Annotated in this window: 53 protein-coding genes and 1 pseudogene (1 of these 54 only partly in view); 43 read left to right on the top strand and 11 right to left on the bottom strand. The window is 69.3% G+C overall.

Features of this window, described 5'->3' with window-relative positions:
- The 4 genes from ACGFIF_RS39705 to ACGFIF_RS39690 form a co-directional block, all read left to right on the top strand.
- On the top strand, positions 1–784 hold the final stretch of the coding sequence (locus tag ACGFIF_RS39705; RefSeq protein ID WP_393162182.1) for a RelA/SpoT family protein. 1,589 nt of this gene lie to the left of the window's left edge; 784 of the gene's 2,373 nt are visible here — the last part of the coding sequence; its start codon lies off the left edge, out of view; the stop codon is at positions 782–784.
- 5 nt (positions 785–789) lie between these two features.
- Positions 790–1,263, top strand: a complete 474-nt coding sequence (locus ACGFIF_RS39700) for a hypothetical protein (RefSeq protein WP_393162180.1) — start codon at positions 790–792, stop codon at positions 1,261–1,263.
- Positions 1,264–1,282: 19 nt separating this feature from the next.
- On the top strand, positions 1,283–1,837 hold the full coding sequence (locus ACGFIF_RS39695) for a hypothetical protein (RefSeq protein WP_393162178.1): 555 nt from the start codon (positions 1,283–1,285) through the stop codon (positions 1,835–1,837).
- Positions 1,838–2,067: 230 nt separating this feature from the next.
- The gene (locus ACGFIF_RS39690; protein ID WP_393162176.1) at positions 2,068–2,370 is read left to right on the top strand and encodes a hypothetical protein; all 303 of its coding nucleotides are present in this window, start codon (positions 2,068–2,070) and stop codon (positions 2,368–2,370) included.
- 1 nt (position 2,371) lies between these two features.
- On the opposite strand, the gene ACGFIF_RS39685 is transcribed toward ACGFIF_RS39690, so the two are convergent.
- Together ACGFIF_RS39685 and ACGFIF_RS39680 are read right to left on the bottom strand one after the other, a co-directional pair.
- Positions 2,372–3,235, bottom strand: coding sequence for a hypothetical protein (locus ACGFIF_RS39685; protein WP_393162174.1), 864 nt, complete (start codon positions 3,233–3,235; stop codon positions 2,372–2,374).
- A 57-nt stretch (positions 3,236–3,292) separates the two neighbouring features.
- A complete protein-coding gene (locus ACGFIF_RS39680; protein WP_393162172.1) occupies positions 3,293–4,561 on the bottom strand; it encodes a DUF349 domain-containing protein in 1,269 nt (422 codons plus the stop codon).
- A 194-nt stretch (positions 4,562–4,755) separates the two neighbouring features.
- On the opposite strand from ACGFIF_RS39680, the gene ACGFIF_RS39675 reads away from it, so the two are divergent.
- The 11 genes from ACGFIF_RS39675 to ACGFIF_RS39625 all read left to right on the top strand — a co-directional run bounded on the left by ACGFIF_RS39675 (position 4,756) and on the right by ACGFIF_RS39625 (position 18,120).
- Positions 4,756–5,445 (top strand): MBL fold metallo-hydrolase, encoded by a 690-nt coding sequence (locus ACGFIF_RS39675; protein ID WP_393162170.1) that lies wholly within the window; start codon positions 4,756–4,758, stop codon positions 5,443–5,445.
- Complete coding sequence (gene hisS / locus ACGFIF_RS39670; protein ID WP_393162168.1) at positions 5,442–6,773, top strand: histidine--tRNA ligase; 1,332 nt, start codon at positions 5,442–5,444, stop codon at positions 6,771–6,773. The genes ACGFIF_RS39675 and hisS overlap by 4 nt, the downstream gene beginning before the upstream one ends.
- Positions 6,770–8,572, top strand: a complete 1,803-nt coding sequence (aspS, locus tag ACGFIF_RS39665; protein WP_393162166.1) for an aspartate--tRNA ligase — start codon at positions 6,770–6,772, stop codon at positions 8,570–8,572. Before hisS ends, aspS begins: the two co-directional genes overlap by 4 nt.
- A 32-nt stretch (positions 8,573–8,604) precedes the next feature.
- Complete coding sequence (locus ACGFIF_RS39660) at positions 8,605–9,276, top strand: GntR family transcriptional regulator (protein ID WP_393162164.1); 672 nt, start codon at positions 8,605–8,607, stop codon at positions 9,274–9,276.
- Between the two features lie 279 nt (positions 9,277–9,555).
- On the top strand, positions 9,556–11,289 hold the full coding sequence (locus ACGFIF_RS39655; RefSeq protein ID WP_393162162.1) for an ABC transporter substrate-binding protein: 1,734 nt from the start codon (positions 9,556–9,558) through the stop codon (positions 11,287–11,289).
- On the top strand, positions 11,289–12,221 hold the full coding sequence (locus ACGFIF_RS39650; RefSeq protein ID WP_393162160.1) for an ABC transporter permease: 933 nt from the start codon (positions 11,289–11,291) through the stop codon (positions 12,219–12,221). The genes ACGFIF_RS39655 and ACGFIF_RS39650 overlap by 1 nt, the downstream gene beginning before the upstream one ends.
- Positions 12,218–13,174: an ABC transporter permease gene (locus tag ACGFIF_RS39645; RefSeq protein WP_393162158.1), complete on the top strand. Its 957-nt coding sequence runs from the start codon at positions 12,218–12,220 to the stop codon at positions 13,172–13,174. Before ACGFIF_RS39650 ends, ACGFIF_RS39645 begins: the two co-directional genes overlap by 4 nt.
- The gene (locus ACGFIF_RS39640; RefSeq protein WP_393162156.1) at positions 13,171–15,231 is read left to right on the top strand and encodes a dipeptide ABC transporter ATP-binding protein; all 2,061 of its coding nucleotides are present in this window, start codon (positions 13,171–13,173) and stop codon (positions 15,229–15,231) included. The genes ACGFIF_RS39645 and ACGFIF_RS39640 overlap by 4 nt, the downstream gene beginning before the upstream one ends.
- A 3-nt stretch (positions 15,232–15,234) precedes the next feature.
- A complete protein-coding gene (locus ACGFIF_RS39635) occupies positions 15,235–16,173 on the top strand; it encodes an acetamidase/formamidase family protein (protein ID WP_393162154.1) in 939 nt (312 codons plus the stop codon).
- Positions 16,170–17,177 carry an alpha/beta fold hydrolase gene (locus ACGFIF_RS39630; RefSeq protein WP_393162151.1) on the top strand — a complete coding sequence of 336 codons (1,008 nt, stop codon included), beginning with the start codon at positions 16,170–16,172 and terminating at the stop codon, positions 17,175–17,177. The genes ACGFIF_RS39635 and ACGFIF_RS39630 overlap by 4 nt, the downstream gene beginning before the upstream one ends.
- Before the next feature lie 10 nt (positions 17,178–17,187).
- On the top strand, positions 17,188–18,120 hold the full coding sequence (locus ACGFIF_RS39625; protein ID WP_393162149.1) for a proline iminopeptidase-family hydrolase: 933 nt from the start codon (positions 17,188–17,190) through the stop codon (positions 18,118–18,120).
- 278 nt (positions 18,121–18,398) lie between these two features.
- Here the strand turns inward: ACGFIF_RS39625 and ACGFIF_RS39620 are convergent.
- Positions 18,399–18,839 (bottom strand): annotated as a pseudogene (locus ACGFIF_RS39620) (class I SAM-dependent methyltransferase); the annotation flags it as partial.
- Between the two features lie 45 nt (positions 18,840–18,884).
- Positions 18,885–20,198: a DUF2254 domain-containing protein gene (locus ACGFIF_RS39615; protein ID WP_393162147.1), complete on the bottom strand. Its 1,314-nt coding sequence runs from the start codon at positions 20,196–20,198 to the stop codon at positions 18,885–18,887.
- A 69-nt stretch (positions 20,199–20,267) separates the two neighbouring features.
- On the opposite strand from ACGFIF_RS39615, the gene ACGFIF_RS39610 reads away from it, so the two are divergent.
- The 4 genes from ACGFIF_RS39610 to ACGFIF_RS39595 all read left to right on the top strand — a co-directional run bounded on the left by ACGFIF_RS39610 (position 20,268) and on the right by ACGFIF_RS39595 (position 24,162).
- Entirely contained in the window at positions 20,268–20,735 is a 468-nt protein-coding gene (locus tag ACGFIF_RS39610) for a helix-turn-helix transcriptional regulator (protein ID WP_393162145.1), read from the top strand.
- Entirely contained in the window at positions 20,732–21,157 is a 426-nt protein-coding gene (locus ACGFIF_RS39605; protein WP_393162143.1) for a VOC family protein, read from the top strand. Before ACGFIF_RS39610 ends, ACGFIF_RS39605 begins: the two co-directional genes overlap by 4 nt.
- Positions 21,158–21,178: 21 nt before the next feature.
- Positions 21,179–21,532 (top strand): GntR family transcriptional regulator, encoded by a 354-nt coding sequence (locus tag ACGFIF_RS39600; RefSeq protein ID WP_393162140.1) that lies wholly within the window; start codon positions 21,179–21,181, stop codon positions 21,530–21,532.
- A 605-nt stretch (positions 21,533–22,137) separates the two neighbouring features.
- Positions 22,138–24,162, top strand: a complete 2,025-nt coding sequence (locus ACGFIF_RS39595) for a GxGYxYP domain-containing protein (protein WP_393162138.1) — start codon at positions 22,138–22,140, stop codon at positions 24,160–24,162.
- 57 nt (positions 24,163–24,219) lie between these two features.
- Here the strand turns inward: ACGFIF_RS39595 and ACGFIF_RS39590 are convergent, their stop codons facing one another.
- Positions 24,220–24,822 carry a hypothetical protein gene (locus ACGFIF_RS39590; protein WP_393162136.1) on the bottom strand — a complete coding sequence of 201 codons (603 nt, stop codon included), beginning with the start codon at positions 24,820–24,822 and terminating at the stop codon, positions 24,220–24,222.
- A gap of 103 nt (positions 24,823–24,925) precedes the next feature.
- Here ACGFIF_RS39590 and ACGFIF_RS39585 point away from each other — a divergent pair, with 103 nt between their 5' ends.
- From ACGFIF_RS39585 to ACGFIF_RS39570, 4 genes are all read left to right on the top strand, one after another.
- A complete protein-coding gene (locus tag ACGFIF_RS39585) occupies positions 24,926–25,723 on the top strand; it encodes a GNAT family N-acetyltransferase (RefSeq protein WP_393162134.1) in 798 nt (265 codons plus the stop codon).
- Positions 25,724–25,796: 73 nt separating this feature from the next.
- Entirely contained in the window at positions 25,797–28,301 is a 2,505-nt protein-coding gene (secA2, locus tag ACGFIF_RS39580; RefSeq protein ID WP_393162132.1) for an accessory Sec system translocase SecA2, read from the top strand.
- Positions 28,302–28,360: 59 nt separating this feature from the next.
- A complete protein-coding gene (locus ACGFIF_RS39575) occupies positions 28,361–29,743 on the top strand; it encodes a replication-associated recombination protein A (protein ID WP_393162130.1) in 1,383 nt (460 codons plus the stop codon).
- On the top strand, positions 29,740–30,048 hold the full coding sequence (locus ACGFIF_RS39570; protein ID WP_393162128.1) for a nuclear transport factor 2 family protein: 309 nt from the start codon (positions 29,740–29,742) through the stop codon (positions 30,046–30,048). Before ACGFIF_RS39575 ends, ACGFIF_RS39570 begins: the two co-directional genes overlap by 4 nt.
- A gap of 238 nt (positions 30,049–30,286) precedes the next feature.
- On the opposite strand, the gene ACGFIF_RS39565 is transcribed toward ACGFIF_RS39570, so the two are convergent.
- The gene (locus ACGFIF_RS39565) at positions 30,287–30,925 is read right to left on the bottom strand and encodes a hypothetical protein (RefSeq protein ID WP_393162126.1); all 639 of its coding nucleotides are present in this window, start codon (positions 30,923–30,925) and stop codon (positions 30,287–30,289) included.
- Between the two features lie 168 nt (positions 30,926–31,093).
- On the opposite strand from ACGFIF_RS39565, the gene ACGFIF_RS39560 reads away from it, so the two are divergent.
- The 9 genes from ACGFIF_RS39560 to ACGFIF_RS39520 are packed head-to-tail and all read left to right on the top strand — an operon-like array spanning position 31,094 to position 40,182.
- Positions 31,094–31,516: a DUF948 domain-containing protein gene (locus ACGFIF_RS39560; RefSeq protein WP_393162124.1), complete on the top strand. Its 423-nt coding sequence runs from the start codon at positions 31,094–31,096 to the stop codon at positions 31,514–31,516.
- Positions 31,513–31,785, top strand: a complete 273-nt coding sequence (locus tag ACGFIF_RS39555) for a DUF6167 family protein (RefSeq protein WP_393162122.1) — start codon at positions 31,513–31,515, stop codon at positions 31,783–31,785. Before ACGFIF_RS39560 ends, ACGFIF_RS39555 begins: the two co-directional genes overlap by 4 nt.
- 5 nt (positions 31,786–31,790) lie before the next feature.
- A complete protein-coding gene (gene alaS / locus ACGFIF_RS39550) occupies positions 31,791–34,460 on the top strand; it encodes an alanine--tRNA ligase (RefSeq protein ID WP_393162120.1) in 2,670 nt (889 codons plus the stop codon).
- A gap of 21 nt (positions 34,461–34,481) precedes the next feature.
- Positions 34,482–34,940 (top strand): Holliday junction resolvase RuvX, encoded by a 459-nt coding sequence (ruvX, locus tag ACGFIF_RS39545; protein WP_393162118.1) that lies wholly within the window; start codon positions 34,482–34,484, stop codon positions 34,938–34,940.
- Positions 34,937–36,130, top strand: coding sequence for an endolytic transglycosylase MltG (gene mltG, locus ACGFIF_RS39540; RefSeq protein ID WP_393162115.1), 1,194 nt, complete (start codon positions 34,937–34,939; stop codon positions 36,128–36,130). The genes ruvX and mltG overlap by 4 nt, the downstream gene beginning before the upstream one ends.
- A 2-nt stretch (positions 36,131–36,132) precedes the next feature.
- The gene (locus ACGFIF_RS39535) at positions 36,133–36,954 is read left to right on the top strand and encodes a shikimate dehydrogenase (RefSeq protein WP_393162113.1); all 822 of its coding nucleotides are present in this window, start codon (positions 36,133–36,135) and stop codon (positions 36,952–36,954) included.
- Complete coding sequence (locus ACGFIF_RS39530) at positions 36,941–38,386, top strand: FAD-binding oxidoreductase (RefSeq protein ID WP_393162111.1); 1,446 nt, start codon at positions 36,941–36,943, stop codon at positions 38,384–38,386. The genes ACGFIF_RS39535 and ACGFIF_RS39530 overlap by 14 nt, the downstream gene beginning before the upstream one ends.
- Before the next feature lie 13 nt (positions 38,387–38,399).
- Positions 38,400–39,443: a DUF2330 domain-containing protein gene (locus tag ACGFIF_RS39525; protein WP_393162109.1), complete on the top strand. Its 1,044-nt coding sequence runs from the start codon at positions 38,400–38,402 to the stop codon at positions 39,441–39,443.
- Positions 39,444–39,474: 31 nt separating this feature from the next.
- A complete protein-coding gene (locus ACGFIF_RS39520) occupies positions 39,475–40,182 on the top strand; it encodes a prepilin peptidase (RefSeq protein WP_393162107.1) in 708 nt (235 codons plus the stop codon).
- A gap of 97 nt (positions 40,183–40,279) precedes the next feature.
- On the opposite strand, the gene ACGFIF_RS39515 is transcribed toward ACGFIF_RS39520, so the two are convergent.
- Positions 40,280–41,401, bottom strand: a complete 1,122-nt coding sequence (locus tag ACGFIF_RS39515) for an ADP-ribosylglycohydrolase family protein (protein ID WP_393162105.1) — start codon at positions 41,399–41,401, stop codon at positions 40,280–40,282.
- Positions 41,402–41,512: 111 nt separating this feature from the next.
- Between ACGFIF_RS39515 and ACGFIF_RS39510 the strand changes: the two genes are divergently transcribed.
- The 6 genes from ACGFIF_RS39510 (at position 41,513) to ACGFIF_RS39485 (ending at position 48,789) form a co-directional block, all read left to right on the top strand.
- Entirely contained in the window at positions 41,513–41,725 is a 213-nt protein-coding gene (locus tag ACGFIF_RS39510; protein WP_393162103.1) for a hypothetical protein, read from the top strand.
- Positions 41,726–41,900: 175 nt separating this feature from the next.
- The gene (aroC, locus tag ACGFIF_RS39505; protein WP_393162101.1) at positions 41,901–43,106 is read left to right on the top strand and encodes a chorismate synthase; all 1,206 of its coding nucleotides are present in this window, start codon (positions 41,901–41,903) and stop codon (positions 43,104–43,106) included.
- On the top strand, positions 43,103–43,600 hold the full coding sequence (locus ACGFIF_RS39500; RefSeq protein ID WP_393162099.1) for a shikimate kinase: 498 nt from the start codon (positions 43,103–43,105) through the stop codon (positions 43,598–43,600). The genes aroC and ACGFIF_RS39500 overlap by 4 nt, the downstream gene beginning before the upstream one ends.
- A complete protein-coding gene (aroB, locus tag ACGFIF_RS39495) occupies positions 43,597–44,697 on the top strand; it encodes a 3-dehydroquinate synthase (protein ID WP_393162097.1) in 1,101 nt (366 codons plus the stop codon). The genes ACGFIF_RS39500 and aroB overlap by 4 nt, the downstream gene beginning before the upstream one ends.
- A 163-nt stretch (positions 44,698–44,860) precedes the next feature.
- Positions 44,861–47,671, top strand: coding sequence for a carboxypeptidase regulatory-like domain-containing protein (locus ACGFIF_RS39490; protein WP_393162095.1), 2,811 nt, complete (start codon positions 44,861–44,863; stop codon positions 47,669–47,671).
- A 32-nt stretch (positions 47,672–47,703) separates the two neighbouring features.
- Positions 47,704–48,789 (top strand): Gfo/Idh/MocA family protein, encoded by a 1,086-nt coding sequence (locus ACGFIF_RS39485; RefSeq protein ID WP_393162093.1) that lies wholly within the window; start codon positions 47,704–47,706, stop codon positions 48,787–48,789.
- Here the strand turns inward: ACGFIF_RS39485 and ACGFIF_RS39480 are convergent.
- A complete protein-coding gene (locus tag ACGFIF_RS39480; RefSeq protein ID WP_393162091.1) occupies positions 48,747–50,846 on the bottom strand; it encodes a HelD family protein in 2,100 nt (699 codons plus the stop codon). The genes ACGFIF_RS39485 and ACGFIF_RS39480 overlap by 43 nt on opposite strands.
- A gap of 68 nt (positions 50,847–50,914) precedes the next feature.
- On the opposite strand from ACGFIF_RS39480, the gene ACGFIF_RS39475 reads away from it, so the two are divergent.
- The 3 genes from ACGFIF_RS39475 (at position 50,915) to ACGFIF_RS39465 (ending at position 52,990) form a co-directional block, all read left to right on the top strand.
- Positions 50,915–51,508: a TetR/AcrR family transcriptional regulator gene (locus ACGFIF_RS39475; RefSeq protein WP_393162089.1), complete on the top strand. Its 594-nt coding sequence runs from the start codon at positions 50,915–50,917 to the stop codon at positions 51,506–51,508.
- Positions 51,509–51,531: 23 nt separating this feature from the next.
- On the top strand, positions 51,532–51,972 hold the full coding sequence (gene aroQ / locus ACGFIF_RS39470; protein ID WP_393162087.1) for a type II 3-dehydroquinate dehydratase: 441 nt from the start codon (positions 51,532–51,534) through the stop codon (positions 51,970–51,972).
- A 274-nt stretch (positions 51,973–52,246) separates the two neighbouring features.
- Complete coding sequence (locus tag ACGFIF_RS39465) at positions 52,247–52,990, top strand: LuxR C-terminal-related transcriptional regulator (protein WP_393162085.1); 744 nt, start codon at positions 52,247–52,249, stop codon at positions 52,988–52,990.
- A 36-nt stretch (positions 52,991–53,026) separates the two neighbouring features.
- Here the strand turns inward: ACGFIF_RS39465 and ACGFIF_RS39460 are convergent, their stop codons facing one another.
- Both ACGFIF_RS39460 and ACGFIF_RS39455 read right to left on the bottom strand, forming a co-directional pair.
- Positions 53,027–53,638, bottom strand: coding sequence for an NAD(P)-dependent oxidoreductase (locus tag ACGFIF_RS39460; protein ID WP_393162083.1), 612 nt, complete (start codon positions 53,636–53,638; stop codon positions 53,027–53,029).
- Between the two features lie 2 nt (positions 53,639–53,640).
- Positions 53,641–54,537, bottom strand: coding sequence for an EamA family transporter (locus ACGFIF_RS39455; RefSeq protein ID WP_393162081.1), 897 nt, complete (start codon positions 54,535–54,537; stop codon positions 53,641–53,643).
- 72 nt (positions 54,538–54,609) lie between these two features.
- On the opposite strand from ACGFIF_RS39455, the gene ACGFIF_RS39450 reads away from it, so the two are divergent.
- Together ACGFIF_RS39450 and fxlM are read left to right on the top strand one after the other, a co-directional pair.
- Positions 54,610–55,107, top strand: a complete 498-nt coding sequence (locus ACGFIF_RS39450) for a MarR family winged helix-turn-helix transcriptional regulator (protein ID WP_393162079.1) — start codon at positions 54,610–54,612, stop codon at positions 55,105–55,107.
- 4 nt (positions 55,108–55,111) lie between these two features.
- Positions 55,112–56,311 carry a methyltransferase, FxLD system gene (gene fxlM / locus ACGFIF_RS39445; RefSeq protein ID WP_393162077.1) on the top strand — a complete coding sequence of 400 codons (1,200 nt, stop codon included), beginning with the start codon at positions 55,112–55,114 and terminating at the stop codon, positions 56,309–56,311.
- Here fxlM and ACGFIF_RS39440 read toward each other — a convergent pair.
- Positions 56,295–57,035, bottom strand: coding sequence for a hypothetical protein (locus ACGFIF_RS39440; RefSeq protein ID WP_393162074.1), 741 nt, complete (start codon positions 57,033–57,035; stop codon positions 56,295–56,297). The genes fxlM and ACGFIF_RS39440 overlap by 17 nt on opposite strands.
- Positions 57,036–57,125 lie beyond the last annotated feature (90 nt).

Here is a 57,125-nt window from a genome sequence, read left to right as displayed (position 1 = left end):
CCGAGCGCGGAACAAGATCAAGCACTGGTTCTCCAAGGAGCGCCGCGACGAGGCGATCGAGCACGGCAAGGACGCGATCGCCAAGCAGCTCCGCAAGGAGGGTCTGCCGCTGCAGCGCCTGCTGTCGCACGAGACCCTGACCGCAGTCGCGAACTCACTGCGCTACCCGGACGTCACCGGTCTGTACGCCGCGGTCGGCGAGAGCCACGTGAGCGCGCAGGCCGTCGTGCGGCGCCTGATCGAGACGTACGGCGGTGAGGAGGGCGCGGCCGAGGACCTGGCCGAGGGCCTGCGGCTGCCGGCCTCGAAGGAGCGGCGCAAGCGGGCGGCTCGCGGCGACGCCGGTGTCATCGTCAAGGGTGCGACGGACGTGCTGTCGAAGCTGGCCCGGTGCTGTACGCCGGTCCCGGGCGACGAGATCATCGGCTGGATCACCCGCGGTGCCGGTGTGTCCGTGCACCGCGCGGACTGTGCGAACGTCGAGAACCTGCAGACCCAGCCGGAGCGGATCGTCGAGGTCGAGTGGGCCCCGACCGCGCAGTCCGTCTTCCTGGTTGCTATCCAGGTCGAGGCGTTGGATCGGGCGCGGCTGCTGTCGGATATCACCCGGGTGCTCTCCGACTACCACGTGAACATCCTCTCGGCGGCGCTGACCACGACTCGCGACCGGATCGCCAAGTCCCGCTTCACCTTCGAGATGGGTGACCCGACACATCTGGGACATGTGCTCAAGGCCGTGCGTTCGGTCGAGGGCGTGTTCGATGTCTATCGCGTGACCCAGTAGGGGCGATGGGCAACTGGTTCGGCGGCTCGGCCTCCGGGCCGCGGTTGAAGCTGTCCAACGGTGGGTCGGAAGTGTTTCTCGACGTACTCGCGTTGCCTGCATGTGAGCTGGCGGAGACGTCGTTCGAGCGCGGGTTCGCGTTGCTGTTGTGTAACTCGCGAATCGGGTTGGGCAACGAGGGCTTCGATCTGGACGAGTTGCCGTGGTCGGCCGATTGGGAGGGTGAGCGTGCGTTCCTGCTGCGGGTGATCGAGTCGGCGCAGGCGCATTTCCACTGGGAGTTGCTCAGCTACGAACCGCCGTACGCGGATCGGTATCTGGCGGAGTACGCCGAGGTGGTTCGTTCGTATCGGCCGCCTGCGGAGGCGGTGGGGTTGCCGCGGATGTGGGATCCGGATCCGGTCGACGCGGCGTTCAGTCGTTGCCCTAAGCACGGGTTGTTCCTTGGCGACTACACGGACTGCCGGCTGTGTTTTTGAGCCGGGGGAGACTACGAACATGGTCAGCCTTGGTCGTCGCGGTCTCCTGGTGCTCGGCGCGGGTCTGCTGACCGGCTGCAGCGATTCCTCGGCGCAGAACGCGGGTGGTAGTCCGTTCACGCCAAGCCCACCCACCTCCAGCGCCGCGTCCACGCCGACCCCGACCCTGAGTCCGACTCCGGTCCCGACCTCGCCGAGCCCGCCCTCGCCGAGCCCGCCCTTGCCGAGCACTTCGCCTTCGGGCACGCCTGTCGTCGCCCTCCCGGCCGTCCGCTCCTGGACGCCCGGGGCGGGGGAGATCCACCCCGAGGTGAAGCGCCTTGCCGTGGCGGCAACTGTCGACCTGCTCCGCCGGCCCGGGACCCGGTCCGTGGTCGAGGTGATCGACGCCCAGTACGGCGGCCTCCTGACGAACTCGGCCAGCGTCCTGGTGCCCTGCCGCGTCTACACCCTCTCCGCCGGCCGCGTCGTGAGTGGCGGCACGACGGTCGACGTACGCCTGACCAAGTCCCGCGGAAGCTGGCGCGTGACGGCGACGCATCCAGCACAACCCGGCGCAGCAACCTCACGCTGAAGCGTCCTGCAGGCGCGACTCGACACTGTCCACGGCGCCGATCGACAGCAGCGCGCCGGCGAAGTCGACGCTGAGCCTCGGCCGACCACGAACCAGCTCGTCGGGCAGCCGCTCGAGCCAGCCTCTCGACCGCAGCCCGCCGGGTCCTGGCCAACGACAACATCGCCCTACCGCCAGCATCCGCAGCCGACATCCGCTCCGGCCAGGTCCACGACACTGTCCTCACCGCAATGCTCGAACTGGCCAAGACCTACCGCATCGGCATCAGCGTCATCCGCTCCGGCCACCCCCTGAACGTCTTCGGCACCAACCGCCCAAGCGACCACCCCAGAGGCCGAGCCTTCGACACCTGGCAAATCAACGTCCGCGCGGTCGTCGCCCCATCCACCCCACAAACCCTCATCACCGCCTACATGCGAGCCAGCGCCTCCGTAGGCTCCTACAACGTAGGCGGCCCCTACCAACTCTCCGGCTCGACATACTTCTCCGACCAAACCCACCATCACCACATCCACGCCGGCTTCCGCACCTGACCTACCACCTGCGAGGCAGCCGCGGATGCTGACAGAGGAACGCGCCCACGGCGAGCTCCAGAGCGGGGTAGGACCCCCAGAGGTCTGTGCGACGAACCGGGATGATGTGCCACCCGAGGGATTCGAGCTCGGTACGGCGGTTTTCGTCGCGGGACTCGGCTCTGGAGCCTGAGTGCCATTGGTCGCTGTCGTATTCGAGCCCGAGGCGGCGGCCGTCGACGGGACGCGTCGGGTAGCCCAGGTCCAGGCGGTAAGAGTTCCTCGGACCGTTGACGCGGATCTGAAGGTCGGGGGCACCGAAACCGGCGTCGATCAACCGCAGCCGTAACCAGGACTCACCAGGGGAGGCGGCCCGACGGTCGGCGTAGCCGAGGATCTGGGCTGCCTGGGTGTTGCCGGAAGGGTCGAAGTACGCCGCTGAGGCCTCGTGAAGCTGTTCGAGCGTCACTGTGCGGGCGTGCAGGAGCGCGTCCACCGCAGCCAGGGCGAACGGGCGCTCGAGGCGCATGGCGAGCTCGACGGCGGTGGCGGCTGGGGTGGTGACCTTGAGGCCGCGTACGTCAACTGTCGGCCGTGGCTGGAACGTCCATTGGGGACGGATGGTCGGTTCAGGGCTCAACGCCGTCGTGTCGATGCCGTGGAGCCAGGCGGCAGCTTGACCGCAGACGACAGCATCCGGGGGCATGACCAGCTGCAGGGCGTCAGCTCGCAGCTCGGGCGAGTCGGGCACGCGGACGTCGACGTACACGCCCTTCAGGACTTGGCGGATCTCACCGCGCGCGAGCAACCATGCGAGCTTGCGTGGCACCTGCCGGCTCGTGAACGGCAGGCCGGCGAAGTAATACGGCAGGTCGTACTGGAACATCCCAGCAGGATCGCCGAATCCCACGATCCGTGCCGGGAGTTGTCCACAGGCTCGCGGTTAGCTGAAGTCGGAGAGGGCGTTTTGGGCTTGGGTTAGCCATTCTCGGCGGGCGGCGATGGCTTCTCGGGCCTCGTTGGCTTTGCGGGTGTTGCCTTGGGACTCGTGTTTGGCGGCTTGTTTCTCGAGGTCGGCGATCAGGGACTGGAGTTGTTTGACCGTGGCCTCGGCGCGGGCGCGGGCCTCGGGGTTGCTGCGGTTCCAGACCTCGTCCTCGGCGGCCTTGACGGCCTGCTCGACGGCGCGCAGGCGGGAGTCGATGGCGCGCATCGAGTCGCGCGGGACCTTGCCGATCTGGTCCCAGCGGTCGAGCAGTTCGCGGAGTTGCTCGCGGGCCGCCTTGGCGTCCTCGACCGGCAGGATCGCCTCGATCTCGACCAGCAGCTCCTCCTTGGCCTGGAGGTTCTGCACCTGCTCGGCGTTCTCCTCGGCCTGGATCGCGTCGCGGGCGCCGAAGAAGGTGTCCTGGGCGGCGCGGAAGCGGGCCCAGAGCTTGTCGTCGACCTCGCGTGGCGCCGGGCCGGCGGCCTTCCACTGCCGCATCAGGTCGCGGAAGCGCCCGGACGTCGGACCCCAGTCGGTGGACGACGCGAGCGTCTCCGCCTCGGCGGCCAGCCGTTCCTTCACCACCGCGGCTTCCTCGCGCTTCGAGGACAGCTCGGCGAAGTGCTGCTTGCGGTGCCGGGTGTACGTCGTCCGCGCCGAGGAGAACCGGTGCCACAGTTCGTCGTCGCTGGACTTGTCCAGCCGCGGCAGCGCCTTCCACTCGTCCAGCAGTTCACGCAGCCGGGTGACGCCGTGGCGCCAGTCGGTACCGGCCGCGATCGTCTCGGCCTCGGTGGCGATCTTGGTCTTGGCGGAGCGCGCCTCCTCGACCTTCGCGGCGCGTTCGGCCTTCCGCTTCTCCCGCTGCTGGGCGACCAGCGGTGTGAGGGCCTCCAGCCGGGCCTGCAGGCCGTCGAGGTCGCCGACCGCCTGGGCCTCCTCGATCGTGCTGGTCACCTTCTTCACCGCGGCCCGGGCGTCGTCGGGGGACACGGTGCCCGCCTGGACGCGCTTCTCCAGCAGGTCCACCTCGAACGCCAGCGCGTCGTACCGGCGGGTGTAGAAGGCGAGGGCCTCCTCTGGGTTCGCGTCCGGCCACTGGCCGACCGCCCGTTCACCGTCCTTGGTCCGTACGAAGACCGTTCCGTCCTCGGCTACCCGGCCCCAGCTCTCTCCGGCCACAACTCGCCCCTTCCGGCGGTATGAACTGCGCTCGTTGCCCATTCTGGTCAGTCCCTGGTTCAACCGCGCGAACAGGGCCTGTCCGGGCGCGTCGAGCCGCTGTCTCGACGCTTATCCCTGAACAATCACAAACTCACAGCGCGGACGCAACGGTGTTGCGTCACAATCCGGTTCGAACTCACCGGTCCGGCACCGGTAGCCTTGGGTGGTCCCGAACCGTTCCAGGAAGGTCAGTCGTGCTCATCGCCGGGTTCCCCGCGGGGTCGTGGGGTACGAACTGCTACGTCGTCGCCACCGGCCAGGGCGCGGAATGTCTCGTCATCGACCCCGGTCAGGACGCGACCGCGGGTGTCGAGCAGGTGGTCCGGGAGAACAAGCTGAAGCCGGTCGCGGTGCTGCTCACCCACGGTCACATCGACCACATGTTTTCCGTACTTCCGGTCTGCGGGACGTACGACGCGACGGCCTGGATCCACCCCGACGACCGGTACCTGCTGAGCGACCCGATGGCCGGGATCAGCGCGGAGTCGGCCCGGATGCTGCTCGGCGGCAACCACGAGTTCGCCGAGCCCGACGACGTCGCCGAGCTCAAGGACGGCCTGAGTCTGGAGCTGGCCGGCCTGAACCTCACCGTCGACCACACCCCCGGTCACACCCGGGGTTCGGCCACGTTCACCACGCCGTACGACGGGCCGGAAGACGTGCCCGCGATTCTTTTCTCCGGTGACGTGTTGTTCGCCGGGTCGATCGGCCGGACGGATCTGCCAGGCGGCGACCATCCGGCCATGCTGCATACGTTGGCCACCAAGATCCTGCCGATGCGCGACGAGATCGTCGTCCTGCCGGGTCATGGTGGCCAGACCACGATCGGCCGGGAGAAGGCGACCAACCCCTACTTGCAGGACCTGGAGATACCGAAAACATGAGCAAGGTAACCCCACTCAGCGGGTTCCCCGAATTCCTTCCGCAGGACCGGATCGTCGAGCAGCGGTTCCTCGACGTGATCCGGGAGACGTTCGAGCTGCACGGGTTCGCGTCGATCGAGACACGCGCGGTGGAGCCGGTCGAGCGGCTGTCCAACCAGGGCGAGGACGCCGACAAGGAGATCTACGGCGTCCGGCGGCTGGCCGCGGACAGCGACGAGGACGCGGCGCTCGGTCTGCACTTCGACCTGACCGTGCCGTTCGCCCGCTACGTGCTGGAGCACAGCGGCAAGCTGGTGTTCCCGTTCCGCCGCTACCAGATCCAGAAGGTGTGGCGGGGCGAGCGCCCGCAGGAGGGCCGGTACCGCGAGTTCACCCAGGCGGACATCGACATCGTCGACAGTGGTGAGCTGCCGACGCACTACGAGGTCGAGCTGCCGCTGGTGATCGCGGACGCGCTGCGCAAGCTGCCGGTGCCCGAGTTCGTCATCAAGGTGAACAACCGCAAGATCCCGGAGGGCTTCTACCGGGGCCTCGGGCTGGACGACGTCACCACGGTGCTGCGGATTGTCGACAAGATCGACAAGATCGGCCCGGAGAAGGTGGTCGAGCGGCTGGTCGAGGCGGGCGCCACCGACAAGCAGGCGCGGCTGGCCGTGCAGCTGGCGGACATCTCCAGCACGGACACATCGTTCGTGGAGAAGGTCCGGGCGCTCGGCGTGGAGCACGAGATCCTCGACGAGGGGCTCGAGCAGCTCAGCCAGGTGATGGCCGCGGCCGGTGAGCACGCTCCCGGCCTGTTGATGGCCGATCTGCGGATCGCGCGTGGCCTGGACTACTACACCGGCGCGGTCTACGAGATCTACCTCGTCGGCCAGGAGTCGTTCGGGTCGGTCGGGGGCGGCGGCAGGTACGACTCTCTCGCGTCCGACGGCAAGACGACGTACCCCGGTGTGGGGATCTCCATCGGGGTCTCGCGGCTGGTGCACCGGCTGGTGAGCCAGGGGTTGCTGAAGGGCTCCCGCAGTACGCCGACCGCCGTCGTGATCGCGCTGAACGCCGAAGAGGACCGGGCCGAGGCCATGCGGACGGCGGCTCAGCTGCGCAGCCGGGGGATTCCGGTGGAGGTGGCGCCGGCGGCGGCGAAGTTCGGGAAGCAGATCCGGTTCGCGGACCGGCGCGGTATCCCGTTCGTGTGGTTCAGCACCGACAGCGGTCCCGAGGTGAAGGACATTCGCAGCGGCGAGCAGGTCCCCGCCGATCCCGCCACCTGGACGCCGCCCGCCACAGACCTCCTTCCCCGTATCGACACAACCCAGGAGAACCAGTGATCCGTACCCATTCCGCAGGCTCGTTGCGCGCTGAGCACACCGGGCAGACCGTCACCCTGGCCGGCTGGGTGGCGCGGCGGCGTGATCACGGCGGCGTGGCGTTCATCGACCTGCGCGACTCCAGCGGCACCGTCCAGGTGGTCATCCGGGACGAGGAGGTCGCGCACCCGCTGCGGGCTGAGTTCTGCCTGAAGATCACCGGTGAGGTGAGCGCCCGCCCGGAGGGCAACGCGAACCCGAACCTGCCGACCGGCGAGATCGAGGTGATCGCCTCGGACGTCGAGGTGCTCAACGAGGCCGCGCCGCTGCCGTTCCCGGTCGAGGAGCACCACGCGACCCCGGTGAACGAGGAGGTCCGGCTGAAGTACCGGTACCTCGACCTGCGCCGCCAGGGCCCGGGGATGGCGCTGCGCCTGCGCAGCGAGGTCAACAAGGCGGCCCGGGAGGTGCTCGCCAACCATGACTTCGTCGAGATCGAGACGCCGACGCTGACCAAGTCCACCCCGGAGGGCGCCCGCGACTTCCTGGTGCCGGCCCGCCTGCAGCCGGGCTCGTGGTACGCGCTGCCGCAGTCGCCGCAGCTGTTCAAGCAGCTGCTGATGGTGGCCGGGATGGAGCGGTACTACCAGATCGCCCGCTGCTACCGCGACGAGGACTTCCGGGCCGACCGGCAGCCGGAGTTCACCCAGCTCGACGTCGAGATGAGCTTCGTCGACCAGGACGACGTGATCGCGCTGTCCGAGGAGATCCTGACCGCGCTCTGGAAGCTCGTCGGGTACGACATCCAGACGCCGATCCAGCGGATGACGTACGCCGAGGCGATGGCGCGGTTCGGTAGCGACAAGCCGGATCTGCGGATGGGCCTGGAGCTGGTCGAGTGCACCGAGTACTTCAAGGACACGCCGTTCCGGGTGTTCCAGGCGCCGTACGTCGGTGCGGTCGTGATGCCCGGTGGTGCGGACCAGCCGCGTAAGCAGCTGGACGCGTGGCAGGACTGGGCCAAGCAGCGGGGTGCGCGCGGTCTGGCGTACGTGCTGGTCGGTCAGGACGGCGAGCTCGGCGGCCCGGTCGCCAAGAACCTGTCCGAGGAGGAGCGCGCGGGGATCGCCGATCACGTCGGCGCGAAGCCGGGTGACTGCATCTTCTTCGCCGCCGGTCCGGTCAAGTCGTCGCGGGCGCTGCTCGGTGCGGCCCGGCTGGAGATCGGCCGTCGTGGCGGTCTGATCGACGAGTCGGCCTGGTCATTCGTGTGGGTCGTCGACGCGCCGCTGTTCGAGCCGGCCGACGAGGCGACCGCCGCGGGTGACGTCGCGGTCGGTTCCGGCGCGTGGACCGCCGTACACCACGCCTTCACGTCGCCGAAGCCGGACTCGCTGGACACGTTCGACACCGACCCGGCGTCAGCGCTGGCGTACGCCTACGACATCGTCTGCAACGGCAACGAGATCGGCGGCGGGTCGATCCGTATCCACCGCGAGGACGTGCAGAAGCGGGTGTTCCAGGTGATGGGGCTGACCGACGAGGAGGCGACCGAGAAGTTCGGCTTCCTGCTCGACGCGTTCAAGTTCGGCGCACCGCCGCACGGCGGGATCGCGTTCGGCTGGGACCGGATCACCGCGCTGCTGGCCGGGACCGAGTCGATCCGCGACGTGATCGCCTTCCCGAAGTCCGGCGGTGGGTTCGACCCGCTGACGGCCGCGCCGGCGCCGATCACGCCGGAGCAGCGCAAGGAGGCCGGCGTCGACGCCAAGCCGGGCAAGTCCGACGCTCCGGGCAGTGTCGGCGGCAATAACGGCTGAACCGGTTTGGCGGTTCGTATACAGTCAACCCGGTGACCTCCAACCCGGTTCTTGTCGGAGACGGCCATCTGCCGCTGCGCGACGTGGTCGCCGCAGAACTGCGCCGGCTGATCCTGGACGGTTCGCTGCAACCGGGCGAACGGCTCGTCGAGGATCGGCTGGCCCAGCAGCTCGGCGTCTCGCGCAACCCGATCCGGGAGGCGATGCGGGTGCTGGAGGCCGAGGGCTTTCTCGACGTGGTCGCCCGGCGCGGGGCGTTCGTGGCGAAGCTGTCGGCCCGCCAGGCCGACGACCTGTTCCATGTCCGGCTCGCGCTGGAGCCGTTGGGAGCCCGCCTGGCCGCCTCGGTCGAGGAGCCCCAAACCGCTTTGTTGCAACGGGCCTGGGAGATCCTGGCCATGGTCCGCGACTCCGGGCCGGACCAGGATCTCGACACCCTGTCGACCGTGCACACCGAGCTGCACTCGCTGGTATTCGAGATGACCCGCAACAGCTACCTGATCGCCATCGCGATCCCGATGGTGAAGCGCGGCCAGTGGCTGCTCCGGCAGAGTGCGCCGCTGCAGAACCCGGCCGCGTGGACCGAGCATTACGGCCTGATCGAAGCCATCGAGGCCGGTGACGCCGACCTCGCCGAGGCGGCCGCCCGCCACCACGTGCTGAGCGTGCGGAGTTCACTGCGGCCCCGGCTCGATCGCGCCTGAGCCCACCTCAGGCGCCGCGAGACCCGCAATCTGTATACGAAACGATCTCGACGGTCTCCACTCGCGACGACCGATTCCTCTGTTGGGCCGGCCCATGGCCGGAAGTTTTGCTGCCCTCCCCGCCATGGATCCCTGTGTTTCAAGGAAACAAGCGCAGGGTGGCCACCGCTCCACAGCGGGAGACGAAACTGTCACGTGGCGGATCGGAAATATGCCCGTAGCACAGACCGTATACAACATACGGAAGAGCTTGGCCTGTCACCTCGAGGAGCACCTCTCATGGACCACCACCCCCATCGCTCCACCATCGCGGCCTCCACCACCGCGGTCTCCACCGCCAGGGCCACCACCACCGCGGCCTTCGGCATCGCCGGCCGCCGTCCGATCTCGCGCCGCCGGCTGCTGGGGCTGGGCGGCGGCCTCGCCGCCGGGGTCGGCTTCGCCCCGGTGCTGTCCGCCTGCAGCGCCGACGACGCCACCACGACCGCCGCGGTCTCGTCCAGTGGCGGGACGCTGACGATGGGCATCAACGCCACACCCGACACGCTCGACCCCGGCGCCACCGGTCTGGCGCTGACCCTGCTGATCTCGTTCGCGCTGTTCGACCCGCTCGTCTATTGGCTGCCTGACGGCAACGGCGGCAGCGCCTTCCACCCGGGCCTGGCCGAGTCCTGGACGATCTCGCCCGACGCCTCGGTCTACACCTTCAAGCTGCGCAAGGGCGTGACGTTCCACGACGGCACCCCGTTCAACGCCGCCGCGGTGAAGGCGACGTACGACCACGTGGTCGACCCGCGGACGAAGTCCAAGAGCGGGCTGGGGGCGCTCGGGCCGTACCGCGAGACGAAGGTGCTCGACGACTACACCGTGCAGATCGTCTTCACCGAGCCGAACGCGTCGTTCCTGCACCAGCAGGCGGCCGGGAACTTCGGTATCTCGTCGCCGGCCGCGCTGACCAAGTACGGACCGACCGGCTTCGGCAACCACCCGGTCGGCACCGGGCCGTTCACGTTCGAGAGCTACCAGACCGGCAGCCAGCTCACGCTGCTGAAGAACCCGAAATACACCTGGGGGCCGAAGGCGCTCGGCGACGGGCCGGCCAAGCTCGACAAGCTGGTCTTCCGGATCGTCACCGACGACAGCGGCCGCTACAACGCGCTGCAGAGCGGTCAGCTGCAGATCGCCATGAACCTGCCGCCGAACAACATCTCCGCCGCCCAGAAGTCCGGCAGGTACCAGCAACTGCTGGTGCCCTCGATCGGCACCCCGCTCGGGATGCCGATCAACGTGGCCAAGGCGCCGACCGACGACCCGCTGGTCCGGCAGGCGATCCTGTCCGCGGTCGACCAGGACGCGATGGTCAAGAGCGTGCTGTACGACGTCTACAAGCCGGCCCACAACGTGCTGACCCCGATCACCCCCGGGTACAGCGAGGCGGCGAGCAAGATCTACTCCTACGACCCGGACAAGGCGGCAGCGCTGCTCGACCGGGCCGGCTGGTCCGTCGGTGACGGTGGTACCCGGACAAAGAACGGCCAGAAGCTCACCCTGGACATCATCTTGTTCAGCGGGGGAGGCCTGGAGCTGCCGACCCAGTTCATCGTCTCGCAGCTGCAGAAGGTCGGCTTCAGCGCGACCACGTCGGTCCAGCCGTTCGCCACCGCGCAGGCCAGCTTCAACTCCGGCGTGCACAACCTCGGGTCGTTCGGCTACTACGGCGCCGACCCGTACCTGCTCAACATCTGGGTCAACTCCAACGCGATCGAGTCGGGCTTCAACTGGTCCCACTACAACAACCCGGCGATCGACACGATGATCGCCAGGGCCAACGCCACCGCGGCCGAGGCCGCCCGAAACAACGTTTACCAGCAGGTCGGCACGAAGCTGATGCAGGACTCGATGTACCTGCCTCTGTGGGATGTCGCGGGTGCGTTCACGCTGTCGCCGAAGGTGAGGAACCTGCACCAGACCCTCAACGGCTACCTGGCGTTCCACAGCGCCACCGTCGGCTGATGACGCTGTTCGTCGTGCGCCGGCTCGGCGCCGCGGTCCCGGTCGTGCTGGGCATCACAGTGATCGCGTTCATCTTGGTGCACGTCGTTCCGGGCGACCCGGCCAAGGTGATCCTGTACGGCGCGAATGCTTCCCCGGAGCAGATCGCCGCGCTGCGCCAGCAACTCGGGCTCGACCTCCCGCTGTGGCGCCAGTACGCCGACTTCGCCGGCCAGTTGCTGCGCGGCGATCTCGGCACGTCGTTCCTGACCCAGAACTCGGTGGTCTTCGAACTGCTCTCCCGGGCTCCGAGCACACTGGTCCTGACGGCGGCGTCGATGCTGGTGGCGGTCGTCATCGGGGTCCCGCTCGGTCTGGTCGCGGGGATGCGGCCCGGCTCGGCGCTGGACACGCTGGCTCGCTGGATCTCGTTCGCCGGGGTGGCGGTGCCGTACTTCTTCCTGGCTCTGCTGCTGGTGCTGGTGTTCAGCGTCAAGCTCCAGTGGTTCTCCGCGATCGACGACGGAACGGCGAAGGCCCTGGTGCTGCCGGCGGTCTCGCTCGGCTGGGGCTACGCCGCAATCCTGACCCGGCTCGTCCGCGGCCGGGTGATCGAGGAGCTGCGCAGCGACTACGTGAAGGCGGCCCGGGCCAGAGGCAGCGGCGACCTGCGGGTGCTGCTGCGGCAGGTGCTGCGCAACTCGTCGGTGCCGGCGGTCACCACCATCGGCCTGCAGTTTGGCAACATCCTGACCGGTGCCGCGATCACCGAGGTGATCTTCGGCCGCGCCGGCCTCGGCAGCTTCCTGGCCACGTCGATCACCAGCAAGAACATCCCGGTCGTGCAGGGCGCGGTCGTGGTCATCGGCGTCTCCTACGTCCTGATCAACCTTGGCGTCGACCTGCTCGTCGGCGCGATCGACCCCCGCACCCGTCAGGAGGCCCGAGGATGACGACCGACCCTCTGAGCCTGAGCCCGGCCGTCGTGCCGGGGCGGACGGCGATGTCCGCCACCGGTTCCATCAAGGGGCTGAAGGCAACCATCGCACGTACCACGCTGCTGCTGGCGGTGCTCCTCGTCGTCATCCCCCTGGCCGTACCCGGCCTGCTGGCGCATGTCAGCCCGGTTGCCACCAGCGACGCGAACCTGCAGGGCCCCAGCGCTAGTCACCTGTTCGGCACCGACCTGCTCGGCCGCGACGTCCTCAGCCGCACCGTGTACGGCGCTCGCCCGGTGCTGCTGGCCAGCCTGCTCGGGGTTCTGCTTGCCACGGCGGCCGGTGTCGCTATCGGGGTTTTGGGCGGAGTCGCTCCGAGGCTGGTCAACGCACTGGTGATGCGGCTGGTCGACGTGTTCCTGGCCCTGCCGGTGCTGCTGATCGCACTGATCCTGATCGCGACCGCTGGATCCGGCGTCCGCAGCATCGTGCTCGCCATCGGCATCGCCTTCACGCCCGGCTTCGCCCGTGTGGTGGAGTCCTCGGTCCGTCGCTTGCGCAAGGCGGAGTACGTCGAGGCGGCGCGTGTCTTCGGGTCGACCACCATCCGCACGTCCTGGCGGCACCTGATCCCCAATCTGCTCACGGAGGTGGTCGTGCTCGGCAGCAGCGCGATCGGCTGGGGCGTGCTGACGGCGACGACGCTGAGCTTCCTCGGCCTCGGCGTCCGGCTGCCGGCACCCGACTGGGGCAGCGACCTGGCCGCCGGTGCGACGAACCTGGCCGACGCCTGGTGGCTGTCGACCTTTCCCGGACTGGCCATCATGGCCACGATCCTGCTGGCCAACTTCGCCGGCGACCACCTGATGCGGGTGCTCGACCCGCGCGAGGGCGTGCGGTTCGGTGGCCTGTTCCGGCTGGTCGCCGCCCGGCGGTCCGCCACCCGTGACGGAGGAGACGACTCATGAGCCTGCTCGAGGTCATCGGCCTGCGGACCGAGATCGACACCCGGCAGGGCCGGATCCGTCCGGTCGACGGGGTGAGCTTTTCCGTCGAGGCGGGCCAGACCCTCGGCCTGGTCGGGGAGTCCGGGTGCGGCAAGACCATGACCGGGCTGTCGATCCTGCGGCTGCTGCCGCCCGGCGGAGCCGTCACCGGCGGCTCCGTCCGCCTTGACGGCGAGGAGCTGACCGGCTTGGACGAGCCCGCGATGCGCCGGTTGCGCGGCAGCCGGATGGCGATGATCTTCCAGGACCCGATGACCTCGCTGAACCCGGTCCGTACGATCGGCAGCCAGTTGCGTGAGGCGTACCGGATCCACGTCGGCGGCAGCCGGGCGGCGGCGACCGCGCGGGCCACCGAGGTGCTCGGACTGGTCGGCATGTCGCGGCCACGGGAACGGCTGAGTGACTACCCGCACCAGCTGTCCGGCGGGATGCGGCAGCGGGTGATGATCGCGCTCGGCCTGATGTGCGAACCGAAGCTGCTGATCGCCGACGAGCCGACCACTGCGCTGGACGTGTCGATCCAGGCCCAGATCCTGACCCTGATCGACGACCTGAAGTCGCAGTTGTCCATGGGAGTGCTGCTGGTCACCCACGACATGGGAGTGATCGCCGAGTACGCCGACCGGGTGGCGGTGATGTACGGCGGCCGGATGGTCGAGCAGGCCGGTGTCCAGGAGTTGTTCGAGGCACCTCGGCATCGCTACACGAAGGCCTTGCTCGCTGCGATGCCGACGCTGGAGCTGGACCGCGGCGCCGAGTTGGCCACCATTCCCGGAGCACCGCCGAAGCTGCTGGACCTCGCGCCGCAGTGCCGCTTCGCGCCGCGCTGCGCGTTCGCGCAGGACGACTGCCGCGGTACCGACCCGGCCCTGGTCGAGGTGACACCGGGCAACGATCACCTGCACGCGTGTTTCCATCCCGCCGCCGAGTCCCCGGCGCGGTCCGAGCCGGAGGTACGGCGGGTGCGGACCGGAGCCGAGCCTCGGACGAGTGAGACCCTGGTCCAGCTCTTCGACGTGCACAAGAGGTTCGGGCTGAAGTCGCAGCGGCCGTTCGGGCCCAGGAGGGCGGTGCACGCTGTGTCCGGGGTGACATTGACCATCGGGGCCGGTGAGACGCTCGGCATCGTGGGGGAGTCGGGCTGCGGCAAGACCACGATCGGCCGGATGCTGGTCGGGCTCGAACGTCCGAGCAGCGGCTCGGTCACCTTCGACGGCCGCGACCTGACCGCCCAGAGCCCGGCCGTACGACGGCGTCGCCGGCGGGACCTGCAGATGATGTTCCAGGACTCCGCGGCCGCCCTGGACCCGCGGATGACGGTCGCCGCGCTGATCGAGGAACCACTGGTTGCCCAGGGGGTCGGCACGCGCCGCGACAGGCGCGACACCGTGCGCGAACTGCTGGACGCGGTGGGCCTACCGCCCGAAGCCGCGCAGCGCTACCCGCACGAGTTCTCCGGTGGGCAGCGGCAGCGGATCGCAATGGCCCGGGCGCTGGCGCTGCGCCCGCGGGTGATCGTGGCCGACGAGCCGGTGTCCGCACTCGACGTCTCGGTCCAGGCGCAGATCCTGAACCTGATGCGCTCGCTGCAGGACCGGTACGGCCAGACGTACGTGGTGATCTCGCACGACCTGTCGCTGCTGAAGTACCTGGCCGACCGGATCGGCGTGATGTACCTCGGCCGGCTGGTCGAGCTGGGGCCGAGCGAGGACGTCTACGGCGCGCCCCGGCACCCGTATACGGCGGGACTGATCAAGGCGATCCCGTTGCCACCAGCTGCCAAGGCCGACCAGCCCGAGTCAGGTCAGGAGCAGTCAGGACCGGTGCGGTCCGTGGGACTCGGCGGCGAGCTGCCGTCCGCGATCGATCCGCCGAGCGGCTGCCACTTCCGGACCCGTTGTCCACTGGCCACCGCGCGCTGCGCCGCGGAAGCACCGGCGCTCACCGCCGGCGGCGGCCTGCACGCGGTGGCCTGCCACCACCCCCTGACCACCGAACTCCTGACACCGGCGAGGTAGCGGATGACCATCCAGGACACCACCCACAGGCTCGACCCCACCCCGCGGACGACTGTCGACGTGTTCACCGCGGACCGTGCACCGGTGCTGACCGTCGACCCGGGCGACACCCTCGTCGTACGGTCGCTGGACGCCTCCGGCTACCTCGAGCCGCAGACTACGCCCGGGGAGAAGCAGCCGACGATGTTCGCCGAGTCGCGCGGGCACTGCCTGACCGGACCGATCGCGGTGCGGGGTGCGCGGCCGGGCGACCTGCTGGCAGTGCGGCTCCTGTCGCTGACCCCGGATCCGTGGGGCTGGACCGTCGCCGGTGCGCTCGAGTCCCCGATCACCGAACGACTCGGGATCACCGGGCAGCCGCCGTCCTGGCTGCTGTGGGATCTGGACGCCGAGGCCGGCACGGGGACCTGCAACGGCGGCTTCAGCCGGCAACTGGCGCCCTTTCTGGGCGTGATCGGCGTCGCTCCGCAGGCCACCGGCGAGCACTCGACCATCCCGCCCCGCACGGTCGGCGGCGGCAACATCGACTGCAAGGAACTCGTCGCCGGGTCGACGCTCTACCTGCCGGTCGCCGTCGCCGAGGCGATGCTCAGCCTCGGCGACGGGCACGCGGCCCAGGGCGACGGCGAGGTCGGCGGGACCGCGATCGAGTGCCCGATGACCACCACCTTGGCGCTGGACCTGGTCCGCGAGGAGCCGCCGTTGCGGTCGATCCACGCGGAAACCCCGGCGGGACGGATCACCTTCGGATTCGACCCCGATCTCGATGTCGCGATGGGCGACGCGCTGGACGCGATGGTGTGCTGGCTGGAGGTGATCCTCGACGTGGACAAGAGCACCGCCCTGGCCCTTGCCAGCACCGCCGTCGATCTCAGGATCACCCAGGTCGCGAACCAGACCTGGGGCGTGCATGCCGTACTGCCGACCGGAGTACTGGTGTGACGGCCTGGCCGGTGAAGACCGGGGTGTTCGCGCTGGGGGACCTGCCGGTGGAACGCGGCGGCGTGATCCGCGACGCCCGGCTGGCCTGGCAGACTCACGGCACGCTGGCGCCGAGCCGGGACAATGTGATCGTCTATCCCTGCAGTTACGGCGCGACGCACGAGACGCAGGACTGGCTGATCGGGCCCGACGGGGTGCTCGACCCGGAGCGCTGGTTCGTGGTGATTCCGGACATGTTCGGCAACGGGTTGTCGTCGAGCCCGTCCACCGACCCGGACTACCCCACGCTGGTGACGATGGCGGACAACGTGCATGCGCAGTACCGGCTGCTCACTGAGGCCTTCGGCATCACCCAGGCGCACGCGGCGTACGGGTTCTCGATGGGCGCCGGCCAGGCCTACCACTGGGCGGCGCTCTACCCGGACGTCGTCCAGCGGGCGATCGTCGTGTGCGGCAGCGCCCGTACGTCGCTGCACAACCGGGTCTTCCTGTCCGGGCTGCTCCGCATCCTGGAGGCGGCGCCGGAACACCTCGGCGACGGGCGGTTCGGCGCGGAGCCGGTCGCGGCGAAGAAGGCCTTCGCGCACGTGTACGCCGGCTGGGGGCTGAGCCAGGAGTTCTATCGCGCCCGGCTGTTCGAGACCCTCGGCTTCGCTGATCTGGACACCTTCCTGCAGGTTGACTGGGTCGACCGGTTCGCGGAGGGACGCGCGGCCGACCAGTACGCCCAGGCCCTGACCTGGCTGGCGGCCGACATCAGCACCCCGTACGACAGTGACCTGGACGCCGCGCTCGCGGCGATCACGGCCCGGGTCCTGCTGGTGCCTTCGGCAACCGATCTCTACTTCCGGACGGCCGACAACGAGCTGGAGTTGGCCGCGTTGCGCAAGGCGGAGCTGGCCGAGATCCCGAGCGTGTGGGGTCACCGGGCCGGATCACCGCGCGACATCCCGGACGACCTCGCCTTCCTCCGCCGGCACGTACGCGGCTGGCTCGCCGACTGAAAGGACAACCATGAGCATCGCCGACTCGTCCTACCGCATTCTGCCGCCCACGCTGGACGGGCGGATCCCGTTCGCCGACGGTGAGACCTGGTTCCGCGTCACCGGTGACCTGTCCAGTGGCGTTACGCCGTTGGTCGTCGCGCACGGCGGTCCCGGCGCCACGCACCAGTATCTGCTGTCACTGACCGCCTTTGCGGATCCAGATGGGCCTGCGCGGCCGGTCGTGCACTACGACCAGTTGGGCTGCGGGAACTCGACGCACTTGCCCGACGCCGACCCGTCGTACTGGACCGTCGAACTGTTTCTGGCCGAGCTGGACAACCTGGTCACGCTGCTCGGGATCGCCGACAACTACCACTTGCTGGGCCAGTCGTGGGGTGGCATGCTCGCCGCGGAACACGCCGTACGGCGTCCTGCCGGGCTGAGACGGCTCGTCATCGCGAACTCGCCGGCGTCGATGCCGTTGTGGCTGGAGGCGGCCGCCTCGTTGCGGGCCGGACTCCCTCCGGTGATCGACCAGACCCTCCGGTCGCACGAGGAGGCCGGGACCACCGACTCCCCGGAGTACGAGGCCGCGATGACGACGTTCTACGACCGGCAAGTCTGCCGGGTGGTGCCGAACCCGCCCGAGGTACGCGCGGCGTTCGCGGCACTGGAGGAGGACCCGACGGTCTATCACACGATGAACGGGCCGAGTGAGTTCCACGTGGTCGGCAGTCTGCGCGACTGGAGCATCGTGGACCGGCTGGCGAACATCGACGTGCCGACGCTGGTGATCTCAGGGGTGTACGACGAGGCGGCACCGGTCACCGTGATTCCGTACGCGAAGCTGATCCCGGACGTCCGCTGGGAAGTGTTCGAGTACTCCAGCCACATGCCGCACGTCGAGGAGCACAGCCTGTACGTCTCGATGGTCGAGTCCTTCCTGCGCGGCCGGGACTGACTCGAAAGGCTCGAGCTCACCCGCACCCAGTTCGAAGCCCTCGCGGTCAGCTGAGCCGGGCGCGCACCCAGGTCTGGTCGGGGGTGAGGTAGTCGGTCAGCGTCAGGCCGGCCTGGGTGAGCTGGGCAGTCAGCTGGTCCTCGGACAGGTTCTGGGCGAGGATCCGTTGCGACCAGGTGCGGCCGTCGACGGTGTGGCTGAGGGTCGCGGCCTGGATGTTGCCGGGCAGGTGCTCGACATCGGAGATGACGAAGCGCCGGTTTGCCGTTCTCCCGGACGGTGGGAGCCTGGATCATTCCGGGCATCTGCTGCTGGAGCAGCACCGTGCCGCCGGGGCGGACGTGGTGCGCGCAGGTCCGCAGCAGCCGCAGGCGTTCCTCGTCGTCGGCGACGTTGATCAGGAACGACATCATCAGTACGACGTCGAAGCGGCGGTCGAGCCGGAGGTCGCCGATCGTCGAGCAGATCGTCTCGGTCTCGGAAATCCGGGCGACCATCTCCGGCGACTCGTCGACCGCGACCACCTGGTGGCCGAGGGCAAGTAACGGCCGGGTGATCCGGCCGGTGCCGCAGCCGAGTTCGAGGATGCTGCTGCCGGGCTCGATCGCCGCGTTGATGATCTCGTCCTCGCCGGAGACCGGCGCGACTTCGTACAGCTCGACAGCGCTGCCGTCCGGAGTGTGTGGTCCCGGCCCATCCCCACCTTGTCCGACTCTCATCCCGGCAGCTTCCCCGGCTACTGAGCCGGTCGCCAGGCTTTCGGTTCACACCGAAAGATCCCGAGCAGTCAGGTCGTCGAGGACCCGGTCGGCGTGCTCGCGGACGACGACGAAATCAGCGGGCTGGACGATGGCGCGCTGGGCGTCGGCCATCAGCAGCTTGACCTGGTCGACCACGAGTCGCCGGCCAGTGTCGTCGGTGCAGAACTGGCCGGTGCTGTGCAGGGTCCGGAGTTGCGCGCGGACGACTCTCGGCTCGGCCTTGCCATACCGCCGTACCTGACCACAGGCCAGATCGAGGTAGTACTCGAGGTCCCGACCCGGTACGACGACGCGCAGGGCGCCGGTCTCGTCGCGTAGCAATTGGCTGCCGAGCTCACGCCCGGCCAGCGTGGCGAGGACGACCGACAGGTGCTCGATCGCCTGGATCGAGGTGTACGGATCGTTGATCGCGGCCGACAATGCCTTGACCGCGATGTCCGCGAGTTGCCGAACACCGAACGCGACGTCCTGCTCGGCGGTCCGCTCGAAACCGATCCGGATGGAGTCCCGCGCGGCCGCCGCGAGCCGGTCCAGTGGCGGTGGCGGACCGGCCGGGTCCTGCCACACCTGCACGAGTGCGGAGCCGGCGATGATGTGCTCGCCGACCATGCGCGTGATTGACGCGGTCACCCCGGTGGCCGTCGCGGCTGCGACCAGAGCCTCGGGATGGATCGTCTGCAGATAGCCGGAGCGGTACGCCGGTACGTTGACAGCCCACTCAGGTGGTACCGGCCGGGGCTCGGTGGTCACGCCAATCGTCGGCAGGTCACGGGCGATGACCTGCAGCGTGGTGCGCTCGACCTTGCGCATGACTTCGTCGATCTGGATCGAGTGGGTCAGGTGATGGACGAAGAACACCAGCATCAGCAGGCTGACGAAGAGCAGCAGCAACGCGACGGTGACCGCCAGCCTCGGGTACTGGTCGGTCCGGACGCCGGCCTTCACACCGACCGTGTAGAGACCGGCGCTGCTGTAGACGAAGGTCGCCACGAAGACGCTCAGCACGAACTGGTTGACCCGGTCCCGCAGGAAGTTGCGGAGCAGCCGCGGGGAGAACTGGGTGGAGGCGAGCTGGAGCGCCACGACGGTGAGGCCGAGGACCAGCGCGATCACGGTGGCCATCGTGCTGGCGATCGCGATCAGCAGGGTCCGGGCGTCGTCGGCGGTGCCCTGGAACAGGAAGCGGTCCCGCCACGACCCCGGCGCCACCTCGATGAACGACAGACCCGAGCCCGCGATCAGGGCGATCACCACCGCCACCGATGGCATCGCCCAGAGGGCTCCGCGCAGGTACTCACTCGCCGCTTCCCGCCGCACGCCGACCTCCCCTCCCTGTGGTCAGGGTCGCGCCCGGCCCTGCACCGGTCAACGGTCTAGGCTCGGAGGGTGGCGGGCAGCGTACCGGTTGAGTTGCTGGCGCATCTGCGGCGTGCGCGGGATGTTGCTGATCGCAACTATGCGGAGCCGCTCGACCTGGCCGGACTGGCGGCCGCGGCCGGGGTGTCGAAGTACCACTTCCTGCGCTGTTTCGCGGCGGAGTACGGCGAGACGCCGATGCAGTACGTGACGCGGCGCCGGATCGAGCGGGCCACCGACCTGCTCCGGGCGACCAACCTGACGGTGACCGAGGTCTGCGGGCTGGTCGGGTACAGCAGTCTCGGGTCGTTCTCGCAGCGATTCACCGAGTTGGTCGGGATGAGCCCGTCGGCGTACCAGCGAACCCAGGCCGGTGCACGGATCCCGGGATGCTTCGTGTTCATGCTCGGGCTGAACTCCGCAATTCCGGAGAAGCCGGCCGAGCAGGCCGGGGCCTACCGTCGTACCGACGACGACACAATCGAGGAGGGGCCGTGATCAGCAACGTCAGTCTGGTGACCGTCTACGTCAACGACATCGACGACGCGAAGGCGTTCTACACCGGCAAACTGGGTTTCGTGCTCAAGGAGGACATCAACCTCGGCGACTTCCGCTGGTGCACCGTGTACCAGGCCGACCACCCCGAGCTGCGGCTGGCGCTGATGCTGCCCGGGCCGCCGCTGGACGAGGAAGCCGCGGACGTGATCCGGCGCAGCCTGGCCAAGGGATCGATGCACGGGTTCGGGATCGCCACCGACGACTGCCACAAGACGTTCCAGGAGCTGGTCGCCAGGGGCGTCGAGTACATCCAGGAACCGTCCGACCGCCCGTACGGCGTGGAGGCGGTACTGCGCGACAACTCCGGCAACTGGCTCGTCCTGGTCGAGGAGAAGCCGTACAGCCCGGAGGACTTCGCCTGACAGGTACGGCATGCTGACCGGATGGACATTTCAGTCGATCCGGTCGGGGTGACCCCGCCGTACGAACAGGTGCGGGCGCAGATCGAGGCGTTGATCCGGTCCGGCGAGCTGGCGAGGGGCACGCGGCTGCCGACTGTGCGGCAGTTGTCGCTGGATCTCGGGTTGGCGGTGAACACGGTGGCGCGGGCCTACAAAGAGCTCGAGGCGGACCGGCTGGTGGAGACCCGCGGGCGGAACGGGACGTTCGTGCTGGCGTCACGCAGTCAGGTGGACGACGAGGAAACCCGGAAGGCGGCCGTCGTTTTCGCGCGGACTGCTCGGCGGGCGGGGATCAGCTTTGCGGAGGCTACGGAGATTTTGCAGCGGGTGTGGTGATTGGGTCTTTCCCACGCGTGCTGCGCCGTCGCTCCTTCGTCGCGCCGGCTACGCGCGCTCCCGCCCGCCCCCGGCTTGGCGCCGGTGTGTCTTCTTGCCGGCTGCCACCGGCGGTGTGCGGGCTGCCGCCCTCGGTGTGCGGGGCTTATCGCCCGCGTTCGAGTGCTCGGCTGGCGTCCGTTCGCAGGCGGTCTGCGGGCCTATCGCCCGCGCACTAGTCGATCGCGGTCGCCGGACCAGGGTCGCCCCCGGACGGACGCCGGCCAAGCAATCGAACGCGCGCGACGGAGGAGCGCGACACGCGGGCGACAGCCCGCAAGAAACCGTGGGGCGACAGCCCGCAAACCGTCGGGCGGAAGCCCGGCAAGAAGTCACACCGGCGACAAGCCCGGGGGGCGGGCGGGAGCGCGCGTAGCCGGCGCGACGAAGGAGCGACTGCGTAGCACGCGTGGGAGAGACAACCCCACTCCCCAGAATCACCCTGCCCCGGAAACGATTCCAAAATACCTTCGTCAACGTTGTAACGAACTATGTACACGCTGTCCTGACATTGCTAACCTCCCCGCTGATTTGACATCGATGTCAGCGACAGGGGAGTGGTCACGATGGTCTCGAGACGAACGTTCCTGGCGGGCAGTGGTGCGGTGACGGCGGGTGGGTTCGGGGTCTTCCAGGCCCTGCCCGCGGCTGCTTCCGACAACGCTGCCAATGCTGCCAATGCTCCGGCCGGTGCGACCCGGCTGCTGCCGGCCTTCGGCCGGCCGGGGCGCTTGCACTGGGGCGATGTGAGCAAGCTGAGCGGTGGGGACCAGACCCTGCTGACCACCTTGCAAGGCGTCGTCAACCGCACCAAGCCCGAGCTCTACTTCCTCTACTCACCCGGCACTCCGGACGGTCCCGACGCCAAGTGGCTCGCGGACATGCGGCTGCCCACCACGCGGTACGACGACCCGCTCGACCTGATCGCGAAGTTCCGGCACCGGGTCCGTGGCGCGATCGTCCACGATCCCGCCGTACCGGATTCCCTGAACGTCGCCACCACTCTGGCCGGTCTGGAGGATGCGGTCGTCGCCGACGCCGACCAGGTCAAGGCGCACGGGCTGCGGATCGTGAAGGACCTGCGCGGCGTCTTCGACAACGACCGGGTGAAGACGTACCGCTGGCAGTTGGACAACCTGTTCCCGCGCTGCAACCAGAAGCTGCTCACCGGCCTCCCGCCGACGATGGTGGTCCAGGCCGAGAACGTCGAGTGGCAGGAGATCGCCCGCGAGACGCGGCAGATCCGCGACTCGTCGAACCGCGGCAGCTACGACCTCGACGTCTCCGCCAAGCTCGGCGACGACGGGGTGTACGTCCGGTTCGGCGACTCGTTCGGCGACGACGGCTGGGGTGCGTCGATCCTCTCGGTGTCGGTGAAGGCCAACGGCACCGAGATCGCCCGGTTCCTCCCGGACACACCGGAGGAGGCGCCGTACCTGTTCGAGGGCGCGAACTCGTCGATCGGCGGCGAGGGCAACCGGTTCGCCGACGGCGGGAACTACTGGATCTACCGCTTCGCTCCGCCGGCCGGTACGACGAGCCTGGTGGTGACCGTGGAGATGTGGAACCAGTACCTGGTCACCGCCACCGATACCGCGCCGACCCGGGTCGAACCGTTCCCATACTTCCGTGACTACGTGGTGGCGACCAAGGCCCTGGTGAGTTGGCTGCCGCCCAACGGCCCGACCGGCGAGTTGCTGACCGAGCACTTCGACAAGGTCGGCCCGACCACGCCGTACGCGGGCTGGTTCTCCAACGACGTCGCCGGGGAGTGGAGCGGTGTCGACCTCGCGTCCCAGGGCGGCTCGCAGGTGATCCCCGCGGACTTCTACATGAACGGCACCGTGCATTCCGGGTTCGTCGCGCCGATCTCGGACAAGGTCCGTAAGGTGCGGCGAATCGAGCCGAAGAACAAGGTGTACGTCACGCTGACCTTCGGCGAGGGTGACAACGTCCAGTACTGCCAGCGGCGGATGCGCGACATGTGGGACGACCCGCGCCGCGGCGAGGCGATGGTCAACTGGACGATCAGCCCGCTGCTTGCCGAGATCGGTCCCGGCCTGTTCAGCTACTTCCAGCGGACCGCGACCGCCAACGACCTGCTGATCTGTGGGCCGTCCGGCGCCGGCTACACCTACCCGGGCTCGTGGCCGGCCGATCAGTTGACCGCGTACCTCAAGCTGTCCGGTTCGTTCATGCGCCGTACCGGCATGGATCTCGTCTACGCCTACAACCATCGGGATGCGAACGGCTGGGTCGCGTTCCCGGAGGAGATCGCTCAGGGATACAACGACCACACCCCGCTCCAGGGCATCATCCAGTCCTGGGAGGGCGGCGACCTGCTGGTCAAACGCGGCGGCCTGCCGATCATCGGGAACTTCGGCGCGCCCGGGAAAGCCGCTGAGTACAAGGCCGCCCTGGACGCGCACATCGCCGACTGGGACGGCGCGAGCCCGCGCTTCATCGCCTGCGGGATCAACGCCTGGGGCTGGATGCCGTCCGACATCGCCGACCTGGCGCCGCTGTTGACGGACCCGTTCGAACTGGTCCTCGGCAACACCTTCTTCGACCTGCTGAACCGAGTCCTGTAGGACGAAGTGCGGTCGCCCGGTGGGGATGCCGGGCGACCGCGGGGGTGGGGGTCTGGGTTACCAGCGGTGGGCGACGTCGATGACGAGGCGGGTGCTGGAGCCCGGGCCGGCCAGGGTGAAGACGCGGAACGGAAGGCGGGCGCGGACACCCAGACCGATCGTGGTCTGGCCTTCGAAGCTGCCGGCGTACGCGACCTGCCGGAAGGTGCTGTAACCGGCGACGTTGCTCAGTTCGCTCCCCTTTGCCGGCTTGTACGTCGACCGACCGGCAGCGTCGTACGCCGGGGCGCGGACGACGAGTTGCAGCTTCGCGCCACCGCGCAGCGGGACGAGGAAGCCCGCGCCGTCGGTGTAGACGTTGTTGACGTAGCGGACGTCGTACCCGGGGGCACGGCCGCGGATGTCGACGACGAGCCGGTCGAAGCAGGCGTGCCGGCCGGTGCGGACGGCGGTCACCGGTGCCGGTGTCATCCGGCTGTTTGCCTCAGGCAACGACCCCCAGCCGCGTGGGCAGGAGGTGCCGGCGACGGTGGCGGTCGAGACGGTGGAGGGGGCGGAGGATGAGCCGACGACGGCTGGTGCGGCGATCGCTGCTGCCGGGATGGCCATGATGGCGAAGGCGGCGATGATCGTCTTGCGTGAGATGTGGTGGATGTTCATGATGTTCCCCCCTTTGAGGACACTTACTTGGACGACACCAGTTGCCAACTGGTTTGCCGTCGAGCCTGGTGATTTCTGGTAGTCGGTCAGGCACGATGTGCAGATGACCCCTGATGAGCTGCTCGAGGTGTTCCACCGCCGGATCCGGCTGCCCGACGCCGACACGATCCCGGGCTGGAAGACCGAGCACGACGGCCTGGTGCACCGGTCGTACGTCGAAGGACCGGACGGCGCCGGGTTCGTCGAGACCCCGCGCGGCCTCGGCGACGACCCGGATGCGGTGATCGCGGCCGAGGTCGCCTTCTTCCGCGACCGCGGGCTGCCGTTCGAGTGGAAGACCTACGCGTACGACGAGCCCGCCGACCTCGGTGACCGGCTGGTCCGGGCCGGGTTCAGCGCGGAGGAGCCGGAGACGCTGATCCTCGGCGAGATCGACGCGATCCTGGCCCGACCGTCCGCGCTGCCGTCGAAGGTGCGGCTGCGGGAGGCCGACGGCCCGGCCGACTACCACCGGATCGCCGTACTGATGGACACGCTGTGGCACAACGGGCTGGCGCGGATCGAGGAGCGGCTGGCGGCCGAGGCGCGGATGTTCCCGGACCGGTTGTCGGTGTTCCTGGTCGAGGATGCGCTGAAGGGACCGGACGGGCCGGCGCTGACCGCGGCGTGGGTGCGGTTCCACCCGGGGACGGGGTTCGCCAGCCTGTGGGGTGGCGGGACGCTGCCGGAGTGGCGGCGGCAGGGGTTGTACAGCGCGGTCCTGGCGCACCGGGCCCGGCTGGCGAAGGAGCGCGGGTACGAGTTCCTCCGCGTGGACGCGTCCGAGGACTCCCGCCCGATCCTGCAGAAACTGGGCCTGCACGCGGTCACGACCACCACGCCGTACGAGTGGACGCCGTGACACCGCAGGGACATCCGGGGAAACGCTGACCTGATGCACGGAACGACTCCGTGAGGCTGTACGTTGCGGAATCATGGCACTGAAGATCGCGTCTCGTTTCCGCCGGCTGCTGCAGCGCCCCGGTTCGATCGATCTCGGCCCGTACGAGCGGCTCACCCAGCTGGTCGGCGAGGCCGAGGAATCGGTCCAGTCCCTGACCGACGAAGAGCTCACCGAGGCGGTCGCCGAGTTGCGCACCACCGGTGGGCTGCACGAGGACGAGCAGATCGAGTTCCTCGCCCTGGCCCGGGAGGCGGGCCACCGCGCGATCGGCGAGCGCGCGTTCGACGGACAGGTCGTCGGTGCGCTGGCGATGCTGCAGGGCCGGGTCGTGGAGATGGCGACCGGTGAGGGCAAGACGCTGGCCGGTGCGTTCGCCGCCGCCGGGTACGCGATCGGCGGCCGCAAGGTCCAGGTGCTCGCGGTCAACGACTACCTGGCCCGCCGCGACGCCGACTGGATGGGCCCGGTGTACGAGCTGCTCGGCGTGAGCGTGTCGCACATCGGCCAGGCGTCCACACCGGAGGAACGGCGTACCGCGTACCAGGCGGACGTCTGTTACGCGCCGGTGAGCGAGATCGGGTTCGACATCCTGCGCGACCGGCTCGTCACCGATGTGGCCGACCGGGTCACGGTGACGCCGGACGTGGCGCTGGTCGACGAGGCTGACTCGGTGCTGATCGACGAAGCCCGGGTGCCGCTGGTGCTGGCCGGCGCGACGCGGACCGAGGAGCTGGACGACGACGTCGTACAGCTGGTTCGGACGCTGCGCGCGGGCGTGGACTACGAGATCGACGGCGACGGCCGGACGGTCGCGCTGACCGACCGCGGGACCGACAAGGTCGAGGAGACCCTCGGCGGGATCAACCTGTACGAGGACGACCACCTCGACCGGCTGACCCAGATCAACGTCGCGCTGCACGCCGAGGTGCTGCTGCGCAAGGACGTCGACTACCTGGTCCGCGACGGCAAGGTCAGCCTGATCAACAACAACCGCGGCCGGATCGCCAAGCTGCAGCGATGGCCCGACGGTCTGCAGGCGGCGGTCGAGGCCAAGGAGGCCGTGCCGGTCAGCGACTCCGGTGAGGTGCTGGACAGCATCACCGTGCAGGCACTGATCATGGGCTACAAGACGCTCTGCGGCATGACCGGTACGGCGGTTGTCGTCGGGGAGTCGCTGCAGGAGTTCTACGAGGTCGAGGTGGCCGTCGTACCGCCGAACAAGCCGAACATCCGGATCGACGACCCGGACCGGCTGTACCTGACCGTCGAGCAGAAGAACGCCGCGCTGGTCGAGCACATCGCCGAGGTGCACGAGACCGGGCGGCCGATCCTGATCGGCACCCACAGCGTCGAGGAGTCGGAGCAGCTGAGCGACCGGCTCGAGGCGGCCGAGATCCCGCACGTCGTCCTGAACGCGAAGAACGACGCCGAGGAGGCCGCGATCATCGCCGAGGCCGGTGTGCCGGGGACGGTGACCGTGTCGACGCAGATGGCCGGTCGCGGTACCGACATCCGCCTCGGTGGGCGGGACGAGTCGCACGACAAGGACAAGGCCATCGAGCTCGGCGGCCTCTACGTGGTCGGGACGGGTCTGCACGCGTCGCGGCGGCTGGACGACCAGCTGCGTGGACGCGCCGGCCGGCAGGGTGACCCGGGCGGGTCGCTGTTCTTCGCCAGCCTCGCGGACGAGCTGGTGACGAGGTACTCCGTTTCGTCGGGTCTCCGGCCGAACCCGGACGAGAGCGGGCGGCTCACGGACCGCAAGTCGCTCGGGGTGCTCGAGCACGCCCAGCGGGTCGCGGACGGCGCCAACGCGGAGCTGCACCGGACGACGTGGTCGTACCACCGGCTGACCGGTCAGCAGCGCGCGATCCTGCTCGACACCCGCGAGAAGGTTCTGACCGAGGACCTGGCCGCGACCGAGCTGTCCGAGAAGGCCAAGGAGCGGTACGACGAACTGGTCGAGGAGCTCGGCGAGGAGACGGTGAAGGACGCGGTACGGCGGATCGCGCTGCACCACCTGGACCGGCGCTGGACGGACCACCTGGCGTACCTGGCCGATCTGCGGGAGGGCATCCACCTGCGGTCGCTGGCCGGCGGGATCGTGCACCTGAAGCCGATCGACGAGTTCAACAAGTCCGCGATCGCGTCGTTCGACAGCCTGATCGCGGACGCATGGACCGATGCGGCCGAGACGTTCAAGACGGCCGAGATCACCGCGGACGGTCTCGATGAGGCGGCCAGTGGAGTGCCGCGGCCGACGGCGACCTGGACGTACCTGATCAACGACAACCCGTTCGGCACCGAGGCCGACCGCATCCTCGGCCGCCTCCGCAACGCCATCAAGCCCGAGTCGGCCGCCCAGTCCGAGGAGATCCCCGCCGAGCAGTTCGACGAGGCAGACCTCCCCGAGGAACTCCGCGACCTGGACGACGAAGACCTCCCGGAAGAACTCCGCGAGGCGGACGACAACCTCCCGGAGGAACTCCGCGACGCGGACGACGACGAGGACGAGGACAACCGCAAGACGAAGTAGCCAACCCCACCTGGTCAGCGTCCGGGGCGGCTGTCGGTGGGGCTGGATAGGCTTCGGGTGTGAGTGATGGGTTGTTTGAGATTCCGGGGGCTCCCGCGCCGGCCCGGGGCGGCGGGAGTCTGGCCGATATGGATCACACGGCGGCTCCGCTGGCCGTGCGGATGCGGCCGCGGAGTCTCGACGAACTGGTGGGGCAGCAGCATCTGCTCGCGCCTGGGTCGCCGTTGCGACGGCTGGTCGAGGGTGACCAGCCGATGTCGCTGCTGTTGTGGGGACCGCCCGGGACCGGGAAGACGACGATCGCGGCGGTGGTCTCCCACCAGACGAACCGCAAGTTCGTGGAGCTGTCGGCTGTCACCGCCGGGGTGAAGGACGTCCGGCAGGTGATCGACGGGGCCCGGCGGGATCTGGCCCGGGCGACCGGGACCGTCGAGACTGTGCTGTTCATCGACGAGGTCCACCGGTTCACCAAGGCCCAGCAGGACGCCCTCCTGCCCGGCGTGGAGAACCGCTGGGTCACGCTCGTCGCGGCAACCACCGAGAACCCGTTCTTCTCCGTGATCTCACCCCTGCTCTCGCGGTCCCTGCTGCTCACGCTGGAATCGCTCACCGACGACGACATCGCCGTACTGCTGGATCGGGCGCTGACCGACGAGCGTGGCCTGAACGGGGAGTTCGAGCTCGCCGAGGACGCTCGCGGCCACCTGCTCCGGATGGCCGGGGGAGACGCCCGGCGGGCGCTGACCTACCTGGAGGCCGCCGCCGGTGGTGCGCGGGCCAAGGACGCCGAGGTCATCGACCTCAAGACGCTCGAGACGGCGGTGGACCGGGCCGCGGTGCGGTACGACCGGGCCGGAGATCAGCACTACGACGTGGCGTCGGCGTTGATCAAGTCGATCCGGGGTTCGGATGTGGACGCGGCGATGCACTACCTGGCCAGAATGATCGAGGCCGGTGAGGATCCGCGGTTCATCGCGCGGCGGCTGGTGATCTCGGCGAGTGAGGACATCGGCATGGGCGACCCGACCGCACTCGGGGTCGCGGTGGCCGCGGCCGAGGCGGTCCAGCTGATCGGGATGCCCGAGGCCCGGATCAACCTGGCCCAGGCGGTCGTCGCGCTCGCGCTGGCGCCGAAGTCCAACGCGGTGATCATGGCCGTCGACGCGGCCATCGCCGACGTGAAGGCCGGCAAGGTCGGCCCGGTCCCGTCCCATCTGCGCGACGCCCATTACGCCGGGGCGAAGAAGATCGGCCACGGCTCGTCGTACCAGTACTCCCACGACGACCCGCGCGGCATCGTCCCGCAGCAGTACGCGCCGGACGTGATCGACGGGACCGACTACTACAACCCGACCCGCCGCGGCGGCGAGGCGGCGTACGCCGACCGCGTCGCCAACATCCGCAAGATCCTCCGGGACCGCAAACGAGGCGACCGCAAGTGAGCCGGACGACCGACCACGTCGAAGCCTTCAACGAAGCCGTCAGGACCGGCGACTGGGACACCTTCGCCGAACGCTTCGCCGAAGACGCCACGATGATGTTCGTGAACGTCCCGGCCGGCCCGTTCGAAGGCCGCGAAGCAATCGCCGAGGGCTACCGAACCAACCCACCCACCGAAACCATGAGTGTCCTGGAGGAGGCAGACGATGTCGCCCGCTTCCTGTGGTCCAGCGGCGGAACCGGCACGATGAGCATCGCCTGGGCACCCAACGGCACCGTCCAAGCACTCGCCGTCAGCTTCGACTGAAGGCACCCGGGGCCCGGGTTGATTCAAATGCTCAGGTGGGTAGGCTTCCAGACGGCCTGGGGGTGAAAGGTAATGCTTTGAGGCAGTTCAACCCGCCCCCCGGTTGGCCGGAACCGCCGAACGTCCGGTGGCGACCACCGAAGAACTTCAGACCCGATGACTCCTGGCCGAGCCCACCGGCCGGCTGGGCGTTCTGGATCGACGAGCACGGCACGCCGGTCCGCGGACCGATCGGCCGCTACGGCGGCCCACCCGTCCTGAAGCTCGGCGCCCTCGCGGCGGCCGCGCTGTCCCTGGTCGGTCTGCTCCTCTTCGTCCCGTTCGGGGGACAAGACTCCGCGACCACCCTCCCGCCCCGCCCGACGGCGCCGGAGAGCACGACCTCCGACGGCTCCGACGGCAGTACGACGACCAGGCCGCCGGTCGGCCGACCACTAGGAGCCTCGCCCGACACCGTGACCGAGTCACCCACACAGGGGCCGACGAACCGGCCGACGCGACTGAACCCGGGGACGTCGAGTCCGACCACGAGCTGGTTCCCTTCGGCGCAGCCGTCATCGACACCGGCCGCACCGAAGCCGCCCTGGTCACCCCCGGCGTCGCCGTCGCAGACCTCACCCGGCCCCACTTCTTCGGCGCAGCCCTCGTCGAGGCCGCCAACCTCGTCCGCGCCGTCCAGCCCGGCGCCCTCGCCGAGCCAGAGCCAGAGCCCGACCCCGACGGAACCCAGCGCACCGTCGCCGTCACCAAGCACCACCCCGGTGGAGCCGTCACCGAGCACCACTCCCGTGGAACCGACCCCGAGCACCACCCCGGCGGAGCCGAGCACCACTCCAGCAGAGCCGAGCAGCACCCCAGCAGAGCCGTCTCCAAGCACCACACCACCCGGCGGCAGCTCCTGACCGTTGCCCCTCACTGACTGTCGGCAATCAGGGTTTGGTGAGGGACTGTGATGTGGGGGATGGTGTCCTGGAGCGGAGTGTGACGAGGGCCCGCGATAAGGTCGGGCGGTCCACGAGGTCGCAACGGAAGGTGGATCGTTTCCATGAGCGTCGGTGAAGTAGCGGGGCTGATAGCCGCCTGCGCGCTGCTCATCCTGGTGGGCCTGCTGGCCTACCCGATCCTGAAGCTGGGCAAGGTCCTGGACGAGACCCGGATCATGGTGAAGGGCGTGTCCGACTCGAGCATCCCGTTGCTCGGCGAGGTGACCACGACCGTGTCCACCACCAACGCCCAGCTGGCGAAGGTGGACACCATCACCGACAACGCGACCACGGTGACCACCAACGCGGCCGCGCTGATGTCGCTGTTCTCGGCGACGGCCGGCGGGCCGCTGGTGAAGGCGGCGGCGTTCAGCTACGGCGTCCGCAAGGCGCTCGGCGACAGCCAGCGCCGCGACGTCAGCCGGCGAGTGAAGGAAGAGATGAAAGCCGAACGCAAGGCACGGAAGCGGGGTGACGTCCGGTGAAGCGGATCTTCTGGCTGATCATCGGCATCGCGGTCGGGGTGTACGCCGTGACCCGGCTGAAGAAGCGCGCCCAGGTGCTCGCTCCGGAGAGCCTGCAGGACTCCGCGGCCAAGGTGGCCGCCGCGATCCGGCACTTCGGCGACGAGGTGCGCGAGGGCATGGCCGAGCGGGAGACCGAGTTGCGCGACGCCCTCGGCATCGACACAAACAGCGCCATGCCTTCGGCCCCACCCACAACCCACCCGGACACGCGTGAGGACTACCGGTAACACCCATGGAAACCAGTGAGATCAGGCGGCGGTTCCTGCAGTACTTCGAGGACCGGGGCCACACCGTGGTGCCGAGCGCACCACTGCCGTCGCCGGACCCGAACCTGCTGTTCAACGTGGCCGGCATGGCCCAGTTCGTGCCCTATTTCGTCGGCCAGCAGACGCCGCCGTACGCGCGCGCGACCAGTGTGCAGAAGTGTGTCCGGACCCTCGACATCGACGAGGTCGGCAAGACCACCCGGCACGGCACGTTCTTCCAGATGAACGGCAACTTCTCCTTCGGCGACTACTTCAAGGAGAAGGCGATCGAGTACGCCTGGGACCTGGTCACCCGGTCCCAGAACGACGGCGGCTACGGCTTCGACGAGTCGGTGCTGTACGCCTCGGTGTACTACGACGACGACGAGGCGATCGACATCTGGAAGCGGGTCGCCGGCCTGCCGGACGACCGGATCGTCCGGCTCGGCATGAAGGACAACTTCTGGTCGATGGGCATCCCGGGTCCGTGCGGCCCGTGCTCGGAGATCCTGATCGACCGCGGCCCCGAGTTCGGCGCGGACCGGGACTGGGAGGCGGGCGACCGCTACCTGGAGTTCTGGAACCTCGTCTTCATGCAGAACATCCGCGGTGAGGGTGGCGGCAAGGACGGCTACGAGATCCTCGGCGAGCTGCCGAAGAAGAACATCGACACCGGTCTCGGCCTGGAGCGGGTGGCGTACCTGCTGCAGGGCGTCGACAACATGTATGAGATCGACGAGATCTACCCGGTGATCGAGAAGGCCTCGGAGCTGAGCGGCCGCAAGTACGGCGCCGAGCACGTCGACGACGTCCGCTTCCGGGTGGTCGCCGACCACGTCCGCAGCGCGCTGATGCTGATCGGCGACGGCGTGAACCCGGGCAACGAGCAGGGCGGGTACGTGCTGCGCCGGCTGCTCCGCCGGGCGATCCGCTCGATGCGCCTGCTCGGCTACGAGGACCCGAGCCTGGTCGAGCTGCTGCCGGTCAGCCTGGAGCAGATGAAGAAGTCCTACCCGGAGCTCGAGTCCGACTTCGGCCGGATCAGCCAGGTCGCGTACGCCGAGGAGGAGGCGTTCCGCCGGACCCTCACGGCCGGGACCAGCATCTTCGACCTCGCCGTCCGTGAGACCAAGGCCGGCGGCGCGCACCAGCTTGAGGGTGCGAAGGCGTTCCAGCTGCACGACACGTACGGCTTCCCGATCGACCTGACCGTCGAGATGGCCGCCGAGCAGGGCCTGAACGTGGACACCGAGGGCTTCAAGTCGCTGATGAAGGAACAGCGCGAGCGGGCCAAGGCGGACGCCCGGGCGAAGAAGGCCGGTCACGCGGACACCTCGGGCTACCGGGAGCTGCGGGAGAAGGGCGTCACCGAGTTCACCGGCTACCAGGAGCTTGCCTCCGACTCACAGGTCCGCGGTCTGCTGCGCGATGGCGTGATCGCGCCGTCCGCCGAGCAGGGCGAGACCGTCGAGGTCGTGCTGGAGAAGACCCCGTTCTACGCGGAGTCCGGTGGCCAGATCGCCGACGAGGGCCTGATCGTCGCCGACGGCGTGAAGCTGAAGGTGCTCGACGTACAGAGGCCGGTCAAGGGCCTGATCGTGCACAAGGTCGAGGTGCTCGAGGGTGTCCTCCAGCCGGGCCTGGACGTGCACGCCGAGGTCGACCACGAGTGGCGCGTGTCCGCGTGCCAGGCGCACTCGGGGACGCACGTCGTCCACGCCGCGCTGCGGCAGGTGCTCGGCCCGAACGCGCTGCAGAGCGGTTCGTACAACAAGCCCGGGTACCTGCGGCTCGACTTCGCCTGGTCGTCGGCGCTGGACCAGGCGACCCGGTCCGAGATCGAAGAGGTCGCGAACCTCGCCGTCCGCCAGGACCTACCGGTGTCGGCGCAGTACATGACGCTGCCGGAGGCCCGGGACTGGGGTGCGCTGGCGCTGTTCGGTGAGACGTACGACGAGCAGGTCCGCGTCGTGGAGATCGGCGGCCCCTGGTCCCGTGAGCTCTGCGGTGGCACGCATGTGAAGCACTCGTCGCAGGTCGGTGCGCTGACCGTGACCGGTGAGTCGTCCGTCGGTGCCGGTGTCCGCCGGCTCGAGGCGTTCGTCGGCATGGAGGCGCTGCGCTACCTGGGCAAGGAGCGCGCGCTGGTCCGGCTGCTGAGCGAGAACCTGAAGGCCCGGCCGGAGGAGCTGCCCGCGAAGGTCGCCGACCTGGCCGAGCGGCTGCGCGCCGCGGAGAAGGAGCTCGAGCGGATGAAGGCCGGCCAGGTGCTGGCAGCCGCCGCCGAGCTGTCCGCGAACCCGAGGGACGTCTTCGGGGTCCAGTACGTCGGTCATCGCGCGCCCGACGGCGTGAACGGCGGGGACCTGCGCAAGCTGGCCCTGGACGTGCGCGGCCGGATGGCGGCCGACAAGCCGGCCGTGGTCGCCGTACTGAGTGTGAACGATGGCAAGCCCGGTGTGGTGATCGCGCTCAACGACACCGCTCGTGAGTGGCGGCTGAAGGCCGGTGACCTGGTCCGGGTCGCGGCCGAGAAGCTGGGTGGTCGCGGCGGCGGCAAGGACGATGTCGCGCAGGGTGGCGGCACCGACCCGGCCGGTTCCGATGACGCGTTGGCCGCGGTGGAGCACACCATCGGCCAGCTCGTGACGGGCTGATGCGTTCTTGATGGGACCCGCATGAGACACGGTGTGCGGCTCGCGCTCGATATCGGCGACGTCCGGATCGGTGTCGCGAGCAGTGATCCGCACGGAATCCTGGCCACCCCGGTGGAGACGGTCCGCCGGGGGCCCGGTGATCTGGATAGGATCGCCGCACTCGTCGCCGAACTGGAGGCGGTCGAGATCGTGGTCGGGCTGCCGCGCTCGCTGTCCGGGGGTGAGGGCCCGGCCGCGGTGAAGATCCGGGAAACGGCGGAACTGGTGCGGGCTAAGGTGCAGGAGGGCAACTCGGGGACGGCGGTGCGGCTGGTGGACGAGCGGTTCACCACGGTCACCGCCGAACGCATGCTGCGGGAACGGGGAAAGAAGGGCTCCAAGCGGCGCGCCGTGGTCGACCAGGCCGCGGCGGTCGTGATTCTGCAACACGCTCTCGATGTCGAGCGCGAGACTGGGAACCCACCCGGGAGGCCCCTGTGAACAGAACATCGGTGGACGACGACGTGACGGACGGCGACGATCTCAGCACCGGGCTCGGGTTGCGGCCGGAGAGCCGGGTCGAGCGCCGGGCGAACCGCCGCAAGGCCCGCGCGCGGCGCGGGTTCGGGTGCTTCGCCGGGCTGATCTCGCTGCTCGTCGTCGGTGCGCTGGTGGCCGGGGCCGTGATCGGCTTCGGCAAGGGCCGGGACGCGATCGAGCAGATGTTCGCCGCTCCCGACTTCGAGGGCAGCGGGACCGGCACGGTCGTGGTCGAGATCACCCAGGGCCAGAGCGCGCAGGCGATCGCGGACACGCTGGAGAAGAAGGGCGTGGTGAAGAGCGCCCGGGCGTTCGAGCGGGCGGCCCGGGACGACCCGCGGTCGCGCCAGATCCAGGCCGGCACCTACACGCTGCACAAGGAGATGTCGGCCAAGGCCGCGCTCGAGCTGATGCTGGACACCGCGAAGTCGATCCTGGTCACCCGGATCAGCTTCCGGGCCGGCCTGACCAAGGCCGAGGTCAGCGAGACGCTGCAGAAGTCGAAGCTCAAGCTGCCCGCCGGTGCCGCCGCGACAGCTCTGGGCAAAACGGCGGCGCTGGGCCTGCCGTCGTACGCGAAGAACAACGCCGAAGGCTTCCTGTACCCGGGCACGTACGACGTGCCGAAGGGTGCGACCGCGTACACGATCCTGAAGCTGATGACGGCGCAGTACGCGAAGGCCGCGGCCGAGCTGGACCTGGTCAAGACCGCGGATCGCAAGAAGCTGGACCCGTACCAGGCGGTGATCGTGGCCAGCATCATCGGCGCCGAGACGAACCGGCCGCAGGACTACACCAAGGTGTCCCGGGTGATCTACAACCGGATGCGGGCCGGCATGCGGCTGCAGATGGACTCGACCATCCACTACGTGGTCGGCCGCGACGGCGGCGTGTTCACCACGCCGGAACAGCGCGACATGGACTCGCCGTACAACACCTACAAGGTCAAGGGCCTGCCGCCGACGCCGATCAACTCACCGACCAAGGACACCCTGCGGGCCGCGCTGAACCCGGCCCAGGGCTCCTGGCTGTACTTCACCCTCATCAACCTCGACACCGGCGAGACCGCGTTCGCGAGTACGTCGGACGAGCATATGAACAACGTGAAGAAGCTGCAGGCGTGGTGCCAGGCGCACAAGGGCCGGTGCTAGTTATGCGGTGTGCTGTCCTCGGTTCGCCGATCGCGCATTCGTTGTCGCCGGCGATGCACCGGGCCGCGTACGCCGCGCTCGGGCTGGACTGGCAGTACGACGCTTTTGAGGTCGGCGAGGACGAGTTGCGCGGGTTCGTCGCCTCGCTCGGTGCCGACGTCCGCGGACTGTCGCTGACGATGCCGCTGAAGCGGGTCGCACTCGAGCTGGTGGACACCGTCGACCCGGTCGCGGAGCTGATCGGTGCGGCGAACACGATGCTGTTCGAGCCGGACGGATCGCGGTCGGCGCACAACACCGACGTACCAGGGCTGGTGAACGCGTTCGCCGAGCGGGGGATCACCGCCGCCGAGACGGCCGTGGTGCTGGGCGGCGGGGCGACTGCCGCGTCCACGCTGGCCGCGTTGCGTGGCATGCAGGTCACCGAGGTGACCATCGTCGTCCGGGACGTCGCCAGTGCCGAGCGGCTGCTGGACCTGGCGGCCGAGCTGGGGTTGAAGACGTCGGTCGCCGACTTCTCGCAGGTCGAGCAGATCGGCGGGTTCGACCTGTGCGTCTCCACGCTGCCCGGCGGTGCCGTCGACCCGTGGGCCGAGCATTTCGCGAGCGTCGCCCCGGTGGTTTTCGACGTCGCGTACCACCCGTGGCCAACCGGGCTGGCGATCGCGGCGCACCGGATCGGTACAGAGCTGTTGAACGGCCTTGATCTCCTCGTGCATCAGGCGACTCTCCAGGTGGAGATGATGACAGGTAGGTCGCCCGCACCGCTGGCGGCCATGAGGTCCGCCGCGCGTGAGGAGCTCGAGGATCGTGAGCCAGCTTGACCGCCGCACGTTACTGAAGGCTGGTGGCGCTGTCGCCGCCGTCGCCCTGACCAGCTGTTCCGACACCAAGACCGCCAGCGCCGCCGCGCCGAACTGGAACAGTTTCTCCCGCTCCCTCAAGGGCCGGCTGTTCATGCCGTCGACCTCCGGCTACCCGGCCGCGCACCAGCTCTTCAACCCGCGCTGGGACTCCGTCCAGCCGGCTGCTGTGGTCAAGGCCGCCAACGCCACCGATGTGCAGAAGGCGATCAACTTCGCCCGCGCCAACAAACTCGTGCTGGTCCCGAAGGGCGGCGGACACTCGTACGTCGGCGCCTCCACGATCAGCAAGGGGATGATGGTCGACCTCGGCGCGATCCGCGGGATGAGCTACGCGAACGGCGTCCTCACCGTCGGCGCCGGCGCCCGGCTGTACGACGTCCACGCCTTCCTCGACAAGTACGGGCGCTCGCTGCCGACCGGGACCTGCCCGACGGTCGGAGTCGCCGGGCTCGCACTGGGCGGCGGGATGGGGATCCACACCCGGGCCTTCGGACCGACCTGCGACCGGATCGTCTCGATGGGCGTGATCACGGCCGACGGGGTCGCGCGGAACGTGAGTACATCGGTCGGTCCTGATCTGTTCTGGGCACTGCGTGGCAGCGGCGGCGGGAACCTCGGGGTGGTCACCTCGTTCCGGTTCGCCACCATCCCGGCGACCAAGATCGGGTTCTTCCGGCTGACCTGGCCGGAGTCGAAGGCGTCCGCCGTCGTCAGCGGCTGGCAGAAGTTCGCCCAGTCGGCGCCGATCACCTCCTGGGGCAACCTGCACATCGATGCCCGCAGCAACGGAACGCTGTCGATCCACGTACTCGGCATCTCCACCACCGGCAACGCGGCGGCCGCGGCCGCACAACTGGAGTCGTTCGTCGGGTCGAAGGCCTCGACCCGCTCGATCACAGTGAAGACCCACATGGAGGCGGTCCGGTACCTGGGTGGCGGGACGACCAGCCCGCGAACCGGGCTCCTGGCGGGTTCCGACGTACTGCGGGGCCCGATGAACGCGGCCACGATCACCGCGGTGCTTGGTGCCGTGAAGACGGCTGCCCGGGCGAAGACGCCGGCGTCGGCGATCATCGATCCGCTCGGCGGGCAGGCGGCGAAGCAGCCGACCGGTGGCGCGTCCTGGCCGTGGCGAACGGCGCTCGGGGTGATCCAGTGGTACTCCGGGATGGCGGCGCACCCGTCGTCGGCACAGGTCCGGGTCGCGCAGACCTTCATCACCAACGGGCATCGGGCGGTCCGGACGTACTCGGCCGGCGGTTACGTGAACTACGTCGAGACCGGCCGCTCGGTCAGCACGTACTACGGCACCAGCCTGACCCGGCTGCGCGCGGTCAAGAAGAAGTACGACCCGGCGAACTTCTTCCGCACCCCGTACACCCTTGTCTAGCTAGTCTCCCGCCATGAGGTTCTGGCGGGTCGTCGTGGGTGTGCTGGCGCTGGGGTTCGTCGCGGCCGGGGTGACACCTGCCTGGGCCTGCGCGTGCGGGGGCTATCTGCCGGACGCGCAGTCGCGTGCCCGGGCGTACGGCGAGAACGCGCTGGTCCAGTACGCCGACGGCACCGAGCAGATCACCCTGTCGATGGCGATCGACGGCTCGTCGAAGAAGGCGGCCTGGATCATGCCGGTGCCCGCGGCAGCCGAGGTCGAACTCGGTGCGACCGGCCTGTTCAACCGGCTGGACCGGATGACGCGGCCGAAGGTCGTGGTCCGCAAGACCTACTGGCCGTTCCGGGATCTCGGCGTGATGGGCAGCGGGCGTGACTCGGCCGGCGCGCCCATGGCCGGTGCCGGTGTGAACGTGCGGCAGCAGATGCAGCTCGGACCGTTCTCGGTCGCGCGACTCGAGGGCACGAGCGGGACCGCGGTGACCGATTGGCTGCGCACGAACGGGTACGTCGTACCGTCCGGGCTGGCCGGGAACCTCACGCCGTACCTGACCGAGAAGTGGGAGATCGTCGCGGTGAAGCTCGCGCCGAAGCAGCCGGGCGAGAGCATGAGCGGGGCGACGCCGCCGCTGCGGCTGACGTTCGCGTCGGATCGAATCGTCTACCCGATGCGGCTCAGCAAGGGCGCGACCACCGCGCAGACGGTGACCGTGTACGTCGCCGCCGAGCACCGGGTCGACGCGACCAAGTTGCCGGACGCGGACGTGACGCCGGAGCTGTTGTACGCCGGGCGGGTCCAGGACGATGCGCTGACCGCGCCGGCCGACTACCTGACCGCCTACTCGGTCACCTACCGCGATCCGAGCCGGATCACCGACGACTTCACCTTCGAGCGGGCCGGGTCCGACGACGAGTACCAACGGATCGAGTACGTGACCCGCAACGACGGCTTCTGGAGCACGATCGGCGTGCTGGCCGGCGGCGTACTGCTGCTGGGAGCGGGCGCGGCGGTGATCGCGAGGATCCTGGTCCGACGGTCGTCCACAGGCCGCGCGTAGCGGGCGGCGAAATCGTCTAGGCTCCTGGATCGTGCCGGCTGACAACGCGTTGCTCGCCGCAGGGGCCGGGGTGGCCTTCTGCGGACCTGCGGCGTACCTGCTCGGCCCGTGGCTGATGCGGCGCATCCCGGAGCCCACGCTGGAGGAGGGCGAGGTCAAGATTCCGTACGCCGACCTGGCCGGGCGGCGGGCGGCGTACTGGTGTGGTCTACTCGCGGCGGTGTCCGGGGGACTGCTCGGGTGGGTCCTCGGGACGACCGCGGTGCTGGTGGCATGGCTGCTGCTGGCTGTGGCGGGGGCGGTGCTCGGATATATCGACGCGCGGACGCGGTATCTGCCGTCGGCGATCATCTGGCCGTCGTACCTGGTGATCGGACTCGCGCTGCTCGGTGCGGCCGTGGTGTCGGGGGAGTGGGGATCGCTCCGCCGGGCGGTGCTCGCGGGGGTGATCGGGTTCGCCGTGTTCTACGTGCTGTGGTTCGTGTTTCCGCGGGGTGTCGGGTTCGGCGACGTCCGGCTGTCGGGCCTGCTCGGGCTGGCGCTCGGGTGGCTCGGCTGGGGTGAGTTCATCACCGGGCTGTACGGCGGCTTCTTCCTCGGCGCGATCGTCGGGATCGCGCTGATCGCGGCGAAGGTGATGACGCGCAAGCAGATGGTCCCGTTCGGGCCGTTCATGCTGATCGGCGCGCTGGGCGGGGTCGTGTTCGGCGGACCACTCGCGGAGCTGTACGTCGGCTAGGGAAAGGACTCGACCCGAAGCCGAACGCGATCAATGCCGGCTCGTACAAGGCGAAGTGGGACCCGCCCAACACCTTCCACCACAAGCTGTCGATCGGTCACCAGCCGGGGTAGCGCGTGCTCCAGGCCGTGTGCGGGCCGTAGTCGCCGTGGAGGCGAGTGGGTTGGGTGAACTCCAGGGCGAAGTCGTCGGCCAGTTGGAGGATGACGGGCCGGCCCTCGACGGTGAAGACGAGCTCTGCGGGTAGAGCCGTCTCGCCGTGGAGGGCGCCCAGGATGTTGCCGGCAATGGCACCGGTGCTGTCGCTGTCACCGGAGTGCGTGACCGCCAGCGCCAACGCGTCCAGGAACTGCTCGGGAGCCGGGTAGGCCAGTGCTGCGTAGACACCGATGGCGAGGGCCTCCTCGGCGACCCAGCCGCCACCCAACTGCTCTACGGTCACCGGTCCGTGCCCGGGGGCTGTCGCCGCGAGTTGGCGGGCGGCTGCGAGCGCCGTACTCGTCTCCTCGTGGCCAGGGCGCTGGGCGAGCACGGCAGCGGCGGTGTCCAGGGCTGTGTGCAGCTCGGCGCCTTCACAGATCTCGCGGATGATCACGGCCAGGGCGCCCGAGGCGAGCTTGCCGGTCGGGTGGCCGTGCGTGTAGCCCGCGGCGTTGGCGGCTGAGTCGAACACCCAGTCGCGGTCGAACCACTTCGCCGGCAGCAGCCCGAACGGCGCCACCCGCATCACCCCGCCGCAGCCCTTCGAGTCGTTCTCCGCCTGCGCGCCGAACTGGTCGATCCGGGTGTTGCCCTTGCGCGCTCCCGTCAACGCGCTGAGACAGGTGTTGCCGGGCGCGCGACGTGCGTACAGCCACTGCTCGTCCACCAACCAGCCGTCGCGCTCACCACTCGGAGCCGACAGCGTCTGGGTGTCCAGCCAACGGTCGTACGCGTGGTGCACCACCGCCACCGTGAACCCGATGCCGCGATCGGTCCGCACCCCGGCCCGGATCAGTCCCTCGACCGTGAACAGGGTCATCTGGGTGTCGTCGGTGATCGTCCCCGGCGGCCAGCCGGCCGACCCGGACACGAACGTGCGGAGCCGATCGGGGTGCGCGGCAACGATCGACCGGCCGCTCTCGAACTCGACCGGACCGCCCAACGCGTCGCCGATCGCCCCACCCAGCAGGCAGCCGCGAATCCGCGACCGCCACGTCTCCTCCGCAGCCCGAGTCATGCCGGAACCCTATCGATGGTGGTGTCAGCGCTACCCGAAGACGGGTTCCAAGGCCAGTTCCCGCGAAGCTCCTGGCTCCTACGGTCGTTGATAGATCGAAGGGAGCACCTGATGACCACCGCAATCCGCCGTACCGCCGGGCGCGTCGCCGTGGCGGGACTCGCCACCCTCGCCCTCGCGGGCGCCGCGATCGCCGGCGGTCAGGCAGCGCAGGTCTCGACGGGCTGTGAGAACTCGGCACTCGGCAAGACGTTCGACGTCGTGCTGTCGTTCCGGGACGGCCTATCCTCCGACACCGCTCACGCGTGCATGCGGCGCCAGTAGCCACAGAAGTAGACCTGCGACTTCTCGTCTCGGTCACCCGGGCCTTGATCGGACGGCGGATCAGCTCCATGCATTTAGGTGAGCTTTGCCTAACCAGCCCGGTCTATGGGTTCCGCATCGTCGCGCGATGAGACCGGCGTCGGGACGGCGGGTGGCGCGTGGAAGAATCGGGGCCATGCTGCGCTGGCTCACCGCCGGCGAGTCGCACGGACAAGCGCTCGTCGCCGTACTCGAAGGTCTTCCCGCAGGCGTCCAGGTCACCACGGATAACGTGGCCGACGCCCTCGCTCGTCGTCGGCTGGGCTACGGCCGCGGCGCCCGGATGAAGTTCGAGCGGGACGAGGTGACGTTCATCGGCGGGTTCCGGCACGGACTGTCGCTCGGCAGCCCGGTCGCGATCCAGGTCGGCAACACCGAGTGGCCGAAGTGGGATCAGGTGATGTCAGCCGATCCGGTCGACCCTGCGACATTGGCCGACCTGGCCCGGAACGCGCCGCTGACCCGCCCGCGCCCCGGTCACGCGGACCTGGCCGGCATGCAGAAGTACGGGTTCGACGAGGCCCGCCCGGTGCTCGAGCGGGCCAGCGCCCGCGAGACCGCGGCCCGGGTCGCGCTCGGCGAGGTCGCCGCCCGCTTCCTCCACCAGGCGTACGGCGTGACGATCGTCAGCCACGTGGTCGAGCTCGGCACGGTCAAGGCGCCGTACGGCGTGATCCCGTCGTACGACGATGTCGCGAAGCTGGACGCGGACCCGGTGCGCTGCCTGGACGCGGACGCGAGCAAGGCGATGGTGGCCGAGATCGACACCGCGCAGAAGGCCGGTGACACGCTCGGCGGGGTGGTCGAGGTGGTCGTGGACGGGCTCCCGCCAGGCCTCGGCAGCTACGTGCACTGGGACCGGCGGCTGGACTCCAAGCTGGCCGGCGCGCTGATGGGCATCCAGGCGATCAAGGGTGTCGAGCTCGGCGACGGGTTCGAGCTGGCCCGGACGCCGGGGTCGCAGGCGCACGACGAGATCGTCGCCCAGGACGGCGTCGTCCGGCGGACCGGCGGCCGCTCCGGTGGCACCGAGGGCGGTATGAGCACGGGCGAGACGCTGCGGGTTCGGGCGGCGATGAAGCCGATCGCGACCGTGCCGCGGGCGTTGCGCACGATCGACACCACCACCGGCGAGGCCGCCGCGGCGCACCACCAGCGCTCCGACGTGTGCGCCGTACCGGCCGCGGGCATCGTGGCCGAGGCGATGGTGGCGCTGGTGCTGGCTGACGTCGCGCTGGAGAAGTTCGGCGGCGACTCGGTCGCGGAGTCCTCGCGCAACCACAAGGCGTACCTGGCGAACCTGCCGTCCACCATCGCACCGCGGGAGTGGGCAGAGCAGTGAGCCCGGTTGTAGTTCTGGTCGGTCCGCCGGGGTCGGGGAAGTCGACCATCGCGGCCCTGCTGGCCGAGCGGCTCGGCGTGAAGCATCGCGACACCGACACCGATATCGAGGCCGGCGCGGGCCAGCCGATCTCCGACATCTTCGTCGACCACGGCGAGCCGCACTTCCGCGCCCTCGAGCGGGCCGCGATCGTCGCCGCGCTCCAGGGCGACGAGGTGCTGTCGCTCGGCGGCGGTGCGATCCTCGACCCGGACACCCGCGCGGATCTGGCCGGCCACAACGTGGTCTTCCTGGACGTGTCCCTCGGTGAGGCGGCCAAGCGGGTCGGCCTCGGTGTTGCCCGCCCGCTGCTGCTCGGCAACGTCCGGACCCAGCTGCGCAACCTGATGGAGGCACGCCGTCCGCTGTACGTCGAGGTCGCCAAGCTGACCGTGCAGACCGACGACCGCACCCCGGAGCAGATCGCCGACGAGATCCTGGAGCACCTCGGATGAGTGAGCAGCCGACCCGGATCCGGGTCGCCGCGGCGGCGTCGTACGACGTTGTCATCGGCAACAACCTGCTCGGGGAACTGCCCGGGCTGCTCGGCGACGGGGTCCAGCGGGTCGCCGTCATCCACCCGCGCGCACTGCGGAGCAGCGGTGACGCAATCCGCGACGACCTGACCGCGAGCGGCTACACCGCGCACGCGATCGAGATCCCGGACGCCGAGGAGGCCAAGACCGCGGAGGTGCTCGCGTACTGCTGGTCGGTGCTCGGGCAGGCCGGGTTCACCCGGTCGGACGCGATCGTGAGCGTCGGCGGCGGGACGACGACCGACCTGGCCGGTTTCGTCGCCGCGACCTGGTTGCGCGGTGTTCGCGTGGTGCACATCCCGACGACGCTGCTCGGGATGGTCGACGCCGCGGTCGGCGGCAAGACCGGGATCAACACGGCCGAGGGGAAGAACCTGGTCGGCGCGTTCTGGGAGCCGACCGGCGTCCTGTGCGACCTCGCCGCGCTGGAGACGCTGCCGCGCAACGACTACGTGAGCGGTCTGGCCGAGGTCGTGAAGTGCGGGTTCATCGCGGACCCGGTCATCCTCGACCTGGTCGAGAAGGACCCGGCCGGCGCCTCGAGCCCGGCGTACGACGCCACCGAGGAACTGATCGCGCGTGCGATCCAGGTGAAGGCGGACACAGTCGGTGCGGACCTGCGCGAGCGGACCACCACGGCCGGGGGAGCGATCGGCCGGGAGGCGCTGAACTACGGGCACACCCTCGGTCACGCGATCGAGCGGGTCGAGCGGTACAAGTGGCGGCACGGCGCCGCGATCAGCATCGGCATGGTGTTCGTCGCCGAGCTGGCCCGCGCGGCCGGCCGGCTCGACGACGCGACCGCCGACCGGCATCGCGCCGTACTGGAGTCGCTCGGGCTGCCGGTCACGTACCGCGCCGACGCCTGGCCGCATCTGCAGGACGCGATGAAGCTAGACAAGAAGACCCGGGCCGACCGGCTCCGCTTCGTCGTCCTCGACGGCCTGGCCAAGCCGACCATCCTCGAGGCGCCGGACCCGAGCCTGCTCGTCGCGGCGTACGCCGAGGTCAGCTGACCGGAACCGGTCAGCAGCGTCAGCAGAGGGTCGGCTGACCGGAGCTGGTCAGCAGGGTCAGCAGAGGGTCGGCTGACCGGAACCGGTCACCTGCCGGACTGGCACTTGTACATCGGTGCAAACCCCTCCAAGATGCTGAAGACATCTTGGAAAGGGCTTTCCAATGGGCAAGAGGCTGGGGCGCGCCTTGGTGGGCGCGATGTTGCTCGGGGTGGGGCTACTTCCGTCGAGCACGGCCGCGACGGCGGTCGGTGGGGACGGGACGGCCGCCGGTGGGAGCGGGACCAGGTACTACGTCGACGCCGTGCACGGCTCCGACGACGTGAAGGGCACCTCGCCCGGCCGCGCGTGGCGGACCCTGCAGAAGGTCAACGAGACCACCTTCGACCCCGGTGACCAGATCCTGCTCCGCGCCGGTCAGAGCTGGGGAGGCCAACTGTGGCCGAAGGGCTCCGGTGCCACCCGTCGCCCGATCGTGATCGACAAGTACGGCCCCGGCGCGAAGCCCGCGATCCACGGCGGCGGTGAGGTCGCCGAGACGGTCCGCCTGTTCAACCAGCACGACTGGGAGATCCGCAACCTCGAGGTCACCAACGCCAAGCCGCTCACCGGCGAGCCCGGCACGAACCTGCGCGACCTCCGCGGCATCGAGGTGGCCGGCGACGCCGGCGGCACGCTGAGCCACTTCGTCATCGACGGAGTCGACGTCCACGACGTCACCGGCGAGGTGAACTGGATCGGCGGCGACGTGGCCGGCAACAAGCCCGGTGTCACCTTCCAGACCGGGTGGGATCGCTCGAAGAACACCGGCGGCATCGTCTTCCGCGGCACCGTCGCCGACATCGCCGCCCCCGGTACGGCGACCGTCCTGAACGACATCCTGGTCGAGAACTCGTCAGTCAAGCGCACATCGTTCGCAGGCATCATTGTCAAACAACACACCGGGTCTAGCGAGGGTGCGGTGAAGACCGGCTGGGGTGAGCGCGCGAACGCCACCGACCCGCGCTTCACCCCGCACACGAACGTTGTCATCCGCAACAACTTCATCCAGCAGGACGGCAACGACTACGCCTGTAACGGGATGTACGTGACCGACGTGCGCGGCGGCCTGGTCGAGGGCAACGTGGTCTACCGGGCCGGTACATCGGGCATCGAGGCGTACTACGCCGACGACGTGGTGATCCAGCACAACGAGGTGTACGAGACCCAGCAGAAGGCCGGTGGCGCGGACTCGAACGCGATCGACCCGGACAAGGCAACGACCCGGATCGTGGTGCAGTACAACTTCGTCCACCACAACGGTGACGGGATCCTGATCTGCCAGTTCTCGTTCGGCGACACGGTGATCCGCTACAACACCATCGCCGGCAACTCGCGCTACCAGATCTACCTGCACTCGGACCGGGCGGCGACGGCGAAGATCTACAACAACGCGATCTACAGCGATCGCAGCGACCACCTGATCTACGGCTACGGCAGTTCGCTCAACGCGACGTACGACATCCGCAACAACATCCTCTACTCCACCCGCGCCAACGCCGCACTCACCACGAGTCCGACGATCACCTACGACAACAACCTGTACGGCGGCGCGGCGCTCGTCGTACCGCAGTCCGATGGTCGTCCGGTGCTGGGCGATCCGCTGTTCACCGCCGCGCTGACCGGACCGTTCGGCACCGAGGAGAGCGGGCCACGACTGGATCGTGCCCTGGCGCTCGTGCCGACCTCGGGCTCAGTGGCGGTCGGCACCGGGGTCGCGATCGCGGACAACGGTGGCCGGGACTACGCCGGTACGCCGATCTACCAGGGCCTGCCCGACGTGGGCGCCTTCGAGTACCGGACGCCGCAGCGGCAGAACTGGGAGTCGATCAACGGGGTTGTCCGCGACCAGTTCGGTCACGCGGTGGAGGACGCAACCGTGGTGGTCGAGACACCGCGTCGTACCTATCGCGCCTCGACCCAGGCCGGTGGCTTCTACCGGATCGCCGGCCTGCCGTTCGACACGGTTGCCGCCGTCAAGGCGAGCAGGGACGGCTATGACGCCGCGACGGCGACTGTCGTCGTACGGCGTGGCGATACCGCTCGACAGGATCTGACGATCGGCTTGCAGGACACCGATGGGTCGATCACCGGCCGGGTGCTCGATCAGCGGGCGGCGGCGCTGGCCGGTGCTGTGGTCACCGTGCGCGCCGGCGACGAGGTCATCGGCTCAACCCGGTCGGGCACGGACGGTGCATTCGTGGTGCCGGACGTGCCGATGGGCACCGGCTACACCGTGGTGGCGGAGCTCGATGGACGGCAGGTCGTGGAGCGCAGCGGCATCTCGGTGCTGCCGGCGGCCGCAGCCGATGGCGGCGCGTTCCTGCTGGCAGATCCGGAACGCGAGGACCTGCAGGTCCATGCGTTCGACGACCTGCCGACCGGCGCCCTCCCCGACGGCGGTGCCGGCTGGACGGTGAGTGCGACCGGCAATGCGGTGGACGTCGCCGAGGTCCCGTCGGCGTCGGACCGGAGCGTGCGGCTCACCCGTACGGCGAACACCGGAGGCACCGCCGGGACCGGGGTTTCCCAGGTGTTCGCGACTCCGCTGCGTGGACTGGTGACAGTGGAGGCACGGGTGATGCGCGATCAGCCGTACGTGTCGGGCAGCAACTGGTTCGGCCTGCCCTACCTCTACAACGAGAGCGGTGCCGCCGCGGTCAGCGTGGCCTTCGACAAGGGCAACATCATCGCGTACGAGGGTCCGACCTCACGGACCGTCGGGACGTACGAGCTCGGCCGCTGGTACGACGTACGCCTGGTCGTGGACACGGTGAACCAGCGCTTCGACCTGTACCTCGACGGGACGCGGATCAGCGACGACCAGCCGTTCCGCACCGCGATGCCTGCCCTGGCCGGGATCGCGTTCTACGCCAACAGCTCCAACTACGGCAGTGCCTACGTCGACGACGTACGCATCTCCTACGGCCTCTGAAGTGATCGACTCAGCCTCCTGAAAGGGTCTGTATGTCTGACAGCAAGTACCGGATCGCGATCGTCGGCACCGGTGGCATCGCCAACGCGCACGCCGGGGCGGTGGTGGCGTGTGCGGACCGCGCCGAGCTCGTCGGCGCGCTCGACGTCGAGCCCGACCGGGCGCAGGCGTTCGCGACCAAATGGGACATCCCGGTGGTGTACTCGAGCCTGACCGAGCTGCTCGCGGCCGGCGACGTCGACCTCGTCCACCTGTGTACGCCGCCCAGCTCGCACGTCCCGTTGGCCGCGGAGTGCCTGGCGGCGAAGGTGAACGTCCTGACGGAGAAGCCGCCGACGCTGTCGCTGGACGAGCTCGACGAGTTGCTCGACGCGGAGCGCGCGTCGTCGGCCCAGGTCGTGTGCATCTTCCAGCACCGGTTCGGCTCCGGGGCGGTGCGGTTGCGGGAGCTCGCGGCGGACGGCGTCCTGGGCCGGCCGTTGGTTGCCTTGTGCAACACCACCTGGTACCGCGACGACGAGTACTTCGCGATGCCGTGGCGCGGGACCTTCGAGGTCGAGGGCGGCGGTCCGACGATGGGTCACGGGATCCACCAGTTCGACCTGCTGCTGTCGATCCTGGGGCCGTGGGAGAAGGTGACCGCGATCGCGGGCCGGCAGGCCCGGCCGACGAAGACCGAGGACGTCTCGATGGCGCTGGTCACCTTCGAGAACGGGGCGATGGCGTCGATCGTCAACTCGCTGGTGTCGCCGCGGCAGACCTCCGAGCTTCGCTTCGACTACGAGAACGCGACCGTCGAACTGGAGCACCTCTACGGCTACAAGAACGAGAACTGGACGATCACGCCGGGGCCGTCGCAGGACGCGGTGGCCTCCGCCTGGTCCACCGACCTTCCGGCGGTGCCGAGTGGGCACACCGCCCAGCTCAACGCCGTACTGGATGCGCTGTCGGCCGGTTCCCAGGCGCCCGTTCCGCTCGCCGAAGCCCGGAACACGATCGAGCTCGCGGCGGCCATCTACGCCTCGGCCTTCACCGACAAGCCGGTCCGCCGCGGTGAACTGGCCCGAGGCACCGACTACGCCAAGCGCATGGGCGGCCCCGGAGCTCCCTGGTCCTGACCGGCTCGTTCGGGCGGGCGCGCGCCGGGCCGGGCGTCGAGTTCGGGCGGGCGCCCGCCGGGCCGGGCATTGAGTTCGGGCGGCAGGTCTGCGGAGTGCAGGACGTCGAGCCGGGACACCGCGCGGGTGAGTGCGACGTAGAGCCGGTTCAGGCCGCGCGGCTCGGCTCCGATGATCTCGGCCGGCTCGATCACGATGACGTGGTCGTATTCGAGACCCTTCGCCAGGCTCGCCGGGACGACGGCCACTCGCCCGTCGTCCTCCGGGCGGGCGGTCTCGATCCCGCCGGCCTTCAGTCCGTCCGCCAGGCCGGCGATCCAGTCGTCCGCCGCGATCACCCCGATCGACCCTTCCTGCTCGAGCGCCGCCTGTACGGCGTCCACGCACGCGACCGTGAGGTCGTCGGCGCGGGTGACGGTCAGTCGGCCGTCGGTGCGGAACGACGTGGTCTGGGGCACGTCGACGGGGAGCTGTGTGAGCAGTCGGTTCGCCAGCTCGACGACTGAGGCGGGGACGCGGTAGCCGGTGGTGAGGACAACCTGTTCCGCGTGCGGTTTGCCGAGGTGGGCGAGCTGTTCGGTCCAGGCGCGCGCGGCCCAGGGCGTCGTACCTTGGGCCAGATCGCCGAGCACGGTGATCGAGCCGTGTTCACTGCGGCGGGCGATCGCGCGGCACTGCATGGGGGAGAGGTCCTGGGCTTCGTCGACGATCACATGGCCGTATGTCGGGCCGCGTTCGAGCAGGGCGCTGAGCTCGTCCAGGAGGATCGCGTCGGCGGCGGTCCAGCGGGCGCTCTTCGCTTTGCGTGGGCGCTTCCACGCGATGGCGTCCTGCTCATCAGGGCTCAGGATGTCGTGCGCGGCCGCGGCCAGTAGGCGGCGGTCGCTCAGGAGCTCGGCGAGGAGCTCGTCGGCCTTCGCGTGCGGCCAGACGGCGTCGACCGAAGGAGTGGCGGCGCGGGTCATGCGGCGGAGCCAGACTCCGTTGCAGTTCTGGCCGCGCGCCTCCGCTTGCCGTTGCAAGGCGACGACGATCCGTGAGATCACCCGTTCCCGTCCGATCAGGTACGTCGCCGCATCCGCCCGTGCCTCGGTGACCATCTCCGCGAACTCGTGCTGGTTGACCCGCCACTTGTACGACTCGTCCGGCACGACCACCGCTTCCTCGGGCCGCCCGATCCTCGCGTAGACGGCGTTCCGCAGTACGTCGGCCATCCGCGGATCGTGCTTGACCGCAGCCGCCGCCGGCTCGTCCGTCCCTGTGATCCGATCCCCGCCGAGCAACTCCTCGATCGTGGTCTGCTCGACGTCGACCTCACCCAGTGTCGGCAGGACCGCGGAGATGTAGTGCAGGAACGCCTTGTTCGGTCCGAGCACCAGTACGCCGTTCCGCTGCAACCGGCTCCGATGCGCGTAGAGCAGGTACGCCGCCCGGTGCAGGCCGACCGCGGTCTTCCCCGTCCCGGGTGCGCCTTGGACACAGACCGACACCTCGAGATCGGTCCGGACCACCTCGTCCTGCTCGGGCTGAATGGTCGCCACGATGTCCCGCATCGGGCCGACCCGGGCGCGTTCGATCTCTCGCCGTACCAGCTCGCTTGCGCCCGATTGCTCACCGGCCTGCAGGCGCTCGTCCTCGAAACCGGTGAGCTGGTTGGCGGACCAGCCGAAGCGGCGGCGGGTGCTGATGCCGCGGGGATCGATAGTGGAGGCCCGGTAGAAGGCGGTCGAGACCGGAGCGCGCCAGTCGATCACCAGGGGCGGGCGGCCGATGGCGTCGGAGATGTGGCGGCGGCCGAGGTGGTAGCCCTGCGCCCGGTGCTCGCCGGCTGTCGCGTCGTCGGCGTACTGGATGAGGCCGAAGAACGGTGGGTTGTCGTCCTCCTCGCTCAGGTCGCGGGCGAGGGTCCTGAGGTAGTAGCCGAGGCGCTCGGCCGTGTACCGGTCGCCCCAGGTGTCCTCGCCGACGACCACGTTCTCCCGGGCGCCCGCGACCATCCGGGCCAGGGCCTCCCGGCAGCGGTCGGCGTACCGGCGCTCGTCGTCCAGCCCCCGCATCGCGCTCCTTCAAAAGATTAACCCGGTCAATGTTTTGTCCAGGTTAACACTTTGCTATCGTCGACGGCATGACCGGACTGCGCGCGCGGAAGAAACAACAGACCCACGACGCGCTCTCCCAGGCGGCGATCGCGCTCTTCCTCGAGCGCGGCTTCGACGAGGTCTCGGTCGCCGACATCGCCGCGGCCGCCGACGTCTCCAAGCCCACCCTGTTCAAGTACTTCGCCACCAAGCAGGACCTCGTCCTGCACCGCTTCGCCGACCATCAACACGAGGCCGCCCGCGTGGTCCAGGCAGCGCCGGCCGCACCCATCGAGGCCCTCCGGGACCACTTCCTCGCCGGCCTCGCCCGCCGGGACCCTGTCACCGGCCTCAACGACCACCCCGAAGTCCTCGCCTTCAACCGCCTGGTCTTCACCACTCCGGCCCTCGAGACCCGCCTGGCCCGATTCGTCGCGAGCGACCAGCAGGCGCTCGCGGTTGCGCTGGGCAACAACCTGCGGGCCGAGATCGCGGCCGGCTGCCTCATCTCCGTCCACCAGCTCCTCAGCCGCCGCAACTGGCAGGCCATGAGCTCCGGCACCTCGGCGGACACCTACTACCCGACCGCCCGCGTCGAGGCCGTCACCGCCTACGACCACCTCACCCGAGGAGTGTGGTGAGCCGCCTGCATTAGGGTGTTGGCGTGACTGGGCGACGCGTGCTGGTGCTGAACGGACCGAACCTCGGGCGGCTGGGGTCGCGCGAGCCGGAGAAGTACGGGACGACGACGTTCGCCGACCTGGTCGCCGAGTGCGAGAAGACCGGCGCCGAGCTCGGGCTGCAGGTCGACGTCCGGCAGACCGACGACGAGGCCGAGCTGGTCGGCTGGCTGCACGAGGCGGCGGACGGCAAGGTCCCGGTCGTGCTCAACCCGGCCGCGTTCACGCATTACTCGTACTCCCTGCGCGACGCCTGCGCCCAGCGGACCGCGCCGCTGATCGAGATCCACCTCACCAACCCCGCGACCCGCGAGGAGTTCCGGCACACGAGTGTCGTCGCAGGCGTGGCCACCGGCACGATCGCGGGCTTCGGAGTCGACTCGTACCGTCTCGCGCTGCGCGCGATCAGCTCCCTGGCGGACTGACACAACCAATCTGCCCTTTCGGGCATCTAGCTGGTGTGGGCAGGCCCGGCTGGACTGACGGGCTGTTTCACCGGTCTCCGGGACATCGAGATCGGGATGAGACGTCGGTGAAATGCCCGTGGTTCACGCTTGGCATTGGATCGTGATCCGACCGTCACCGGTTTTAAGGCTGGCTGAAGGTTCGGGAGCACGATCGGAATCGACGCTGTTGGGGGTTCGTGTGACTGCGGAATCAGTCCGTTCCGTTCATCAACGCTCTGGGGGAGTGGCAAGTATGACGACACACCGACGTATTCCTGTCTGGGTGAAGGCCCTCGACCCGCTGTCGCAGTTCGGGTTGGTGCACGCGCTCGGGCCGCGGCCGGAGATCGCCCTGATCACCGACGCCGATCTGGCGTCCCTGCAGAGCCAGCCGATGCAGGGCCAGTCCGTGCAGAGGCAGTCCGTGCCGGTCCAGCCGATGCCGGGCCAGTCCGTGCAGGGTCAGGCGACCGAGCAGCGCACCGTCCCGCCAGTGGTCGCGTTGATCGCCGTCGACTCGCTCGACCCGGCAGCGGTGCAGGTGCTCCGGTCGGCCACGCAACGGGGGTGTCGGCGGACCGTGCTGATCGGCAGCTCGATCGACGACGACGCGTTGATGACCGCGGTCGAGCTGGGGGTGTCCGGAGTGCTTCGGCGTACCGAGGCGACCGCCGACCGCATCGTGCACCTGGTGCTCGCCGCCGCCGCGGGTGACGGCAGCCTGCCGCCGGATCTGCTTGGCCGGTTGCTCGGTCAGGTGTCGCGGATGCAGCGGCACGTGCTGGCACCGCGTGGACTGTCCCACACCGGGCTGTCCGACCGCGAGACGCAGGTACTGCGGCTGGTGGCCGACGGCAAGGACACCCAGGAGATCGCGCGGGAGCTGTCGTACTCGGAGCGGACGGTCAAGAACGTCCTGCACGACGTGACCAGCCGCCTGCAACTGAGGAACCGCTCGCACGCCGTCGCCTACGCCCTGCGTGAGGGCCTCATCTGACGGCACCGCCAACCGACCCTCGGCACACTGACTGCCCTAGTAGCCAACCGTGAATCGGCGCCGCACCTGCTGTGCTTGCTCGGCCTCGTCCACCAGGGCGTGGGCGAAGTCTTCCATCGAGATGAACGACGTGCCGTCCTCGGCGGTCACCAGGTGGTCGATGCCCAGCCGATAGGTGCCGGTCCGGGACCCCGGCTCGAGGAGGGCCGGGGGACTGACATAGGTCCAGTCGACATCGGCGCTCGCGCGGACCAGGTCGAACTGCTCGTTGCAGGCAAGGGCGATCGGACGCAGCTCGGCAGGGAAGTCCGGCGACTCCACAAGCATCAGCTCCGTGCCGGGAACGATCAGGCTCGCCGCCCCGCCGACCAGGATGAGCCGTACACCGCTGGACCGCAGACCGATCAGGAGTCCCTTGGCTGCCTCGACAAGCTCGCCCTCCTTGCCCGGGCGCGGCCTGGTCGCGCTGATGACCAGGTCGTGGTCCTGGCTCAGCCTGGCGACGTCGTCCGGGTCAGACGCATCGCCCTGAACGTAGTCAGGAGATGCGGTCCGGCTGACCGGCGTCACCTGGTGGCCGCGGGCGACCGCTTCCTGGACCACCCGGCTACCGACGGCACCGGAGGCTCCGAAGACGAGGATGCGCATGCTCAGCACCTTTCCGCCGCGGGGACCAGCACTGGCGGCGTGGTGGTCTTCTTCCGCTTGATCTGGGCGCTCACCAGCGCCGCGAGGACGATGAGTCCGCCGATGACCTGGGCGGTGGTCAGACGCTGGTCGAGCACCAGCCAGCCGAGGATGGTCGCCGTCACCGGACTCAGAAGCAGCAGGAACGCGGCATCGGTGGGGGAGAGCTCCCGGATGCCCCGGAACCACAGGGCATAGGCCACCGCGGAGCCAAGGATCGTCAGGTATGCGTAGCCGAGGACGTTCTGGCTGGTCATGGCCGGTGGCGCACCCTCGGTCAAGTAGGCGACCGGCAGCAGGACCAGCCCGCCCGCGACCAGTTGCCAGCCAGTCGTGGCCAGCAGGGGAGCGGGTGAGGTCCAGCGCTTGCTCAGTACGACGCCGAACGCCATGACCACCGCACCGGCCAGTGCTGCGACCACACCCCAGGTGTCGAGGCGCGCGCCGGCTCGCAGTACCAGCAGGCCGACACCGAACACACCAGCGATGGCCGCCAGGACTGTGCGCAGTGAGAGCCGCTCACGTAGCAGACCGGTCGACAACAAGGCCACGAACAGCGGCTGGATCGCACCGACTGTTGCGGCCACCCCACCAGGCAGCCGGTAGGCGCCGACGAAGAGGAGCGCGTTGAACGCCCCGATGTTGAGCGTTCCGAGGACGAGCGACCGCCACCACCAACTGCCGCGCGGTAGCAGACGGGTGATCGCGACCAGCAGTAGACCGGCCGGCAGCGTGCGGATCAGCGCAGCCAGGAACGGCCGGTCCGGTGGAAGGAGCTCCGTGGTCACCAGGTAGGTGGTGCCCCAGAGCGTCGGCGTGATCGCGGTGATCAGGAGAAGGGTGATTCGATCGCTTAGCACTAAGATAAAGTATCTCAGCGCTAAGCAATCTTCAATCCCTCAGCGCTAAGCGATCTGGACTACGCTGAGCAGATGGCAGATCACGTCGACCTGGTGCTCGAGCAATGGGGCGAGCAGAGGCCGGACCTGGATGCGTCACCGATGGGTGTGGTCGGCCGGGTGGGCCGGCTCAACCAGCTGTTCGACGGCGAGCTTCGGCGCAACTTCGCGCGGCACGACCTCGACCGCGCCTCGTTCGACGTGCTGGCGACGTTGCGGCGCAGCAACGCCGAGCACAGCCTGACCCCGGCTGGTCTGATGCGGTCGTCGATGGTCACCTCCGGTGCGATCAGCCAGCGACTGGACCGGCTCGAGGCGCGTGGTCTGGTCACCCGGACGCCGAGCGAGACCGACGGACGTGGTGTCCGGGTGACGCTGACCGAGCAGGGCCTGCAGTTGATCGACACCGTGCTGCCGGCCCACATCGACACCGAGAACCGGCTGCTGGCCGGGCTGTCGGCGGCCGAGCGGGAGCAGTTCGTTGACCTGCTGCGAACCCTGCTCGAGTCGCTCGGGGACAAGAGGGACTGAGGCCATGAGTGCCGACGACTCGTTCCGGGCCGAGTCGTTACGTGCGGCCCTGACCCGGCGTTTGGTTGCCGAGGGCTCCATTCGGGACGAGCGGGTGGCGGCCGCGTTCCTGGCCGTGCCGCGGCACCTGTTCGTCCCCCACGCCCCGTTGGACCGGGCGTACGCCGACGACGTCGTCCTGATGAAGCGGAACGAGGCCGGGATCGCGATCAGCTCGGTGTCGCAGCCGAGCATCGTCGCGCTGATGCTCGAGCAGGCCGGGATCCGGCCCGGCGATCACGTCCTCGAGATCGGGTCCGGCGGCTACAACGCGGCGCTGATGCATGAGCTGGCCGGGCCGAAGGGATCGGTGACCACGGTCGACATCGATCCCGAGGTCACCGAGCGGGCCCGCGAGGTGCTGACCGCGGCCGGGTACGACGACGTCCGGGTGGTCCGGGCTGACGGTGAGTTCGGGGTGCCGGAGGGCGCGCCGTACGACCGGATCGTGGTGACCGTGACGGCGTGGGACATCGCCACCTCCTGGATCGACCAGCTCCGGCCCGGCGGGCGGCTCGTCGTACCGCTGCGGTTGCGGGGCCAGACCCGGTCGATCGCGTTCGACCGGGTGGACGACCATCTGGAGAGCCGGTCGGCGACGTTGTGCGGGTTCGTGTGCATGCAGGGCGTGGGAGCGAACTACGAGCGGGTCGTTCCGATCGCGGGTGACGAGGTGTACGTCAGCTTCGACGAGGACCAGGAGGTCGAGGCGCATCCGTACGACGGTGTCCTGGACCAGCCGCGCACGCAGGTCTGGTCAGGTGTCGTGATGCACCGCGACGAGCCGCTCTCCGATCTGAACCTCTGGCTCGCCGTCAACTTGCCCGGGTACTGCGCTCTGTCCGCCGAACGATCCGCGCAGACAGCCGCGCCGACTCCGCGCTGGGGAGCCGCGGCGGTGGCGACACGGGACAGTGTTGCCTACCTGACGTCCTGTCCGGCCCACCGCCGACCGGCGTCGTTCGTCGAGCTCGGGGTCAACGGGCATGGGCCGGACGCCGTTGACCTGATGGATCGGCTGGTCGACCAGTTGCGGAGCTGGGACGCCCATCACCGGCACGGGCCGGGGCCGTCGTTCCAGGTCTATCCGGTCCGCGACGCCGTACCGGCCGGGTTCCGGATCGCCCGGCGGCACGGGTGCTTCATCGTCAACTGGGCGGGGTAGTCCCGGGGCGCGGTGGGTTCCGGACCGTCTGCCAGAGCTCGTCGATGTCGGAGCGATCCTCGGGCTCAGGGGTGTCGACCCAGCCGCTGGCCCAGGTGTCCTCCTCACGGTCGAGATCGAAGATCGACTCGGCGAACGCGGCCGAACCGACGTAGCGGGTCTCGGATTCCTCCGGCCCCGACTCTGACTCGGACTCTGGCTTCGACGCCGCCGGCGGGCGCTGGGTCGAGGTGGGTTGCTGATCCGCCGGCGCGACCAGGGCGCGGGCGTACTCCTGCGCCTCGAGGATGCCCATGTCCTGCTCGTCGCACAGCAACCGGATCGCGGCCACCTCGTTGGAGGAGTTCATCAACTCCCGCACCCGGGTGTCGGTGTCCCGCTTGGGTGTCGGCAGGTTGTTCTGCGGCGGGCGGTGACCCTGCGGCGGCCCGTACGACGGCAGCCACTGCGCCGGCGGCTGGAACTGCGTCGGCTGCTGGTACTGCGTCGGCTGCTGGTACTGGTTCGGCGGTTGGTAGTGGGCCGGTTGCTGGAGCTGCGCCGGGGTGGGCTGGGTGTACCGGCCCTGGGGCTGGGTCGGCTGGTTGAAACCCTGCTGAGCCTGGATCCGCTCGATCAGCTTCTGCACCCGGGCGTTGGGCTCACCGGGCTTCGCCGACTGCTGCTTGGCCTTGGCGACCAGGCTGACGACGATCATGATCACGATGAAGATCGCGAACTCCACGGTGCCTCCCGGCGTCCAGGCTGTCGCTGTGGACTGCCAGCGTAAGGCCCGCCGGGGGCCGCGGGCCGTCGCCCCGGAGTCGCGGAATCG

It is taken from the genome of Kribbella sp. NPDC049174, assembly GCF_043197365.1.
Lineage (GTDB): Bacteria > Actinomycetota > Actinomycetes > Propionibacteriales > Kribbellaceae > Kribbella.
This window is presented reverse-complemented; position numbering and strand designations above follow the sequence as displayed.

Coding starts and splice junctions, on each gene's coding strand:
- ACGFIF_RS39475 (WP_393162089.1), top strand. CDS start 50,915: ATGACCGGACTGCGCGCGCGGAAGAAACAACAGACCCACGACGCGCTC.
- secA2 (WP_393162132.1), top strand. CDS start 25,797: ATGGCACTGAAGATCGCGTCTCGTTTCCGCCGGCTGCTGCAGCGCCCC.
- ACGFIF_RS39695 (WP_393162178.1), top strand. CDS start 1,283: ATGGTCAGCCTTGGTCGTCGCGGTCTCCTGGTGCTCGGCGCGGGTCTG.
- ACGFIF_RS39690 (WP_393162176.1), top strand. CDS start 2,068: ATGCTCGAACTGGCCAAGACCTACCGCATCGGCATCAGCGTCATCCGC.
- alaS (WP_393162120.1), top strand. CDS start 31,791: ATGGAAACCAGTGAGATCAGGCGGCGGTTCCTGCAGTACTTCGAGGAC.
- ACGFIF_RS39465 (WP_393162085.1), top strand. CDS start 52,247: ATGACGACACACCGACGTATTCCTGTCTGGGTGAAGGCCCTCGACCCG.
- ACGFIF_RS39645 (WP_393162158.1), top strand. CDS start 12,218: ATGACGACCGACCCTCTGAGCCTGAGCCCGGCCGTCGTGCCGGGGCGG.
- ACGFIF_RS39460 (WP_393162083.1), bottom strand. CDS start 53,638: ATGCGCATCCTCGTCTTCGGAGCCTCCGGTGCCGTCGGTAGCCGGGTG.
- ACGFIF_RS39525 (WP_393162109.1), top strand. CDS start 38,400: ATGAGGTTCTGGCGGGTCGTCGTGGGTGTGCTGGCGCTGGGGTTCGTC.
- ACGFIF_RS39480 (WP_393162091.1), bottom strand. CDS start 50,846: ATGCGGGGGCTGGACGACGAGCGCCGGTACGCCGACCGCTGCCGGGAG.
- ACGFIF_RS39450 (WP_393162079.1), top strand. CDS start 54,610: ATGGCAGATCACGTCGACCTGGTGCTCGAGCAATGGGGCGAGCAGAGG.
- ACGFIF_RS39600 (WP_393162140.1), top strand. CDS start 21,179: ATGGACATTTCAGTCGATCCGGTCGGGGTGACCCCGCCGTACGAACAG.
- ACGFIF_RS39510 (WP_393162103.1), top strand. CDS start 41,513: ATGACCACCGCAATCCGCCGTACCGCCGGGCGCGTCGCCGTGGCGGGA.
- hisS (WP_393162168.1), top strand. CDS start 5,442: ATGAGCAAGGTAACCCCACTCAGCGGGTTCCCCGAATTCCTTCCGCAG.
- ACGFIF_RS39595 (WP_393162138.1), top strand. CDS start 22,138: ATGGTCTCGAGACGAACGTTCCTGGCGGGCAGTGGTGCGGTGACGGCG.
- ACGFIF_RS39650 (WP_393162160.1), top strand. CDS start 11,289: ATGACGCTGTTCGTCGTGCGCCGGCTCGGCGCCGCGGTCCCGGTCGTG.
- ACGFIF_RS39590 (WP_393162136.1), bottom strand. CDS start 24,822: ATGAACATCCACCACATCTCACGCAAGACGATCATCGCCGCCTTCGCC.
- ACGFIF_RS39685 (WP_393162174.1), bottom strand. CDS start 3,235: ATGTTCCAGTACGACCTGCCGTATTACTTCGCCGGCCTGCCGTTCACG.
- ACGFIF_RS39560 (WP_393162124.1), top strand. CDS start 31,094: ATGAGCGTCGGTGAAGTAGCGGGGCTGATAGCCGCCTGCGCGCTGCTC.
- ACGFIF_RS39640 (WP_393162156.1), top strand. CDS start 13,171: ATGAGCCTGCTCGAGGTCATCGGCCTGCGGACCGAGATCGACACCCGG.
- aroC (WP_393162101.1), top strand. CDS start 41,901: ATGCTGCGCTGGCTCACCGCCGGCGAGTCGCACGGACAAGCGCTCGTC.
- ACGFIF_RS39585 (WP_393162134.1), top strand. CDS start 24,926: ATGACCCCTGATGAGCTGCTCGAGGTGTTCCACCGCCGGATCCGGCTG.
- ACGFIF_RS39635 (WP_393162154.1), top strand. CDS start 15,235: ATGACCATCCAGGACACCACCCACAGGCTCGACCCCACCCCGCGGACG.
- ACGFIF_RS39515 (WP_393162105.1), bottom strand. CDS start 41,401: ATGACTCGGGCTGCGGAGGAGACGTGGCGGTCGCGGATTCGCGGCTGC.
- ACGFIF_RS39485 (WP_393162093.1), top strand. CDS start 47,704: ATGTCTGACAGCAAGTACCGGATCGCGATCGTCGGCACCGGTGGCATC.
- ruvX (WP_393162118.1), top strand. CDS start 34,482: ATGAGACACGGTGTGCGGCTCGCGCTCGATATCGGCGACGTCCGGATC.
- ACGFIF_RS39700 (WP_393162180.1), top strand. CDS start 790: ATGGGCAACTGGTTCGGCGGCTCGGCCTCCGGGCCGCGGTTGAAGCTG.
- ACGFIF_RS39490 (WP_393162095.1), top strand. CDS start 44,861: ATGGGCAAGAGGCTGGGGCGCGCCTTGGTGGGCGCGATGTTGCTCGGG.
- aroB (WP_393162097.1), top strand. CDS start 43,597: ATGAGTGAGCAGCCGACCCGGATCCGGGTCGCCGCGGCGGCGTCGTAC.
- ACGFIF_RS39535 (WP_393162113.1), top strand. CDS start 36,133: ATGCGGTGTGCTGTCCTCGGTTCGCCGATCGCGCATTCGTTGTCGCCG.
- fxlM (WP_393162077.1), top strand. CDS start 55,112: ATGAGTGCCGACGACTCGTTCCGGGCCGAGTCGTTACGTGCGGCCCTG.
- ACGFIF_RS39625 (WP_393162149.1), top strand. CDS start 17,188: ATGAGCATCGCCGACTCGTCCTACCGCATTCTGCCGCCCACGCTGGAC.
- ACGFIF_RS39680 (WP_393162172.1), bottom strand. CDS start 4,561: ATGGGCAACGAGCGCAGTTCATACCGCCGGAAGGGGCGAGTTGTGGCC.
- ACGFIF_RS39655 (WP_393162162.1), top strand. CDS start 9,556: ATGGACCACCACCCCCATCGCTCCACCATCGCGGCCTCCACCACCGCG.